The sequence below is a fragment of the Nonomuraea sp. NPDC001636 genome (genome assembly GCF_040298265.1).
In the GTDB taxonomy this organism is placed as follows: Bacteria; Actinomycetota; Actinomycetes; order Streptosporangiales; family Streptosporangiaceae; genus Nonomuraea.
Genome location: NZ_JBEOZT010000052.1, coordinates 1 through 44639, shown reverse-complemented (window position 1 = coordinate 44639; position 44639 = coordinate 1). Strand labels below are relative to the sequence as shown.

Annotated in this window: 41 protein-coding genes and 1 pseudogene; 15 read left to right on the top strand and 27 right to left on the bottom strand. The window is 70.3% G+C overall.

Annotation, left to right across the window (positions count from 1 at the left end):
- Window positions 1-71: 71 nt before the first annotated feature.
- The 4 genes from ABT158_RS49060 to ABT158_RS49045 form a co-directional block, all read right to left on the bottom strand.
- The gene (locus tag ABT158_RS49060) at window positions 72-686 is read right to left on the bottom strand and encodes a MauE/DoxX family redox-associated membrane protein (protein WP_352366029.1); all 615 of its coding nucleotides are present in this window, start codon (window positions 684-686) and stop codon (window positions 72-74) included.
- Between the two features lie 67 nt (window positions 687-753).
- Complete coding sequence (locus ABT158_RS49055) at window positions 754-957, bottom strand: hypothetical protein (RefSeq protein ID WP_352366027.1); 204 nt, start codon at window positions 955-957, stop codon at window positions 754-756.
- A gap of 210 nt (window positions 958-1167) precedes the next feature.
- On the bottom strand, window positions 1168-4227 hold the full coding sequence (locus tag ABT158_RS49050; protein WP_352366025.1) for a BTAD domain-containing putative transcriptional regulator: 3060 nt from the start codon (window positions 4225-4227) through the stop codon (window positions 1168-1170).
- Between the two features lie 584 nt (window positions 4228-4811).
- Window positions 4812-5174: a hypothetical protein gene (locus ABT158_RS49045; protein ID WP_352366023.1), complete on the bottom strand. Its 363-nt coding sequence runs from the start codon at window positions 5172-5174 to the stop codon at window positions 4812-4814.
- A 179-nt stretch (window positions 5175-5353) separates the two neighbouring features.
- Between ABT158_RS49045 and ABT158_RS49040 the strand changes: the two genes are divergently transcribed.
- Together ABT158_RS49040 and ABT158_RS49035 are read left to right on the top strand one after the other, a co-directional pair.
- Window positions 5354-5569: a hypothetical protein gene (locus ABT158_RS49040; protein WP_352366021.1), complete on the top strand. Its 216-nt coding sequence runs from the start codon at window positions 5354-5356 to the stop codon at window positions 5567-5569.
- On the top strand, window positions 5550-6047 hold the full coding sequence (locus ABT158_RS49035) for a hypothetical protein (RefSeq protein WP_352366019.1): 498 nt from the start codon (window positions 5550-5552) through the stop codon (window positions 6045-6047). Before ABT158_RS49040 ends, ABT158_RS49035 begins: the two co-directional genes overlap by 20 nt.
- Window positions 6048-6446: 399 nt before the next feature.
- On the opposite strand, the gene ABT158_RS49030 is transcribed toward ABT158_RS49035, so the two are convergent.
- Both ABT158_RS49030 and ABT158_RS49025 read right to left on the bottom strand, forming a co-directional pair.
- Window positions 6447-11561 carry a fibronectin type III domain-containing protein gene (locus ABT158_RS49030; RefSeq protein ID WP_352366017.1) on the bottom strand — a complete coding sequence of 1705 codons (5115 nt, stop codon included), beginning with the start codon at window positions 11559-11561 and terminating at the stop codon, window positions 6447-6449.
- A gap of 592 nt (window positions 11562-12153) precedes the next feature.
- Window positions 12154-13203: an aldo/keto reductase gene (locus tag ABT158_RS49025; RefSeq protein WP_352366015.1), complete on the bottom strand. Its 1050-nt coding sequence runs from the start codon at window positions 13201-13203 to the stop codon at window positions 12154-12156.
- Window positions 13204-13252: 49 nt separating this feature from the next.
- Here ABT158_RS49025 and ABT158_RS49020 point away from each other — a divergent pair, with 49 nt between their 5' ends.
- The gene (locus ABT158_RS49020) at window positions 13253-13648 is read left to right on the top strand and encodes a MerR family transcriptional regulator (protein WP_352366014.1); all 396 of its coding nucleotides are present in this window, start codon (window positions 13253-13255) and stop codon (window positions 13646-13648) included.
- Between the two features lie 219 nt (window positions 13649-13867).
- Here ABT158_RS49020 and ABT158_RS49015 read toward each other — a convergent pair whose 3' ends face one another.
- Window positions 13868-14857 carry a zinc-binding dehydrogenase gene (locus ABT158_RS49015; RefSeq protein ID WP_352366012.1) on the bottom strand — a complete coding sequence of 330 codons (990 nt, stop codon included), beginning with the start codon at window positions 14855-14857 and terminating at the stop codon, window positions 13868-13870.
- Window positions 14858-14935: 78 nt separating this feature from the next.
- Between ABT158_RS49015 and ABT158_RS49010 the strand changes: the two genes are divergently transcribed.
- Together ABT158_RS49010 and ABT158_RS49005 are read left to right on the top strand one after the other, a co-directional pair.
- Window positions 14936-15580 (top strand): TetR/AcrR family transcriptional regulator, encoded by a 645-nt coding sequence (locus tag ABT158_RS49010; RefSeq protein ID WP_352366010.1) that lies wholly within the window; start codon window positions 14936-14938, stop codon window positions 15578-15580.
- 66 nt (window positions 15581-15646) lie between these two features.
- Complete coding sequence (locus tag ABT158_RS49005) at window positions 15647-15970, top strand: hypothetical protein (RefSeq protein WP_352366008.1); 324 nt, start codon at window positions 15647-15649, stop codon at window positions 15968-15970.
- A gap of 173 nt (window positions 15971-16143) precedes the next feature.
- On the opposite strand, the gene ABT158_RS49000 is transcribed toward ABT158_RS49005, so the two are convergent.
- From ABT158_RS49000 to ABT158_RS48990, 3 genes are all read right to left on the bottom strand, one after another.
- Window positions 16144-17457 (bottom strand): MFS transporter, encoded by a 1314-nt coding sequence (locus ABT158_RS49000; protein ID WP_352366006.1) that lies wholly within the window; start codon window positions 17455-17457, stop codon window positions 16144-16146.
- The gene (blaOXA, locus tag ABT158_RS48995; RefSeq protein ID WP_352366004.1) at window positions 17454-18320 is read right to left on the bottom strand and encodes a class D beta-lactamase; all 867 of its coding nucleotides are present in this window, start codon (window positions 18318-18320) and stop codon (window positions 17454-17456) included. The genes ABT158_RS49000 and blaOXA overlap by 4 nt, the downstream gene beginning before the upstream one ends.
- 142 nt (window positions 18321-18462) lie before the next feature.
- The gene (locus tag ABT158_RS48990; protein WP_352366002.1) at window positions 18463-19104 is read right to left on the bottom strand and encodes a TetR/AcrR family transcriptional regulator; all 642 of its coding nucleotides are present in this window, start codon (window positions 19102-19104) and stop codon (window positions 18463-18465) included.
- Between the two features lie 367 nt (window positions 19105-19471).
- Here ABT158_RS48990 and ABT158_RS48985 point away from each other — a divergent pair, with 367 nt between their 5' ends.
- From ABT158_RS48985 to ABT158_RS48970, 4 genes are read left to right on the top strand one after another with little or no spacing between them, the layout of a single operon-like run.
- On the top strand, window positions 19472-20386 hold the full coding sequence (locus ABT158_RS48985; RefSeq protein ID WP_352366000.1) for an ABC transporter ATP-binding protein: 915 nt from the start codon (window positions 19472-19474) through the stop codon (window positions 20384-20386).
- Window positions 20379-21143 carry an ABC transporter permease gene (locus tag ABT158_RS48980; protein ID WP_352365998.1) on the top strand — a complete coding sequence of 255 codons (765 nt, stop codon included), beginning with the start codon at window positions 20379-20381 and terminating at the stop codon, window positions 21141-21143. The genes ABT158_RS48985 and ABT158_RS48980 overlap by 8 nt, the downstream gene beginning before the upstream one ends.
- Window positions 21140-21937 (top strand): ABC transporter permease, encoded by a 798-nt coding sequence (locus tag ABT158_RS48975; RefSeq protein WP_352365997.1) that lies wholly within the window; start codon window positions 21140-21142, stop codon window positions 21935-21937. The genes ABT158_RS48980 and ABT158_RS48975 overlap by 4 nt, the downstream gene beginning before the upstream one ends.
- 31 nt (window positions 21938-21968) lie before the next feature.
- Window positions 21969-22340 (top strand): DoxX family protein, encoded by a 372-nt coding sequence (locus ABT158_RS48970; protein WP_352365996.1) that lies wholly within the window; start codon window positions 21969-21971, stop codon window positions 22338-22340.
- Window positions 22341-22753: 413 nt separating this feature from the next.
- On the opposite strand, the gene ABT158_RS48965 is transcribed toward ABT158_RS48970, so the two are convergent.
- A complete protein-coding gene (locus ABT158_RS48965; RefSeq protein ID WP_352365994.1) occupies window positions 22754-23227 on the bottom strand; it encodes a CGNR zinc finger domain-containing protein in 474 nt (157 codons plus the stop codon).
- A gap of 158 nt (window positions 23228-23385) precedes the next feature.
- Here ABT158_RS48965 and ABT158_RS48960 point away from each other — a divergent pair, with 158 nt between their 5' ends.
- Entirely contained in the window at window positions 23386-24618 is a 1233-nt protein-coding gene (locus ABT158_RS48960) for an MFS transporter (protein ID WP_352365992.1), read from the top strand.
- 303 nt (window positions 24619-24921) lie between these two features.
- On the opposite strand, the gene ABT158_RS48955 is transcribed toward ABT158_RS48960, so the two are convergent.
- The 4 genes from ABT158_RS48955 to ABT158_RS48940 form a co-directional block, all read right to left on the bottom strand.
- Window positions 24922-25359 (bottom strand): PPOX class F420-dependent oxidoreductase, encoded by a 438-nt coding sequence (locus ABT158_RS48955; protein WP_352365990.1) that lies wholly within the window; start codon window positions 25357-25359, stop codon window positions 24922-24924.
- Window positions 25360-25799: 440 nt separating this feature from the next.
- Window positions 25800-25961: a hypothetical protein gene (locus ABT158_RS48950; RefSeq protein WP_352365988.1), complete on the bottom strand. Its 162-nt coding sequence runs from the start codon at window positions 25959-25961 to the stop codon at window positions 25800-25802.
- Window positions 25962-25968: 7 nt separating this feature from the next.
- The gene (locus ABT158_RS48945) at window positions 25969-27357 is read right to left on the bottom strand and encodes a DJ-1/PfpI family protein (protein WP_352365986.1); all 1389 of its coding nucleotides are present in this window, start codon (window positions 27355-27357) and stop codon (window positions 25969-25971) included.
- A 119-nt stretch (window positions 27358-27476) separates the two neighbouring features.
- The gene (locus tag ABT158_RS48940) at window positions 27477-28457 is read right to left on the bottom strand and encodes a GlxA family transcriptional regulator (protein ID WP_352365984.1); all 981 of its coding nucleotides are present in this window, start codon (window positions 28455-28457) and stop codon (window positions 27477-27479) included.
- A gap of 505 nt (window positions 28458-28962) precedes the next feature.
- Between ABT158_RS48940 and ABT158_RS48935 the strand changes: the two genes are divergently transcribed.
- A complete protein-coding gene (locus tag ABT158_RS48935; protein ID WP_352365982.1) occupies window positions 28963-30087 on the top strand; it encodes an NAD(P)/FAD-dependent oxidoreductase in 1125 nt (374 codons plus the stop codon).
- A 494-nt stretch (window positions 30088-30581) separates the two neighbouring features.
- Here ABT158_RS48935 and ABT158_RS48930 read toward each other — a convergent pair whose 3' ends face one another.
- From ABT158_RS48930 to ABT158_RS48900, 7 genes are all read right to left on the bottom strand, one after another.
- Window positions 30582-31079 carry a hypothetical protein gene (locus tag ABT158_RS48930; protein ID WP_352365980.1) on the bottom strand — a complete coding sequence of 166 codons (498 nt, stop codon included), beginning with the start codon at window positions 31077-31079 and terminating at the stop codon, window positions 30582-30584.
- 336 nt (window positions 31080-31415) lie between these two features.
- Window positions 31416-31916: a hypothetical protein gene (locus tag ABT158_RS48925; RefSeq protein ID WP_352365978.1), complete on the bottom strand. Its 501-nt coding sequence runs from the start codon at window positions 31914-31916 to the stop codon at window positions 31416-31418.
- A 69-nt stretch (window positions 31917-31985) separates the two neighbouring features.
- Window positions 31986-32150, bottom strand: a complete 165-nt coding sequence (locus ABT158_RS48920) for a hypothetical protein (RefSeq protein WP_352365976.1) — start codon at window positions 32148-32150, stop codon at window positions 31986-31988.
- Window positions 32144-32701, bottom strand: a complete 558-nt coding sequence (locus tag ABT158_RS48915; protein WP_352365975.1) for a hypothetical protein — start codon at window positions 32699-32701, stop codon at window positions 32144-32146. The genes ABT158_RS48920 and ABT158_RS48915 overlap by 7 nt, the downstream gene beginning before the upstream one ends.
- Window positions 32691-33191 (bottom strand): hypothetical protein, encoded by a 501-nt coding sequence (locus ABT158_RS48910; RefSeq protein ID WP_352365973.1) that lies wholly within the window; start codon window positions 33189-33191, stop codon window positions 32691-32693. Before ABT158_RS48910 ends, ABT158_RS48915 begins: the two co-directional genes overlap by 11 nt.
- Window positions 33188-33931: a hypothetical protein gene (locus ABT158_RS48905; protein WP_352365971.1), complete on the bottom strand. Its 744-nt coding sequence runs from the start codon at window positions 33929-33931 to the stop codon at window positions 33188-33190. Before ABT158_RS48905 ends, ABT158_RS48910 begins: the two co-directional genes overlap by 4 nt.
- Before the next feature lie 445 nt (window positions 33932-34376).
- Entirely contained in the window at window positions 34377-34805 is a 429-nt protein-coding gene (locus ABT158_RS48900; protein WP_352365969.1) for a hypothetical protein, read from the bottom strand.
- Window positions 34806-35209: 404 nt separating this feature from the next.
- Here ABT158_RS48900 and ABT158_RS48895 point away from each other — a divergent pair, with 404 nt between their 5' ends.
- Window positions 35210-36679: an alpha/beta hydrolase gene (locus ABT158_RS48895; RefSeq protein WP_352365967.1), complete on the top strand. Its 1470-nt coding sequence runs from the start codon at window positions 35210-35212 to the stop codon at window positions 36677-36679.
- A 707-nt stretch (window positions 36680-37386) separates the two neighbouring features.
- Here ABT158_RS48895 and ABT158_RS48890 read toward each other — a convergent pair.
- The 4 genes from ABT158_RS48890 to ABT158_RS48875 form a co-directional block, all read right to left on the bottom strand.
- Entirely contained in the window at window positions 37387-38607 is a 1221-nt protein-coding gene (locus ABT158_RS48890; RefSeq protein ID WP_352365966.1) for an alpha/beta hydrolase family protein, read from the bottom strand.
- A gap of 123 nt (window positions 38608-38730) precedes the next feature.
- On the bottom strand, window positions 38731-39369 hold the full coding sequence (locus ABT158_RS48885; RefSeq protein WP_352365964.1) for a response regulator: 639 nt from the start codon (window positions 39367-39369) through the stop codon (window positions 38731-38733).
- A 43-nt stretch (window positions 39370-39412) separates the two neighbouring features.
- A complete protein-coding gene (locus ABT158_RS48880) occupies window positions 39413-40558 on the bottom strand; it encodes a sensor histidine kinase (protein ID WP_352365962.1) in 1146 nt (381 codons plus the stop codon).
- Between the two features lie 203 nt (window positions 40559-40761).
- On the bottom strand, window positions 40762-40902 hold the full coding sequence (locus ABT158_RS48875; RefSeq protein ID WP_352365960.1) for a hypothetical protein: 141 nt from the start codon (window positions 40900-40902) through the stop codon (window positions 40762-40764).
- A gap of 30 nt (window positions 40903-40932) precedes the next feature.
- On the opposite strand from ABT158_RS48875, the gene ABT158_RS48870 reads away from it, so the two are divergent.
- Genes ABT158_RS48870 through ABT158_RS48860 form a run of 3 tightly spaced genes read left to right on the top strand, consistent with a single transcriptional unit; the run spans window position 40933 to window position 44256 of the window.
- Window positions 40933-42411, top strand: coding sequence for an alpha/beta fold hydrolase (locus tag ABT158_RS48870; protein ID WP_352366031.1), 1479 nt, complete (start codon window positions 40933-40935; stop codon window positions 42409-42411).
- Window positions 42412-42418: 7 nt separating this feature from the next.
- Complete coding sequence (locus ABT158_RS48865; RefSeq protein ID WP_352365958.1) at window positions 42419-43600, top strand: sensor histidine kinase; 1182 nt, start codon at window positions 42419-42421, stop codon at window positions 43598-43600.
- Window positions 43597-44256, top strand: coding sequence for a response regulator (locus ABT158_RS48860; RefSeq protein ID WP_352365956.1), 660 nt, complete (start codon window positions 43597-43599; stop codon window positions 44254-44256). The genes ABT158_RS48865 and ABT158_RS48860 overlap by 4 nt, the downstream gene beginning before the upstream one ends.
- 92 nt (window positions 44257-44348) lie before the next feature.
- Here ABT158_RS48860 and ABT158_RS48855 read toward each other — a convergent pair.
- Window positions 44349-44639, bottom strand: a pseudogene (locus ABT158_RS48855) (hypothetical protein); the annotation flags it as partial.

Sequence of the window (44639 nt, the reverse complement as noted above, 5' to 3'; positions counted from 1 at the left end):
TCAAAACCGGCACCCTCTACGACGAGACGACCGCCTGGTCGCATCACGCAGAATCGGTTGCAGCTTGACATCTAAGCTCCTGGGATGTCTTTCGGCACCGGTCCGGCGTTCGCCGCCGCCGGGGACACGAACAGTTCGACCAGGTCGTCCAGCCGGCTGACGAGCACGGCCAGCACCAGTGCCGCGCCGCCCGCGACCGCCGCGCCGGCCGGCTGCGACCATGCCTGCGACCAGGCCTGTGACCGTGCCTGCGGGAGGGCGGCTCCGCAGGTCAGGGCCACCGCCAGGAGGCCGAGGTTGCGGGCCAGATGGCGTCGTCCCAGAGGGGCCTGCGACGTCCCGAAGCACCGGCAGGACGTGCGCACGCCGCGACGCAGGGCGCGCACGATCGCCACGCTGAACAGGCCGAGCAGGACGGCGGCGGCGGCCGACCCCACGACGGACGCGAGCGGATGAAGGACCTGCGCGGCGATCAGCACCGGGACGGCCGACTCGGCCACGACGACCACGGCCGCCGCCCAGCGGGCGGTCCGCGGGCCCGTGCGGTGTCCCAGCAGGGCGGTGAGCAGGGCTCCGGTCGCCCGTACGAACTCGGCGCGGGCCGTGCGGCCGCGGATCTTGCTCAGTGCCGACATCGCGAAGACGACACCGATCAGACACTGGCCGCCAAAAGCGACAAACTCCACCAGATTTCCTCGATGCGGAGATCAAAGCGCGCTTGCCCGCCCGGCCGGGCGGACAAGCGCTCAACGGCTAGCAGTAGCTGGAGATGACCGTGCACGCGCCGCAGTTCGTGCCGTGGACGAGGTCGTACAGCCTCTTGCCGTAGACGACCTGGCCGCCCATGGTGCAGCACATGTACCGCCACGTGCAGCCGGCCGCGGTCGCCGACGCGTCGGCCTTGGGCGCCACCCGCTCCAGCAGGCGGTCGCTGATTCTCGTGATCGTCGCGATCATGGTTCCGCTCTCCTTCACCAACTGGTCGTCAGCGAGGCCCGGGCGTGCCGTTCCTCGATGGACCACTCCATCCTGAACGGCGGATCTTGCGATTTTGTGGCGATCGCCGGTACGCGGATTCCCGCACTCTGCAGGCGCGGTGGCCTGGGACGACGACGGCCCGGCGGCAGAATGCGGCTCCCGGTACGGGAAGGAGTACGGCCGTCGTGCTCACAGGTTCCTGAGGATGACGTCCGGCGTGCCCGGGTCGTCGCCGGCCTCGATGCGGGACCGTTCGCCGGCGCTGATGAGCCGCAGGTCGTGCAGGATCGTGACGGCGTTGCGCCGGCACTCCCGGGCGCGATCCGCCGCCCCGAGCGCACGATGGACCAGGCCCAGGCCCCACCAGTGGCGCGCCTCCGTGCAACTGCCGAGGTCGTCGGCCGCGCGGTCGGCGTCCAGCGCCATCCGGAAGTAGCGCTCCGACTCCCGGTGGCGGCCCATGCGCCGATGGGCCTCGGCGACGTAGCCGAGCGCGATGGCCGTGCCCACCAGGTCCTCGATCTCCCGGGTGCCGGACAGGGCGTCGCACAAGGCCGTGACGGCCGCCTCCGGGTCGCCGCCGCGCAGGTAGGTGAGCCCGAGGTTGGTGAGCGTGATCGCCTCGCCGTACCGGTTGCCCTGGCCGCTCTCCAGATCGATCGAGAGGCGGAAGTGGCCGACGGCCTCCGCGAACCGGCCCAGCCTGCTGTAGACGACCCCCAGGCGGTCGAGCTGGGCGGCCTCCCCCCGGCGGTTGCCGGTCTGCCGGTGTTGTGCGAGTGACACCTTCAGGTGGACCAGCGCGTCGTCCAGCCGGCCGAGGTCGGCCAGCACGTATCCGAGGTCGCCGTGGGTCACCGCCCGGTGGTGGGGGTCGCCCAGGCGGTCGGCCGCGGCGGCGCCCGTCTCGCTGACCTCCCACAGCTCCCGCCACCGCCCTCGTTCGTACAGCGGGAAGAACAGCGCCGCCGACAGTGCGGTGACCAGGTCGTCGGCGCCCAGCGCCGCCGCGCTGCCCAGCACCGCCGGAAGCTGCGCGGCCTCCGCGTCGACCCACGCGTACACCTCCTGCCGGTCGCGGAAGCCCGGCCCCGCGCCGGGCGTCGCCGGACCCAGCGTCGTCCGCCACACGGCGACGGGGATCACCTGCCTGCTCGCGTCTCTGGCGACGGCCAGCCCGCTGTGCAGCGCGCGCAGGACGGCACGCCGCCGCTCCTCCGGCGGGTCGTGCTCCGCGGCGAGCTCCCGGGCGAAGAGCCGGGCCAGATCGTGCACGCAATAGCGTCCGGGGGCGGCGGTCTGCACCAGATGCGCCTCGGTGAGCTGGTCGAGCAGGTCCTCGGCGGTCGTGGCCGGGAGGCCGGCGAGGGCGGCGGCGGTGTCCACGCCGAGCTCCGTGACGCCGAGCAGGCTCATGCTCCGGAACATGCGGGCCTGCGCCGGGTCGAGATCCCGGTAGCCGACCATGAGACTGGCTCTGACCGCGCGGTCCTCCAGCTCCAGCTCCGTGAGACGCCGCCCCTCCTCGGCCAGCCTGTCCGCCAGCGTCCGCCAGGTCCAGGCGGGCCGCACCGACAGCCGGGCGGCCGCGATCGAGAGCGCCAGCGGAAGGTAGGCGCACTGCCGGGCGACGGCGTTCTGGGCCTCGGTGTCGTCCGGCCCAGTGGCGGGACCGGTGGCGGGATCGGCGGCGTGGCGGGTCAGCAGGGCGCGGCAGTCCTCCTCGGGCAGCACCTCCAGCTCGTACGGGACGCGGCCCTCCAGCGCGGCGAGCGTCCTGCGGCTGGTCACGATGACACCGCAGGTCGGGCTCGCCGGGAGCAGCGCGCGTACCTGCCTGACGTCCAGCACGTTGTCGAACACGAACAGCATGCGGCGTCCGGCGGTGCGGGACCGGAACTGGGCGGCGGCCTCGTCGACGTCCGTGGGGACGGCGGCCCGGTCCACGCCGAGCGACCGCAGCAGGCGACCGAGGGACCGCAGGGGGTCCAGCGGTTCGAGGTCGGGCGTCGAGCCGTGCAGGTTGAGGTAGAACTGCCCGTCGGGAAAATGGTGGGCGGCCTGCCAGGCGGCCTTGACCGCCAGCGCCGATTTGCCGATGCCGCCGCAGCCGGAGATCAGGATCGGCTGCGGACGCCTGCCGACCACGTCGCGCACGAGCGCGTCGATCAGCTCCGTCCGTCCGACGAAACCCGGCACCACGGGCGGCAGCTCACGGGGAGCGGTCGGCGCGCCGGTGCCGGGCCCCGCCTGCGTGCCGGACGTCCGGATCTCCACGGCGCCGTCCACTCCCTGCCGGAGCACGTGGAGCTGCGCGTCCACGAGTTCCGGGCCGGGGGACACCCCCAGGTCGTCGACCAGCCGCCGGCTGATCCCGCCGAACACCTCCAGCGCGGCGGCCTGCTCGCCGCAGCCGGCCAGCGCGATCATCAGCCGCGCGTGCGCCCGTTCGTGCAGCCGTTCCACCTGCGTGATCGCACGCAGCGGCGACAGGACGAGCTCGTGCCGGCCGAGCGACTCGGCCACCTCCGCGAACTCCAGCGCGGCCGTCACCCGCTCCGCGCTCAACGCGGACACCTTCGGATGGTTGTGCAGCGCGGGGACGTCCAGCAGCGGTCTGTCCCGCCACAGGTCCATCGCCTGCCCGAACGACACCGCGGCCGCGTCGAGCTCGGCCCTGTCACGATGTTCGCGCGCCTGGCGAACAAGCCGCCGGAATGCCAGGACGTCCACGTCGCCGTCCGCCACGGACAGCTGATAGCCGTGCTGACGGCAAATGATGAGTTTCTTGTTCCGGGCCCGGTGATGCAATGTGCGGCGAAGCTTGCTGACATGGCCGTGCACCGCTCGCACACAACCGTCGCCGGCCGCGTCACCCCATAACGCGTCGGCGATGGATTCCATCGGCACGACCTGGTTCGCGGACAACGCGAGCAACCCGAGAACGCCTCTTTGCCGTTCACCGCCCAACGCGACGAACGATCCGTGCTCCCGCACTTCGAGCGGGCCCAGTATCCGCAGCCAGACCGCCTTTGACGCCGGACCGCGGAGGGGATCGCCCGATCCGGACATGACCAGCGGGAGGACGTCCGACAGGCGGCGCAGGGTTTCGGCACGTGGGCGGCGCGTGCGGCCCTGCTCGACGTCGCGGATCACGGCGACGCTCACCCCGGACCGGGCGGCGAGTTCCTGCTGGGTCAGGCCGGCCTGTTCGCGTCGCAGCCGCAGTTCGTCACTCAGGTTCTCCATTACTCATCGCCCTCGCTGAAGAATGAGGAGTTCGAGAGCGACCCGCTGGCGGCTCGCCCCGAAGAGCTTCACCCCTCCCGTGACGAGGCGCAAGGATTGTTCCGTCTTCTCGTGTCCGGGCGGGAAACGCTCGCGGGCCGACTTACCGATCGGTCGCGGCTCTGGAACCATTGGCCGTCCCGGCGGCGCCGCCCGCGAAATCGTCAGGGCCGGGCAGCCTCAGATCGCAGCATCGGCCAGAGCCTGCAGGTGGGTGACGGGTGGGCAGCCGCCCGCGTACCCGACCCGAGATCGTCCGCGCCGACAAGGCGTACTCCGCCCGTGCGATCCGGCAGCACCCGCGCGCTCGCAGTTCCGGTGCACCATCCCCGAGCCGGCCGACAGCGGCTTGGCGGCCGCGGTGGCCGCCCGCCGTCCTTCGACGCGGCCGACCACTGCGCCCGCTCAGCCGTCGAGTGCGGCATCAACCGGCTAAACGCCACCGCAGTATCGCCACCCGGTACGACAAACTCGCCGTCCGCTATGAAGCCGCCGTCCATATCGCCGCCATCAACGACGGGCTCACGATCCTTTGGGACACCGGCCTAGCACCACACATTGACCCAGGTGGCCAGAACATAGGGGTCCAGCGGCACCACCGAGTTCGGCGGGACATAGTCCCAGTTGCCGCCGTTGTAGTAGACGGTGAAGCCATTTCCGTGTGACTGGGCCCTTGAGTAATAGTCGCGGATGGGGTGGCCGCCGCAGCCGTCGAAGTTGTAGACGCGTCCCTCGTTGCGGTTCGCAGTCAGCAATATGCAGGCGCGCCCGTAGTTGCAGGAATAATCCCAGAAGTCCCCTTGTAGTTTGGCGGAGGATTCCGCGGAGGCGCTCGCCGGTCCGGCAATGGCAAGCACGCCCATCAGGAAAAGCCCCGCCGTCACCGCATTTCTGATCCGTGACATCATGCCCCTTTCTGCTTGCCGCAAGGCTAACCCGGGCAGTCGCAACAATCAATTACGAATTCAACAGTCGGGCGGGGTCGAATGTCGGCGCCATTTCGGCATTGGGCTGCTTGATCAGCAAACTCATGTGGAGCGCGGGTGTCAAGGAGTCGTGACCCGGAGGTTCCCGGGGCAGCTAGCCGGTGACGTGTTCGCTCCAGGACGTCCTGGCCGACCCCGAATGGGCTCAGTTGCCCAAACCCGCCGACCAGCGCGGGCTGACCCCGCTGTTCTGGCAGCACGTGCAGCCCTACGGCGAGGTCCGCCTGGACGTGGCCGAGCGTCTTTCGCTCGGTGGCGCTGAGCCGACTCCGGAGGCCGGCAGCCCGAACCAGCTTCATGATCGTGACAGGGGCTGACGCGCGCACGCCGGAGTTCAAGGAGTACCTACGCCTCAAGCGCGAGCGCGAAGCCGCCGGCCTGCGCGAGATGATGGCCGCCGCCCACCCTGGCGACATCGCGACGACCGTCCACACCTCCCGCGGCCAGGCGTACGCCGACCTCGGGGACCTGGGCGACGATCCGACGCCGCCCACCGCCGTGCCGTGCGCAGCCATCCCGGCCGGCTGTGGGCTCGTCGGTGCGGCCTTCGGCGGTGCGGACGAGGTGGCGGGACAGGCCGGTGAGCTGGGTGAAGGTGCCGGCGTGGCGCCGGTCGGCGAAGTAGCCGTGGACGGTCTTCCAGGGTGGGGTTCATGCGGCAGGTGGCGCCAGGGGATGCCGGTGCGGCCGACGTGGAGGACGGCGCGCAGGTCGTGTTCGGGCCGACGGCCGATGCGCGGGCCGTTGCGGGCGCGGCTGGCGCCAGGCGGTCAGGGTGGGTTCGATCAACGCTGAGGGTGGCCGACTCTGCCGACCGGGTAACGGTGGGCTCCAGTCTCACCCTGGCCAAGGACCTGGGGCAGTTCTGGCAGGCGGCGGTACCCGGCTGAAAGGTGAGCGCACCCGCGATGTCGGTGTGACCCGCTGCGGCCAGCGCGGTGAAGGCCGCGCAGGTCGCCGCCCGACGACGCGTGGCGGCACCGGTTCCCCTTCCACGCCCGCCGCAGGCTGGGCGGCTCTCACCTGCTCGCCACCGACGTCTCCTGAAGCGTAGGGGCGGGCGCGAGGATCGAGGGGCCGATCTTCGCGCTGCTCCTGCTGCTCGCCGGTCGGTACGCGGCGCTGGACCACCCCGCGGGCCCCGGGCTCGCCCGGCTGCGGCAGGAGGTCTCCGCCTGAGCGCCGCGGACGAGGTCAGTACCGCCAGGCGTACACGCCGTCGAGGTCCGGGGTGTCCAGGGTCCACACCAGCAGGCCGCCGTCGTCGTCGAGCTGCGGCCTGATGCCCACGTACGGCAGCGAACTGATGCTGGGGATCGTCACGGTCGGCCCGCCCGCGCCCAGGTCGTAGATCTTGTACCGGGTGCGGGTGCTGCCGCCCGCGTCGTACAGCTCGCTGTAGACGACGACGCGGCCGTTCCGGTTGATCGCCTCCGGATCGACGTTCGACTTGCTGGAGATCAGGATGTCGCCCGCCACGATGCGGCCGGCGTTGACGGGCTTGATGACCAGTCCCTGGCCGCTGGTGGTCTCGGTGCCCCAGGCGTAGAAGGCGGCGATGGTGCTGCCGTCGCCGGACAGCATCGCCTTCAGGAAGTGGTCGTCCTCGGTGGCGTTGGGGTGCAGGTCCACGGTGGTGCCGCTGTTGGCGTTGTAGACCTGGAGGGTGCCGACGAAGGCGGTCAGGCTCACTCCGTACCAGACCAGGACGCCGTCCCGCGTCAGGCCGAAGTAGTTGTTGGTGTGACAGCCCGGTTTCGCGACGCAGACCGTGTCCACCCTGGTCAGCGGCTGGCCGACGACGCCGCGGTAGATGGTGGCCTCACGCGGCGGCGGGGCGTCGGTGGTGAGGCCGACGCGGACGGCGATGACCGTCCCGTCCTCGCTGAGGCGCAGCGACATCGTGTCGAAGTCCTCGTAGGCCACGCCCGGGTCCTCCACCCAGACCTGCCCGGTCCTGAGGTTCCTGACGATGATCGCCGGAGAGTTGAACGGGGCGTTCCTGTCACCGATGTAGGCGACGATCGAGCCGTCGCGGTTGGTGGCCATGCCCGTGCCCGGCACGGTGATGGGGATGTAGCTGGGGGTACGGCCGTCGCCGCCGCGCGAGACGAGGATGATCTCGCCGGTCTGGAGGTCCTTGCGTACCAGGTAGATGGCGTTGCCGTTGGGCTGGTACACCTCGTTCGGCGCGAGGTTGCTGCCGGAACGCACCGCGAAGAACACGTAGCGGCCGTCGGCCGACAGCTTGGAACCCCAGCTCCCGGCGAAGTTCATGGTGTCGGGATTGCCGTCGGCGTCCACGGCCACGTTGACGGGCGCGCCGAAGCCGATCATCGCGCGGGTGGGCATGACCGCGGTGGGCTGGGAGGCTTCGCCGTATCCGCGGAAGTTGTGGGCGTAGACCCAGATGGTGTACATGACTCCGGGCTTGAGCTGGTTCACCACCACCTGCGTTTCCTTGGTGTAGCGGGTGCCGCTCGGCGGGTCGGTGACGACGGCGTAGCCGTCAACGGGCGGGGAGCCCGGCACGGGCGCGGGGGCCGTCCACGAGACCGTGGCCTGCAGCGGGCCGGGCCGGGCCACCGCGTTCTGCGGCGGTCCCGGCAGGCAGTCGCAGATGGTGATCTCCGCCTCGGCGTACTGGGGCGGGCGGGTGCCGTTGGCGGGACTGTACGCCTGGATCGTGGCATGGCCGTACGAGGGAGAGGTGTACGTGCCGTTCTGGTCGATGGTGCCAGGACCGGTGATGACGCTCCACTGGACGGCGGTGATCTCGGGGATGCCGGTGACCTTGAAATCGAAGTCGTACGCGGTGTTGGGCCCGCCCTCGACGTGCGCGGGGTCGATCTCGATGCCGGTGAACGGGCCCGAGTGCCAGGCCGAGTACCACCAGTTGACCAGGTCGTCCTTCCTGATCGACAGGGCCTTGCCGAACAGGCTCCTGGTCTTCATGAAGCCGCCGAGCGTCAGCCCGACGCGCAGTTCCAGCCACGGGTTCTGGGTGGTGTCGGCGATGACCTGGACGTAGGGGGCGAAGCTGGCGCCGGGACCCGCGGCGCCGTAGATGTACATGACCTCCTCGAACGGGAAGCTGATCTTTGCGCCCGCGTCGCCGTACGCGATCAGCTCGGCGTGGTTCTGCCGCCCCGGAATGTCGATCTTGTCCATGCTGAGATCGCCGCCCTGGAGGGTGACCGTGGCGCCGACCTCCCGGCTGTAGCCGGCCTGGAAGGCGATGCCGAGCGAGCCGTCCACCTCGAACTGCACGTAGACATCGAACTCCGGGCAGATCAGCACCGGCAGCGGGCCGAGCTGGAGGTCGATGCAGGGCGTGCGCATGCGTCCGATCAGCCACTTCCTCTGCCACTCGGCCATCGCGCCGATCTTGCCGACCGAGTTGAGCGCGACGTTGACGCTGGCGCCGAAGTGATCGAGCTCCAGCGTCCCGCCCTTGAGGTGGATCTTGCCGTGGCCGTGCGGGGCCAGCGTCATCCACATCTCCAGCTTCCTGCCGACGTCGTCGTGCCCGGCAGGGCCCGCCTTCGTGGCGACCTCCACCACGAGCGCGCCGTCGCGCAGGCCGATGCTGCCCGGGCCGCCCGCCGCGCTCACCGGCTTGCCGTCCTGGGTGGGCCGCACGGCCCGCACGCCCGGTGCGAGCGGCGTGAACTGCACGCCTGACGCGTCCGTCACCGTGTCGAAGGCCACGTCGCCGTCGCCCACGACGTCGGGGATGGCGGCCTCCTGGGTCATCACGCTGACCAGCGCGCCACGGGTGGTCACGGCGGTGACCTTGCGGAACAGGCCGCGCGGCGTGTTCGCCGAGACCGGGGCGACCACGTACGTGCCTGCGGTCAGGCCGGTCACCTGCGCGGGCGGGGAGTCGAAGTCGAGCGTGCCGTCGGTGCCGACCGCGATCAGGCGGGCCAGCGAGGCGGCCGACAGCACGACCGGGGTGGCCTTCGCGGTCACCTTCGGCAGGACCGACTGGCTGGCCGCGCTCTCGGGGCTCGCGCCGTACTGGTTGGCGGCCCGCACGGTGAAGGTGTACGCCGTCGCCACGTCGAGGCCGGAGACGACCGCGCTGGTCGCCGTGGCCGCTGCCGTCGCCGTCGCGCCGCCGGGGCTCGCCGTCACCGTGTACGAGGTGATGGGCGCGGTCCCCGTGTCCCTGGGCGCGTTCCAGGTGACCTTCACCGAGCCGTCGGCGGTGGTCGAGGCGGTCACGCCGGCGGGAGCGACCGGAGCCCGCTGCGCCGCCGGGGTCGCGGGGCCCGCGGTCTCGGCCTCGCCCGTGCCCGCGGCGTTGCGTGCAGCGACGGTGAACGTGTACGCCGTCCCGTTCGTGAGCCCGGTGAACGTGGCGACCGTGGTCGCGGCGGGTGTGTCCAGCGTGAGCCCGCCCGGCTCGGCCGTGAGGTGGTATCCGCTGATCGCCGCTCCGCCGTCGGGCGGCTCCGCCCACTGGATCTCGACCTTCTGGTCGAGCGCGACCACCGACAGGACGGGCGGCCGCAGCGGTGTCGTGGCGGGCGCGGGGGTGACGGGCTGCGAGGGTGCCGAGGGCGAGCCGCTGCCCGTGCCGTTCACGGCGGTGACCACGAACGTGTAGGCCGTGCCGTTCGTCAGCCCGCCGACGGTCGCCTGGGTCGCGTCGGCGGCGGCCTCCACGGAGACGTTGCCCGGCGAAGCGGTGACCGCGTACTTGACGATGCCCGCCGTGCCGGTGTCCGGCGGGCTCCAGTCCACCTTCACCGCCGCGTCACGCGCGGTCACCGCGGTGATGAGCGGCGTGCCGGGGGTGCGGGGGGCGGCGGGGGTGACCGGCTCGGAGGGGGCGGAGGCGGGCGAGGTGCCTGCCGCGTTCCTGGCCGTCACGGTGAACACGTACGCGCTGCCGTTGGTCAGCCCGCTCACGTGCACGGAGGTGGTGGTGGAGCTGACTCGGGCGCCGCCGGGCGAGACCGTCACCGTGTACGTGGAGATCGACGCGCCGCCGTCGGCCGGAGCCTTCCACGCCACGTCGGCGCCGCCGTCGGTGGGCGAGGCGGTCACCGAGGAGGGAGCGTCCGGCGCGACGGGCGCCTTGAAGTAGGCGTAGGTGTCGACGGACAGGGCGATCGCCGCGGTGGCGGTGTTCCTCACGACGAAGGTGCCGTTCGTGCCGAGCCTGACCGGTACGACGTTGGCCCAGAAGTCGTTCGCCTGGAACGCGATCGAGCCGCCGCCGGGGATGCTCGACTGCCCGGTGGGGAACAGCCGCAGCAGGCCGCCGACCGTGCTCTTGGCCGACACGTCCACGACGACCCCGCTGACCCCGGACGCCGGCACGCCTGCCTTGCCGAGTGGCGCGACGGTGTAGTCGGCGCCTGCCGCCACCGACACGTTGGTCACGATGCGCGCGGGGGCCAGCGGCGTCAGCGCGGAGGTGGCCGCCGCGGCGGCGGGAGCGGCGAAGTAGCCCGCCACGTCCGCGTACACGGTCAGGGCCGCCGCGCCCGCGTTGTTGATGGTGATCTTCCCGTCGGGTCCCGGCGCGACGATCACCAGGTTGGACAGGAAACTGCTCGGCCGGTAGTCGATGTTCGACCCGGCCGGGGCCGCCGAGCCGGACGGATAGGCCGTCACCCGCCCGCTGCCCGTGCTCTTCACGATGAGCGTCAGCGCCACGAAGGCCACGCCACCGGCCGGGATCCCGCCCACGCCGACCGCCGCGTACGAGGCGGTGGAGTTGGCCGGGACGCTCTGGTTGCCGATGATCCGCGAGGTGTTGAGCGGCACGTACGACGCCCCGGCCGAGGCCGCCGCGGCGGAGGTGGTGTAGCCGTGGATGTCCAGGTAGACGTTGACCGCGGCCGTACCGGTGTTCTTGACCTTGACCGAGCCGTCGGTGCCTGTCTTGACCATGAGGAGGTGGTCGTCCCACACGCCCGAGCGGTACCGCGCGCCCGTCACCCCGGGGGCGGCGCTCAGCTCGGACGGGTAGACCACCACGGCGCCGGCCGCGCTGGCGCCTTTGGCCGCGACGTTGACCGCGACACTGGCCACACCGGACGCGGGAACGGTGCCCACGCCGGTCACCTTCACCGTCGATGTGGCGCCCGCGGCGATGGCGATGTTGGAGAGAACCCGTACCCGCGCGCTGAAGTACTGCCCGGGGCCAGGAGCCAGGGCGGCTGCGCTCGCTACCGTGGTGTCGGGCCCTGGAGGCTCGAAGGTGCCCGGGGACGCGGCGGCGGGCCGTGCACCCAGCGCTGGGAGCGCTCCGAGGAGCAGGACCAGGGAGAGCAGCAACCGCTTGATCACTTCAGCCTCCACAAGCGAGAAGTCATCAGGACATTAGGTGCTGCTGTTCATTCGGAATATGGCTAAATAGTGAGCTTTGTGGGGTAAGCGGGACAAATGGGGAAAGATACCCACCGTATGACGTCCCAGCCCGCGGGCCGACCAGCAGCGCCGCAGGCGGAGCCCACCACCACATCGACCGTGGAGGCCGCAGGTCAGGCGAGCGAGAACAGTGGCCGGGGAGAGCGTCGGTTGGGGACGGTGGCGCCGGTGGTAGGCGGCTCACTCCGCACCTGATGGCCCGTCTTGGCGCCAGCTCGGCGAAATGCAAGACGATGGCCTTGACACCTGCTGCGGCTTCGTCGAGTCCGGTCAGAGTGATTGCGAAGGTGCGTACCGACCGCGCTTGTCGGTCAGTTGTGACAGCGATCGGTCTGAGCGGAATCGATGTCGGTGAGAATGAGCAGCACTACATGGAGTACGGCGTGGGCCCCGCACGATCGAGCAGGCTCTGGCCTCGGCCGTGGCCCATCCCGCGTCAGCCGCTGCTGCCTCGCCGGTCCCGGCTGGAACATGTCACGTAAAGTTCCCCGGGACCGGAAGCATTTCTGGGTCAGCTTGCGGCGCGGTCGCCGAGCGGGCGGCGGCGCAATGCGGGGTCGGTCAGGGGAGCGGGGCTCCAGAGACCGACAGGGTGGTAGACATTGGTGCCGGGCGGCACGAGCTCGTCGATCCGGTCGAGCACGGTGTCGTCGAGCACCAGCGAGGCGCCCTTCAGCAAGCCCTCCAGCTGCTCCATCGTGCGCGGGCCGAGGATGACCGAGGTGACCGCCGGGTGTGCGGCGACGAAGGCGACGGCCAGCGCCGGCAGGGTGCAGCCGAGCTCGTCCGCCAGTTTCACCAGCTCCTCGACGATCTCCAACTTGGCTGCGTTGACTGGGATAGACGGGTCGAACCGCTCTGGCGCTCGCGCGGCGCGGCCCTGCGACATGTCGACCTGCTGCCCCTTGCGGTAACGGCCGGTCAGAAACCCCCAGCCCAGCGGACTGTAGGTGAGCACGCCCATGCCGAGCCGCTGCGCCGTGGGAAGGACGTCGCCCTCGATGCCGCGGGCCAGGATGTTGTACGGCGGCTGCTCGGTGCGGAACTGGTACAAGCCGCGCTGCCGGGCCACATGATAGGCCTCAACCGTCTCGTGCGCCGGGAAGGCCGAGCTGCCGAAGGCCCGGATCTTGCCCTGCCGTACCAGATCGGTCAGTGCGGAGAGGGTCTCCTCGATGTCGGTCCGGTGGTCGGGGCGGTGGATCTGATAGAGGTCGATCCAGTCGGTGCGCAGCCGCTTGAGGCTGGCCTCGACCTCGCGCATGATCCAACGCCGCGAGTTGCCGCTTCGGTTGGGCCCCTCCCCCATCTGGAAGTGCACCTTGGTCGACAGCACCACCTCGTCTCGCCGGCCCTGCAGCGCCTTGCCCACGATCTCCTCGGACTCGCCCGCCGAGTACATGTCGGCGGTGTCGACGAAGTTGATCCCGTGGTCGAGAGCGGTGTGGATGATGCGGATGCTGTCATCGTGGTCGGGGTTGCCGGCCGAGCCGAACATCATAGTGCCGAGGCAGTGGGTGCTGACCTCGATGCCAGTGCCGCCGAGGATGCGATATCTCATACTTCAGAACCGTAGAACCTAGAGCCAACTCTAGGTCAAACTGGGCCACATGTCGGGTTTGAGCATCGGCCAGGTCGCCGAACGCACCGGGCTCAGCGTGCACACACTCCGGTTCTACGAGCGGGAGGGGCTGCTGGCCCAGCCGGTACGGCGGGGCACCGCAGGGCACCGGGTCTACAACGAGGGTGACGTCGCCTGGCTGGGCGTGTGCATCCGGCTGCGGGCCTCCGGCATGCCTCTGACCGACATTCGGCGCTATACCGAACTCGTCAGGGCGGGCCAAGGCAACGAGGTGCAACGGCTGGAGGTGTTGCGCGAACATCAGGAACGTGTGCTCGCCCAGATGCATGAACTCGACGAGTGCCTCAAGCTGATCAGCCACAAGGTGGCCATCTACGAAGGCCGTCTGGGTTTGCGGGACAACGTCACAGATTGTGCGCCCTGAGCCCATTGGGGGCAAGAAGACCCGCGTAGGCCCGACGGGGCTGCTACGTCTCATCGACGAAATCAGGTCAGGTGGACGACGCCTTTTCCGGCGATGGCTTCGACCAGGCAGTGGGATGCGCCGTTGGTCTCGACCATGCGCGCGTGGTGCATGTGCGATCGCACGGGCCATCTTGGCGTGGATCCGCGGAACTGGAGCGCAGGTCCGTGGTGGTGGGCATCAGATCGGCTTGCACGTGGGTGTCAGGACGACGCGGCCGAAGACCTCGCCGGCATCCATCCGCCGGTGGGCGTCTGCTGCCGCTTCGAGCGGGAGCACGGCGTGGACGACGGCACTGAGGTCGCCCCGCGCCGCGGCTTCGAACTGGTCGGCGCGTACCCGGGCCAGGTCGGCTCGCGGCACCGTGTCCAGACTGAAGGTCGCGACCGACACCGACTGCCGGAACCGGCTCAGCAACGCCGATCCGAAGTCCGCCGGGGGAGGCCCGGCGACGAGGCCGACCAGCACCAGTCGACCATGGGGTGCGAGCCGCGCGAGGAACGAGGGCAGCGCCGGCCCGGCGACGATGTCGACGATCACATCGAAATCGGCCGGCTCGAGGCCGCGCGTGCTGTTCCCCTCACGGTCGAGCACGTGTGTCGCGCCGTGCTCCATCAGCCGCTCGCCCCGCCCGGCTGACGACGTGGTCACCGCGACCGCCCGTGCGCCGGCTCGGGCCGCGATCTCGACGGCTGCGATGCCGATGCTGCCGCCCGCGCCGCGTACCAGCACGGTGTCGTCCTTGGCGAAGTGCGCCTGCCGCAGGGCGAAGTGCGCCACCGGGGCCGCGCTGCCGAGCGTCACCGCGTCCACGGGCGTCAGGCCGGGAGGAAGGGGCGTGACGTGCTCGATCCGGGCGACCGCGTGCTCGGCGTAGCCGCCGGAAAGGCCGGTGAACGCCCAGACACGTCGGTTGAGCCACGACGCCTCGACACCTGCTCCCACGGCCGTGATCGTCCCAGCCACCTCGCTTCCCGGCACCAGACCGTCGCCAGGCATGGCCGGGCCGAGCGCGCCCAGCGTGCCGCGCCGGATCACCGCGTCGACCCCGCCGACCCCGATCGCCGCGGTCTGGATGACGACCTCGCCTGCGCTTGGGCTGGGGACCGGGACATCGACGACCTCCATGCCGTCCGGGCTGCCGAAGGTACGGATCGAGACTGCTCGCATGCATCGCTCCCTGGCTGGTTCGAGCCGATTGGCTCCCGTACGATCGAACGTAACGGACGCATGCGTCCACTTGCCGTTGTGAGAGAGATTGCCGGAAAGATGACTCACCTGCTGCGTGTCGACGCGAGGGAAAATCGCGACCGTGTCCTCGCCGCGGCCCGGGAGCTGTTCGCGGAGTCCGGGCTGGAGGTGACGATGCGACAGATCGCCCGGCGTGCGGACGTCGGGCCCGCGACCCTGTACCGCCGGTTCCCGACGAAGCAGGACCTGGTGCTCGAGGCGTTCGAGGACGAGCTCGCCGAGTGCGGCTCGATCGTCCACGACGGTGCCGCCGACCCGGATCCGTGGCGCGGCTTCTGCGACGTCGTCGAGCGCATCCTGCTCCTCAACGCGCGCAACCAGGGCTTCACGGACGCGTTCATGTCGGCGCACCCCGACGTCGTCGACTTCGCGGCACACCGCGAGGAACTGGGCCGTGTCGTCTGGACCATCATCCGCCGCGCGCAGGCTGCGGGTCGGCTACGTCCGGACTTCGTGTTCGATGACTTCGCCGTCATCCTCCTCGCCGGCCGCGGACTCACCGCCGCACCCGCCTCTACGCGCGACGCAGCAGTACGCCGTTTCGCGGCTTTCGTCATCGACGGCCTCCGCGTCGCCGGCACCCAGGCCAGGAGCGCCGCGGGAGAAGGAAGCTCCAGACCACGACCACACCCTCGATCGTGAAGAGCTGCTTCACGCCGTAGCCGGCGAAAGTCGCGATTCGGGGGCACCGGGGGTGGGCCCTGAAGCATGGCGAAGGTGCCGGACGGCGGCGAACATATCGGTGTGAGCCGGAGTCCGGCCGCTGTTCTGGCCACCGTCGCACTGATGGCGACGGTGGCTCTGGTCCGGCGGGCCCTGAATCCAGCCGACCAGGTCAACCTGGCCGATCTGGCTGCGGTCGCGATCGCCCCAGCCCTGGCCGCGGCCACCGTGGTGACGTGGGCCAAGCGCCGCAACAGCGCTGATGGCCGCTCGGCGGCGAAACGTTCGCAATGCCAGCGAGGTGGGAGAGCTCATGGGACGCATGCTCGTCATCAACAGCCTCAGAGTGCGACCGATCGATCACCGTGACGGCCGTCGTTCGTTCACCGTCGTATGGCCGGACGGCGCTGTTCATGATCCCGCGGACCGGTTCCTGCACTGGGCCGGCGGCGAGCCAGACAGCTGACCGGTCGATCATGAGAGGTCTGCCAGTCAGAGGTTCGCCGACCGGGCCATGGGCGCGACGGCGACGGTCCCGCCGGTCATGACCTCGTCGCGTCGCGGGCACCGTCCCTGAGCTCTTCGGCGCGGCCGGGGACATCGTCGGGCCTGGCATCGCCGGAGTTCGGCCGCCGTCCGGCGCTCCACGGGGATGAGCCGGCATCGGGCGTGACCGGCAGCATCGCGTCTCGGGCGTCGATCGCCTGCTCAGGCAGAGGACGGACGCAGGCCGCAGCGGCGCAGGCGGTCAACGTCAGGATGACCAGTGCCGCCGTCGCGCCGCCTGGTCCCCGGTCGAACAACCCGCCCACCGCGATGCCGCCGGCGAACGCGACCAGGCCCGACAGGAACGTCTGCACGCCCAGGTAGGCCCCGAAACGCGTCGGCGGGGCGAGCCGGGCGATCGTCTGGAAGACCGCCGGCTGCAACAGTCCGTCGGCGAGCCCGTGCAGCACTGCCACCAGCACCAGGCCCGTCAACCCGGCGCCCGCGCCGGCCGCCAGCAGCAGATGGCCGCCAGCGGCGAGCAGCAGTCCCGCGCGCAGCACGTGCGGGCGGTCGGCGCGGCCGGGTACCGCGCACCACGGCTGGACCGCGGCCGACACCATGGCGAGCACGCAGGAGAACACGGTGACCGCTGTCGCGTCCGCGCCACCGAGCGGTACGACCACCGACGACTGGTCGGTCAGCAGCATGGCGGGCGCCGACACGGCCGCGAACCCGATGAAGACCCGGTCCCGCAGTACCGTTCGCACCCCGGAGACGACCCCGTGCGGCACCCGTACGCGCGGGACGTGCCGCAGGAGTGAGAACAGGTACGCCGCCACGCCCCACAGCGCCGCCGCCGTCAGCGCCACCAGCCAGTAGCCGACGTTCAGCAGCGCCAGCCCGAGCACCGGGCCGGCCACCGCCGCGACCTGCAACGTCATCGCGTACGCCGCGTATCCGCGCGCCCTTCGCCGTTCGGCGAGCCCGGCCAGCAGCGACTGCGCCGCCGGGTGGAACAGCGCCCCGCCCGTGCCCAGCAGGACCACGGCGACGATCAGCCAGGGCAGGCTGGACACAGTGCCCAGCAGGGCGAACCCGGCCGCGCGCAGCAGGCACGCCAAGATCCCCATCCGCACCGGGCCGAGTACGTCCACCAGCGCGCCGACCGGCAGGGAGAGCGTGTGCTGCACGAGATTGCGCAGCGCCAGCACCAGGCCGATCCCTCCGGCGGCCAGTCCGAGGTCGGCTCGCAGGTGCAGGACGACGTGCGCCATGGCCGCGAAGTAGCCCAGCGAGATGGCCGCCTGAACGGTGACGACCACGGTGACCGTGCGACGGTCACCGTGGTCTGCGGGGGAGACGGTCACGCCGCGGGCAGGACGTTCAGCCGGTACAGCAGTTGACGGGCGAGCGTGGCGCGCTTGGCGGCGTCGGCCTCCTTGGCGATGTCCATGTTCAGCGCGAAGGTGTACAGGCGTCCGCCGCGCTCGACCCAGCCCGTCCACCAGCCGGTGCCGGGGTTGGGGGCGTTCTGCCAGCCTGACTTGGCGTACAGGGTGTACCCGTTCTTCTTCTCCATCAGGATCAGGTCCTGGACGGTACGCTGGTTCGCGCGGGAGGCGGGCAGGCGCAGGGCGGCCAGCCGTTCCATGAACCGGGTCTGCTCCACCGCCGAGATCTTCAGCGGGCCGTCCAGCCAGAACCGGTCGACCACGGTCCCGGTCTGCTGGTTGCCGTAGCCAAGCCGGTGCAGCCACTGACGTTCGCGCGTGAGGCCGATGCGGCGGGCGATCACCTGGAACGCCGCCGCGTTGGAGATGCGTACGGCCTCCCGCATGGTCATGTCCTTCTCCCACTCGGGAAACGGCTGCGGCGTGCCGTCCCAGGGGATCACCTCGTCGGGGCTCTTGACCACGCCCGTCTCCAACGCGACGAGCGCGTGCGGGACCTTGAAACTGGACGCGGGCACCATCGGCGTCTCCGCGCGCCGCCGGTCCACCATGGTCGTCGTCTTGGACGACACGTCCAGCAGCGCGAACGTGCCCCGCACCCCGGCCGTGTCGAACACCGTACGCAGGTCGTCACGCACGGTCGTTCTCGGGCGTACCTCGGTGGCCGTGGCGGTGGGTGAGGCGGTGGCCGCGTACGAGGGAGCGCCGAGGAGGGTGAGTGAGGTGAAAACGATGACGCCCAGCCCGGAACGGAGGGCCTGGGGGATTGCCTTCTTCATGCGCAGAGGAGATCACGGGACATCTGAACTGTCCAATATCGATATCAATGGACGACCGATATTCGAATCCGTATACCCGCTGGCAGAGAAGCCGCCGACGGTCCGGTCGATGGTGTCCATGGCTTTCGGGTCGCGTCGAAGGTCAGCGGTCCTGATCCGAGCAGAGCTGAGCGTGCAGGGTATGCAGGGCCCATCGTTCCCAGCGGTCGCGCGGCCAGCCGCGCTCATGGACGAACAGCAGGTACAGCTCGGGGCTGAGCAGGCCGAAGAGCAGGTCGGCAGCCTCCTCCGCCGGCACCTCCGCCCGGGCGCCGGGCTTGCCGACCAGCGCCTCGGCCGCCCTCTGCTGGACGACGTACCGCGGGTTGACGTCGTGGGGCCACAGCGCGGCGACCTCGGGGTCGCTCGCGGACGCCCCGTCCAGCATCTTGCCGATGGGCGCGACCCGCTCCAGAACCGAGGTCGTGCCCGTGACGTAGGCGCGCAGCATGTCGGGGGCGGTGCCGGCGGCCAGCGCGTCGACGTACCAGGGCCGATCCATGGTGGCCACCGGCTCGTCGTCGCCCGCGATCGTCACGTCGACCAATTCCTTCAGCAGGGCGCGCTTGTTGCCGAAGACGAAGTAGATCGTCTGCACCGCGACCCCGGCTTTCGTGGCGACGTCCTGCAGGTTCGTCGCGCCGTAGCCGGCCTGCACGAACAGCTCCAGTGCCGCCTGGAGGATGCGCCCGCGGGTCTCCTGCGCCTTCTGCGCCCGTTTGCTGGTCGGCTTGACATGGCTCATGGCTAAAGTCTATCTCTAGATTCAGTCACTAGAAGTCAACTCTAGAGAGCAGGTCTAGCGATGTCGGCCATCACTATCACCCGTTTCCAAGCCGACCCCGCCGACGCACCAGAGCGGCCTTCCCCGGGCTCACCGGGGCGCGCCTGGGCCGGATCGACGGCTCCACCTGGGGCGGCATCCGGCGCTGGGAGTCCGCCGACAGCCTGCGGGCGGCCCGCCAGGCCGTACCGGGCAATGCCGAGGCCGCCGCGGCCTTCGCGCTGACCCGCGAGAGCACCGTCGAGGACATCGACGTCCTGGACGAGCACTGATGACCTTCCCGGCCCCCGCCCGGGGGCCGGGACCACACCCCTGATCGAGGAAAGACATGATCGAGATTGACGCGCTGACCAAGGTGTACGGCGCCGCCCAGACCCGGGCGGTCGACGAGGTGTCCCTGCACATCCCCGCCGGATCGGTCTTCGGATTCCTGGGCCCCAACGGCGCCGGCAAGACCACGACCATCAAGATGCTGGCCGGACTGCTGACCCCCACCTCAGGCCGGGCCCGGCTGGGCGGCTTCGACGTCGCCCGGCAGCGTTCCTCCGCGATGGCGCAGTTCGGCGCCGTGCTGGAGGGCTCCCGCAACGTGTACTGGAGCCTGTCGGCCTGGCAGAACCTGATGTACTTCGGCCGGCTCAAGGGGCTGCGCAAGGCCAGGGTCGCCGAACGCGCCAAGGACCTGCTGACCGATCTCGGCCTGTGGGAACGGCGCAACGACAAGGTCGGCGGCTTCTCCCGCGGCATGCAGCAGAAGGTCGCCATCGCCGCCGCCCTGATCGCCGACCCGCCGATCGTGCTGCTGGACGAGCCCACCCTCGGCCTGGACGTCGAGGCCACCCGTACCGTCAAGACCTGGATCGCCGAGCAGGCCCGCGAACTCGGCACCACCATCCTGCTCACCACTCACCAGCTGGACGTGGCCGAGGAGCTGTGCGACCGGATAGCCGTCATGCGCCAGGGAAAGCTGGTGGCCGACCTGCCCACCCGCGAACTGCTGGCCCGCTTCCGCGAACGCGACCGGTACGAGATCCGCGTCGAGGGCGCGCCGCCGCCCGGCTTCGACGCCATCACCGACGAGGGGGGCACCACGATCAGCGTGCGGGTGAGCGATCCGAGCGAGGTGTACGAGGTGGTCGAGCGGCTGCGCGCGCAGGGAGCCGTCCTGGAGTCGCTCACCCAGGTCCAGCCCGATCTGGAGGACGTGTTCCTCGCTCTGGTGAACGAGCCGTCCCATGCCTGAGGTCCTGCGCGCCGAGATCGGCAAGGGCCTGCGCGTCCAGCTCGCCCACCCGGTCGGACATGTGATCACGCTGCTGATCAGCACCATGATGTACCTCGGGCTGCAGTTCGTCCTGGGCCAGGGCGAACTGCGCCAGGACCTGCTACCGCGAACGCTGGTCGCGATCGGCGGCTACTGGTTCCTGCAGTACGCCGGCCTGGTGATGGTGGCCGACCTCATCGAGGAGAAACGGACGGGGACCTACGCCCAGTCCCAGATGAGCACGGCGCCGCCGTGGCTGCCGATGCTCGGACGGCTGATCACCGCCTCGATGTTCGGCCTGGCCGTGGCCGCCGTCGCCGCCCTCGTCCCGGTGCTGGCGGCCGGGATCGTCATCCCCCTCCGCTGGGCGGCGCTCCTGCCCGCCGCGCTCCTGGGCATCAACGCGCTGGCCTTCACCTTCCTGCTGGCCGCCCTCGCCCTGGTCTCCCCGATGATCGGCGCCCTGCAATCGCTGTTCACCTCGCTCGTGCTGCTGCTCAACGGCTCGTTCCTGCCGCTGGCCCTGTATCCGGACTGGCTGGCCGCGGCAGCCAGGGTCCTGCCCACCACGCTGGGCATCGAGGCGCTCGCCGACACGCTGTTCGAGGGCCGGACGCTGACCCAGCTCTGGACCGGCGGCACCCTGCCGTGGTTGCTCGCCCACACCCTCGCCCTCACCGCCGTCGCCGGTCTGCTCTTCGCCCGCAACCACCGCCGAGCCCTGGAGTCGTCATGACCTTCGTCCTCGGATTCGCCGCCGAAGTCCGCAAGGGACTGCTCAACCTGCTCGCCGGATGGCGCGAAGCCCTGCTGGAGATGATCACATTCCCGCTGTTCTACCTGCTCATCGTGCTGTTCATGGGACGCGGACAGCTGCGCCAGGACCTGCTGCTGCCGGTGCTCCTCGGCATGGTGGCGCTGACCTTCATCCACGAGCAGGTCAACCGGGTGTTCTGGAGCTACCTGGGTGACATCCAGTCCGGCGTGCTGGAACAGACCTACCTGACCCCGCTGCCCTCGGCCGCGAGCATCCTCGGCCGCCAGGTCGCCGCCGTGGTCTCCGCCGTGCCCACCGCGCTGGCCGTCCTGGCCACCGGCGCCGTCGCCATCACCGTCCAGGGCGGGCGCCTGCCCTTCGACGCGCAGGTGATCGTACCGTTGGCCGCCATCGTGCTGGGCACCTGCGGACTCGCGCTCATCCTGTGCGGGCTGACCCTGGTGTTCAAACGCATCGAGATCATCACCCAGCTGTCCGTGGCCCTCTACGCCATCGCCGGCGGCACCCTGGTCCCCCTGGCCGCCCTGCCCGACCCGATCGCCTTCCTCAGCCGGCTCCTGGTCCCCATCGCGCCCGGCATCGAGGCGATGCGCGACATCCTGCTCGGCGGACACTCTCTGGCGGCTCTCCCCACGGGCTGGGGGCTCGGCTGGCTGCTGGCCCAGCCGCTGCTCATCACGGCCGCCGGGGTCATCCTGTTCAACCGGCTGGAAAACCTCGCCCGGCACCGGGGCACCCTCGGCCGGTACTAGGCCAAGAACCCGAAGGAAGAGAGCAATCGACGTGAACGTGTTCCTGTGGGTGGTCCAGGCCGTCCTGGCCGCCGTATTCCTCCTGGCCGGGGCCATGCACGCCACTCAGCCCAAGGAGAAACTGCGTCCCATGGCGCCCTGGGTGGAGGACTTCACCCTCACCCGGATCCGGCTGATCGGTGGGGTCGAACTGCTCGGCGCCGTCGGCCTGATCCTGCCCGCCGTCACCGGCATCGCCTCGATCCTCACCCCGCTCGCCGCCACCGGCCTGGCCGTCACCATGCTCGGCGCCGTCGCCACCCACGCCCGCCGCAAGGAGCCGGCGGCCATCGTCGTGAACGTGGTGCTGCTGGCGCCGGCCGCGGTCATCGCCTGGGCCCGCTTCGGCCCCTACGCCTTCTGACCTGACCACTTCGACGGCCGCCGCCGCGGCCGGAACCCTGGGAACCCCGAAACGCCCTGAGGACGAAGACGGTCGTGACAACACGGGCCACGGGCCCGTACGGGCGGGGATCCCGTGGTCGCGGCGCGCGACGGACAGCGGTGGAGCAGAGAGGGGGCGGACAACGGGTCCGGCGTGGTGCGGGAGACCTCGGGCACGTTCTGTATCGACCCCGCTGACAGCGGCACCGAGGTCTCCATGGAGGACCCGGAGGCGTTGTCGGGAACGAGCTGCCCATGATGCCTTGCGCGTCGGCGCGCTGCTCGTTGATGTGGACCGTGCGGCAACTGGTGGCCGAGAGCTGGAGCATCATCGGCGACCGGCTCGGCCGGATCGCCCAGTATCTGCGGGCTCTGACGTCGAAGGGCGACTCTTCAGGGTTGGCGGCGGCTGCGGTAGGCGGCGGTCTTGGCGCGAGCCGTACATGCCGCGCTGCAGTAGCGACGCGAGGCGTTGCGGGTCAGGTCGATGTAGACCGCCTCGCACTGGTGCGCCGCGCACGGTCCGAAACGATCGGGGCCGTAGCCGTCCACGATGAGGGCGAGCGCCGTGGCGAACTCGCCGCCCATGGCCTCCACCGGGGTGCCACCCGAACCGTGGAAGTGCAGGTGGAACGGCTGACCGACGTCCTCGGCCAGGTACGGTTGCGCGCCGTATTTGCGGATCATGGCGTTGATGCGGGCGGCCTGGTCCGCCGGATGCTCGGCCAGCAGCGCCTGCCGCAGTTCGGCGCCCAGCTCGGCCAGGCGCCGCCCCGCGTCCGGGACCGCGCGCAGGGCCGCACCCGCGTGATCACTGAGCTGGGCGGCGAACGTCAGGGCCAGGTCCTCGCCTGCCGGTGGCTGCACCGAAGCGCCACCCCGCCAGCGCGCCGTGGCCAGGTTGACCAGCTCGGCGATCAGCGGAGCCTGCCGGGTTACGTTACAGGCTATTTGCACTTGACTAGTAACACCCCTTCTGTGTGTCATAGGCAAAATCCAGTTAGATAGTAACGGAGCCATCGGCCTTGCTCACGCCCTATCGACGCCTGCTCGCCCAGCCTGGCGTCCCACACCTGCTCGTCACCGGGTTCATCGTCAAGCTGGGCACGCCCGTGCTCAGCCTCGCGCTGCTGCTGGCCGCCGTCGACCGGCTCGGCTCGTACGCCGCCGCCGGCCTCGTCCTCACCGGACACGCGCTGGCCCTGGCCCTGTGTGCGCCACTCGGCGGACGCATCGCCGACCGGTACGGCCCCCGCCCGGCCCTGACCGGCTACCTGACCGCCCACGCCGTCGCCTACGGACTCCTACTTCTGGCCCCGCCCGCACTGATGATCGGCGCCGCGGTCCTGCTCGGCGCCACCACCCCGCCCGCCGGATCGGTCGTCAGAGGCGCGTGGCCACGCCTCGTCCCCGCCGCCTCCCTGCCCGCCGCCTACGCGGTGGACAATGCCGTCAACGAGCTGACGTTCATCGCCGGACCCCTGCTCGTGCCGGTCCTGACCCTGGCCGTTCCGGCTCGCGGCGTGGTGGCCGCCGCCGGCGCCGCCGTCCTGCTCGGCACCGCGCTGCTCCTGGTCTCCTCCGCGGTACGGCGAGCAGCGCCCAGCCCACCGAGCAGGTTCCGCCTGGCCGGGCCGCTCACCCACCGGCCTACGGTCCTGCTGCTGGCCATCGCCGCCTTCGGCACCTTCACCTTCGGCTGCCTGCGCATCGCCACGGTCGCCTCGGCCACCACCTTCGGCTCGGCGGCCGCCGCCGGTGTGCTGATGGGCCTGCTGTCGGCCGGCGCCCTCCTCGGCACCCTCGGGTACGGCGCGCGCAGCCGGCCCGTCACCGGCCGGCGCGTGCTCGTCCTGCTCTCGCTCGCCGAGGCGGCCGTCCTGCTCGGGGGAGGATGGGCGTCCGGCTTCGTGACGCTCGCCGTACTGGTCACCTTGATCGGGTTGGTGACGGGGCCGCGCGACGCGGTCGTGCCGGCCCTGCTCGCCGACCACGCCCCCGCCGAGTACCGCACCGAGGTCTTCGCCTGGCTCAACACGTTCATGTGGGCCGGCTACGGTCTGGGCACCGCCGTAGCGGGCCAGCTCACCGGTCCCCATGACACCGGCGCCCTCGCCTTCATCGCCGCCGCGGCCGCAGCCGTGGCCGGCGCGATCCTGGCAGCCGTCGCCACCCGGACCGCCTCGCCCCTGCCGACACCCACCGCGGTGCCGGCCGAAGAGCTTTCCCGTGAATCCGATCACGTAGCTGACAACTGAGACCCGGACAGGGGGCGGTGGCCGGAGCCAGGAAGCGCAGTCCGTCGGTCTGAAGCTGGGGCAGGCGGGCGCGCCGATCGTGGCGCGCTGGATTCAGCACGGTGGCCAGCCGGTCGAAGGCCCGGTAGCAGCGGCGGGAAGAGGCGGGCATCTGGTGAACATCTTCGGCCTTGATGTCGGGCAGGCCGAGCCGGTGGCGTGCGGCGGCGGCGCAGGTTCTGCTCGGCGCCCACGACCGTAGTCTCACCACCCAGACCAACCAAGCGCAGATCGCCGCGCTGGCCGTCGTCTTGTCGATCGTGGTCAGACGTCGCGGGAGTTGTAGCCCTGGAGGTGGGAGCCGCTCCCGAAGGACGGATTGGTGATCGGCTCGAGATTCCAGGCGACGATGCGGTGCGGTCGGATGCGCAGGGCCTCGTGGTCGAAGGCCGGGTGGAGCGGTGGGTCCAGGAAGACGATCTCGGCGTGACCACGCAGTTCGATGCCTCGGCCAGTCTGGCCGAGGGCGTTGGGCGTCGGTGACTGGTCGTCAATGACGAGGGAGACCCGGGGGTCGGCTAGGACGTTCTTGTACTTGCGGCTCTTGCTCAGCTCCGGGCCGCCGATCTGGACGGTCTCGGTTGCGGGGTCGAACCAGATCGCGACCGGCTGAGAGTGGGGAGACCCGTCGGGGCCGAGGGTGGCCAGGCGGCCGAGCTCCTGCTCCGACAGGTATGCGAGCTCCGAGTCAGTGAAAATCATGGCAGCAGTCTGCGACCTCAACCGTGCTTCAGGTCAAGCGATCCGACCAAGCACACCGCGGGTTCGACCGCATTGCGGAACTCAGGGTTCAGCTTGCCTTCCAGACCCGCGGGGCAAAGAGCCCGCGAGCCGGCGGAGCGGTTCGGACAGGTGCTGGGCCAACCACAGGGAGCGGTCATCGATGACGGATTCAGACCGGCGCCGGGCCCGGGGTTGACGCGCTTCTCGACCAGGCCGACGCCGCACGTCAAGCGGTCAGGTGCGCACTGCCTGGCGGGCTGAGGACGCCGCGCGCGCGAGCATCCGTGCAGGAGCTCGCCCGGTACTCCGACGACCTGCGCAAGGCCGGGTACCGCGTCGAGCCTGACGCTGACGATGATCAGGTGCTGCTGGCGCGGGAGTCCTCCTGATGGCGTCCTCGCCAGCGCGTGGGGTGGAGGTCAGCGGGGACGGCGGCGCTGGACGGGGTCGGCTTCGGCGGTGATGCGCGCGGAGGTCTCCTCGCCCAGGCGCACGTAGCGGCCGAGGCTGGCCAGGTGCTGGTTGCGGCTCTTGGCCTGCGACTCCGGCGCGGTCCGTCCGGCCTGCGCGAGATGCCGCAACGCGCTGTCATGCCGCCCACAGGCGCCGCACAGCCCGCCGGATCGCCGTCGGAAGGAACCCCGCACCGACGCTGACCGCGGCCGCCGCGACGGCCAGCAGGGTCGACCGCCAGGGCCAGGCCGCCCCGGTGAGCGTCAGGTGGGCGGAGGGGTACTCCGAGAACTTGGCCGTGACCTGGGCGGTGGAGCGGTCGCTGTGGCGGGCGAGGTCACGCAGGACCGGATCAAAGCCGAACTCACCGGCATGCCGTCCCCCGCCGGGCAGTTCGACGGCCAGCTTGTTGCGGTGCGCCCACGTGCGCAGCGACGTGTCGACGGCCGACACATCCGCGACGCCCGGCACCACGAAGCGGTCCACTCCGTGGGAGCTGGAACCCGTCGGCTGGACGATCAGGACGAGGCCGTGACGAGTGGTGACTGTGCCACGGCTGCCGAGGACCACCGTACGTGCGCTGAAGGACACCCCGCCGTACGCCTCGAAGGCGGCTGCGGCGTCGATCTCATCGACGCCGTCGGCCAGGCCGATCCCCACCGTGGAGCGCCGCCAGGGGAACGCGGCGTTCAGCGCGTACGGCAGGTCGCCGAGTGTGAGGTGGTTGGCCGGGATCGTGGTCGGCCCGTCCAGAGTCCAGCCCGGATACGACAGGCCCTTCCCGATTCGGGCGGCTTCGACGTTGCCTGCCAGTTCCTCCACGACCCGTAGGGCTCCGACCGTACCGGAGGTGACGCCGGCGGTGGTGGTGACCCGGCCGTCCGCCACATACCGCTGGCCGCGCTTCCAGTGCACCCGGGGGTAATCGCGCTGCAAGGAGTCGATGTTGGACCAGAAGGAGGTCGCGTCCCGGCCGTCCAGCAGGCCGGAGGCCGCCAGCAGCTCCGAGCCCGCGCATACTCCCAGAACACGCGCGCCCTTGCGGTGCCGCTCCACGATCCACTCCCGCAGCCGCGCCTCCTTGGCGCCGGCCGGTTCGGTCACCGCGGGCACGACCACCACATCGGGCTCAGGGATCATCCCCCTGCCCACCTCGGCCAACGTGTGGTCGGGCAGGAGATGGGCGCCGCCGGACAGCGGGGAGACGCGGCGCTCGGCTGCCACGGTGTAGACGAAGAACTTCTCCGACTCGGCGAACACCCGGTACGGCGCCATCACGTCGGTGGCCACAGACCCTTCGTTGCTGACCACCACGGCCACCGTGATCCGGCCGGTCGGCACGGCCGGCGCGGTCGGCCACGCACGCGCGTCCGATGCGGTCGGTGCGGGGGCGAAACTGTCCGCCATCGACATGCTCACCCCCGCGAAGGCGATCCCGGCGAACGACGCCACCGACAACGCCGTGCCCATGAGCACCCAGCCCGCACGGCGGACCACCCAGCGCCCCCTCTTCAATCTTGACACGACATACCTCCATAAAGCGGTCGATCGATGGCGGTGCGGCACACGCAACCGCCCCCATGGGGAGAACAAGAAAGGAAGTGGCCGAGGGAAGGCGTCAGGAGCCGTTCCCAGCGGGCGTTTCAGCCGGCGGGGCGCAACTGCGCGCGGAGTCGGGACGGCGAAATGCCGAAGCTCGCGGTGACCAGGCGGCGCAACTGCCGTGCGTCACGGAAGCCGCAACGGGCAGCGACCGTCTCCACCGTCAGGTCGGTGTCCGTCAGCAGGGCACGGGCCCGTTCCAGGCGCAGCCGGCGCTGGTAGGCCAGCGGAGTGATCCCGGTGGCCATGGTGAAGGCCCGCGTCAGACCACGCGGCGACAGATGGGCAACGGCGGCGAGCTCGTCGAGGGAGTGCGGGGCATCCAGGTGCTGAGCCAGGTGGTCCTGCACCCGGTGCACGGCGGGCTGCACATGGTCGCGGTAGCGCAGGAACGGGCTGATCTGGGCAGCATCGCCGTCCCGCCGTAGATAGAGCACCAGCTCACGGGCGACGGCGGCGGCCAGTTCCGGGCCGTGGTCGCGTTCGACGAGGGACAGTGCAAGGTCGATCCCGGAGGAGATGCCCGCGCTGGTACTGATGCGCCCGTCGTGGACGTACAGGGCCGCCTCGCGGACCCGGGCTGCCGGATACCGCTCGCGCATCGCTCCGGTCAGCGACCAGTGCGTCGTGCACGCCCGGCCATCCAGCAGCCCCGCCTCTCCCAGGGCCGCGGCGCCGCTGCACACCGATGCCACCCGGGCCCCCGCGTCATAAGCCTCCCGCAGCCACCGCACTGCGGCGCTCGACACCAGTCGGTCGGATCCGGTCAGTCGTGGCCCCGGTACCAGCACCAGATCACCTGGTTCCGCCTGCGTCGCCGCGAGCGCCTGGAGCCCAGCGAGCTCCAGCCCCTGCGCCGAGCGCACCCCACCGGTCTCGGCGACGTACTCCAGCCGGTAGCAGCCGCCCAAGTGGGCTGCCGCAGAGAAGACCTGGACCGGGCCGCCGAGATCCAGCAGGTTCACCTCGGGCAGCACCAGCACGACCACCCGTCCCGTACGCCCGCTCGTCACGTCACTCACACGGACACAGTAGGCAAGCTCCACCGATGCCCACGAGGGCAACCAGCGCCGGAGACCGGACGGATCAGGCACTGCGAGGTCCCGAGCCGGACGGGACTGGTGGTGGAGTACTACGCCACGAGGGCCCGCACGATCCTCGGTCTCCTGATCGAACTGGGCATCCCAGACCCACTAAGTGATCAACTTCTTAGTGACGCGAAGACGGGCCGCACCGTGGAGCAAGGTGGACTTGGCCCGGATCGCGCTCGCAGGACCGGCGTGACGAGCAGTGCATGCGGGCGGTGTTCCACATTGCCCGCTTGTACCTCTGCTGTCGGCGTCGAGTTAATGGCCACGGCGAAGATCGTTTCCGAATGAGCGGTGAATCATTGTCGCAGCCGCCGGAATTCAGGGAATCGCCGATCTGAGTGCCCAAGGAGAAGGGCCGGCCAAACGTACCGTCTACCAAGCGGACAACCTCGATGTCGCGCTTCACTGGTCATCACATCTGCGCGAGAATCGGACCGTGGAGCGGCCTGGATGTGTTGCTGTCATCGGGGTGGGCGTTCTCGGAGCCTGTGTGGGCTGGAGTTTGGCCCGGCACGGCGTCAAGGTGGTCTTCCTCGACGCGGGCCGGCCGGGTGAAGGGGTCACCGACTGGTCGTTCTCGTGGGTCAACGCCAGCGCCAAGACCGCGAGCAGGTCCTACTTCGACCTGAACGTCGCGAGCATGGCGGCGTACCGCGAGCTTGCCGGGATCATCGGCCCGGCCCCATGGTGGCACCCCGATGGTCACCTGCGCTGGGCGGACGACCCCGCGGCGGAGGCGAGCCTCCTGGAAACGGCCGGGCTGCTGGCCGGCTGGGGCTACCGGGCCGAGGTACGCACGGGAGCCGAGGTACGCCGCCACCTCGAACCCGCGCTCACGGTGTCCGACGAGGTTCCGGTCGTGTTCTTTCCCGACGAAGCCTGGGTGCACGGACGCCATCTCGTCGGCCGCCTGGTCGACCAGGCCGTCGCGTCCGGCGCCGAGCACCGGTTCGGCACCACGGTCCATGACGTTGGCACAGCCGCCGACGGGAGCGTGCGGACCGTCGTCCTGTCCGACGGCAGCCGCCTGGACGTCGACGTCGTCGTGAACGCCGCGGGACCTGGCGCCGCTCGCGTCGCCGGGCTCGTCGCGCGGCACTTGCCGATGCGTCGGGAGCCCGGTCTCGTCACCCGGATCGAGTGTGCTCAGGTGCCGATCCGCCGGACCATGCACGCGCCCCGCGTCGCGATCCGTCCTGACGGAGGCGCTTCGGTGGTCCTCCACAGCCGCGACGTCGACGCGCTCATCGACACCGGCGAAGATCCGGCGGCGCTCCAACGGCTGCTCCACGAGTCGGCGCGGCACGTCGTTCCCGGGTTCGCGAACTCCCGCATCGTCGGCACGCGGGTGGTCGACCGGCCCATCCCGGGCGACGGATACCCCTCGGTGGGAGCGGTGCCGTCCGTGCCGGGCTACTACGAGGCCGTCTCCCACAGCGGCATCACGCTCGGGCCGGTGATCGGCCGGCTGCTCGCGTCGGAGATCGTCAGCGGAAGGAGGGACGAGAGGCTCGCCGACTTCCGCCCGGAACGGTTCTCCCCGGACACCCGGGCAAGTTGACGGTACGACCTCCTCGAGTCGAGCGTTGGCCGTGTCCAGAGGGTAGATCGCTGCTGGCGCCATCCGCGGAGAGCACATTGCCGGCCTCTTCGGCGGCGGCCTGCACAGCATCTTCTCGCCGGTGACAGCGTCGAAGAGCCCGTGGCCGTCACTGGAGACGACCATGACCAGATCTCGGTTGCTCTCTGGATGGACGGCTTAGCCGATGCCCAACAGGCCGCCGATGGGGGTCCTGTTGTCCGACACTGGCCGCCAGGGGGCCGGCGCCTGAACGACAGGAGCAGCCAGAAAGTGGTCGCGCAGCCGTTGCTGACACTCCGAGATCAACGCATCTCCCCTTGTGGCTGATCTCCATGATCACATACGAATTCGCCAAGTAGACCTGAATTTCCGCCACCTTCCGCATCCTCGCCCAGCTCGACCTGCCGCTGCACGGGTTCGGCATCAAGCTCGCAGTCCAGCGCCGGTACAGCCGAGGACACCGAGCAGGGCGGTTACCGCACTGGCGGCCGCGCATGCGACCTACAGGTGACATCTGGCGGTTGCGGCGGCTTCTTCGGCAGGCCGAGGGTGTGGAGGATGCTCCTCACGTACGACGGTGCGCGGAGCCATCCGTGCTGGACCGCACCGCTCTGACGGGGCGTCCGGACCACCGGGCCACGCTTGGCGTAAGGGTAGATGTACTGGGTCAGCGTCAGGGTGTCGCCGGGCGGGCCGTACCACTCCAGGCGGTAGCAGGGACCGAGCCTGCCCTTCGGGCGCGCGCCGAACGCTTGGGGCAGGCCCCGGTAGAGAGCCGCGTGCGCGGCGGTGCCGGTGCGCAGGCTGTTGAGACGGTTGTCTCCGGCCTGGCTGCCGGGCTTGACCACGATCGGCGCGGACAGGCCGGGGCCGGTGAGCTCACCGTGGGAGATGGCCTTGGCCTGGGCGGGCGCGGCCGTCAGGACGGTCAGCAGGATCACCGGTACGGTGAGGGTGAGAAGTCTTCTCATGACCGCTCTGCCTTCTGTGGAGACGAGAGGTTCCGAGCAGGTGCGCCGCTCGCAGCCGTACTACGCGCAACGCCAGCCGCAGCGCGGCCGCGCGCCTGCCGGGTGCCACCAGCCTGCCCGCTCGCCAGAGCAAGCGGAAGCCCGTCAGCGCCCGGCCTTGATAGAGCGCCAGCGGGCGGGCGCACGGACGGCGACCCGCCAGCACGGGGAACTCCTCGGCCAGGTGCGGGTCGCGGCACGAACGCACCACGACCGTCACGGTCAGCACGCCGCCGAGCGCGGCCGCGATCGCCGAGCAGCCCCCGCAGGCACTGTCGGCGACCACGACCAGCCGCTCTACCAAGGCCACAGTCCCCACGCGAGCGCGGCGACCGTGGCGACCCCCGTGACCGAGGCCAGCAGGCGGGCGTTCATCGACCAGACATCGCTCCAGCCACCATCCTCGCTGTGGCCGATGCTGGCCGCCGCCATGATCCAGCGAGCGACCGCGAAGCCCGCCCCGGCCGCCAGCGCGCCGTTCCATGGCAGTGCGAGCAGCACTGCGGCCAGCACGAGGTGGGGGAGGGAGGAGGGCGAGTACGTCCGCATCCCGGTGCCCATCTCGAAGCCGAACTGGATGCCTCCCAGCACCCGCCCGCGATGCAGTACGTGCTCGGGCACGAGCCTGGCGTTCTCCGGCACCGGCAGCTTGATCAGGCCGACTTCACGCAGAAGTACGGCGGCCGCCAGCACGGCGAGCGCCGCCAGCCGTACCGGCAAAGGCAGAAGGCCCTGCACGATACCGCCCAGAATCACCCCGACGGCGGCCACCGTCAGCGCGCCCAGCAACAATCCCACGCCGAAGTAGGCGAGGGCACCACGACCGCGCCAGACCGACGCGCTCAGCAGGAATGCCGAGTTGTGACTTCAAGTGCTGCCGGAGTTCGCGTATCCGGCATTGAGCCCCGCGAAGAAGAAGACGAGCGCCAGCGGCCCCCCGGCTGTGATCGGCAGGACCGGCCCCAGAGTGATGGGGACGGCCAGCGTCAGCGGATTGAGGGCCAGCCGGCGAAGGGCAGGTGGCATCAGCACATCGCGATCGTGAGGTCTGTGTGGTGTGTGCCGTCACGCCAGGTGACGGTGGTGAAGGCGTCGGAGCAGATGTACTGATTGCCGCCGGACTTCCAACGCCAGGCATTCTTGGTCGAGGTGCTGCCGCAGCTTTCGTCGATGCGCGCCGCGTTGGTGTACGTCTCCTGGTCGGAGGCGCCGGGCTTGTGCGTGCGACTGCCCTCGAAGTGGCGGCGCGTGCTGTTGCACGGGTAGGCGCCCATGCGCCAGCCGCCGAAGCAGACGGCCTTGCCATCGCCCCACCAGTTGTTGCGTCCCTCGTCGTAACCGCCGTCGGGGTAGGACTTCTCGCAGCTGTTCTCGTCCCAGACCGAGGTCGGACCGGCCGCCTTGGCCTGCCGCTTGTTCAGCGCCCAGTCCAAGGGGACGAGCGCGGCGGCCATCACCGAGACGGCCATGCCCTTCACCAGGGTGCGGCGGCTGGACGGCAACGCGCCGATCAGGTTCTTGACCCGGCTGGGCCGGGCGCCCTCCGGCATGGCGTCGATCGCCGGGATCTCGTCAAAGCGCATGGCTGCTCCTCGCAGCTAGAAGTGAGTTCATCAGCTCGGGCAGGTCCGTGTCGCCGTAGACGAACCGGCGTGCGATGACCGCCCCCGAAGGATCGATCGCGAACAGGCAGGGCGCGTACCCCTCATACAAGTCGCGCCACTGGTCGGCGTCGGCGAGCACCTGGCCGGTGGTGAACGCCTCGGCCATCTCCTTCTCGACGACCAGCCCGAGGACGCGGACGCCGGGCCAGGAGGACTCGTGCAGCGTCGACCACGCCTGATGGCAGACCGCGCAGGTGCTGTCCATGAGGAGGACGACCGACGCCACCTCGCTGTCCTGCGGCCGGAGCGCGGGAACGACCGTCGTGCTCTCGTTGTCCAGCCGTGCCGTGTTCGGGTTCAGCACGTTCTGCTCCAGCGCGCGCAGTCTGGAGTAGACCGCCCCGACGGCGATCAGCGTGAACAGGGAGACGAGGAGGGCGAGCAGCGAGACGGCCAGCGGCAGGCTCACGCCGCCCACGCGACCTTGAACCCGGCCAGGACGTCCTCGACGAAGCCATCGTCGGCCGCGCGGAAGGAACTCGCCTCCGGGTCGAAGGTGAACTGCACAGTGAAGACCGCGGTGCTGTTGGCGTAGATGTACTTGTGCTCGTACGGCGTGCCGCCGACCCTGGCCTTCTGCTCCGGATCGAGGTCGAGCGGGATCTTCCACACCTCCGCGTCACCACGCCGGGCGCCCTGGAAGTCGGGCAGCGTCTCGCGGGCGGCACGGGCGTCGCCGGCCATCACGATGAGCCGGTCGTTGCGTCCGATGACCTTGGTCGCGAACTGCTGGGTCGCCGCACGCAGGCGCGGCCTGAGCGTGGCGCCCTCAGGGCTGTCGGTGAACTCGACCGCCGCGACGAGCGCGTTGAGGACCGATCGGCGTGGCGCCGGACCGGCGAACCACGTCTTGGCCTCGTTGAACGGGCCGACCCAGACCAGGCAGCTGTTCGTACGGTCGATGCTCTCGTAGAGGGTGAGGTCGTAGCCGTGGCGGCGGAAGGTCTCGACCCGACCACCCGGGAAGATGTGCGTCGGCAGGGCGCTGTTGCCGCCCTTCTGAACCAGCGTGAAGGCGTGGGCGAAACCCGGCCCTGCCATCTTGGTGAGTCCGTGCCATTCGAGCGCGCCCACCGAGTCCGGCAGCTCGATCGTCAGCCGGGCGGCATCAGCCGCGGCGCGCGTGTACCGGGAAAGCATGATCGTCATAAATGTGCCCCCAGAAGAAGCGGTCAGCCCCAGACCGCATGATCACTGCTGGCTTAGACAGTATGAGGACGCCACCCGAAACAGCAATGGATAAGGCGATAACAGGACTTTCCTGATGTGACTAGATCGGCGACACCATCGCGCAAAAGTAGAGCGGCCACCGGCTTGGCCAACATCGGCTCGATCGGGCTGCTAAGCCGCGTTCGGCCGTGCTTGTGCTGGTCGGGACGGGCGGCCACGTCCGGCTTTCATCGACCCCCGGACCAGATGAAACCCTTGAAAGCTACAGGAGAGGTCAAAAGCTCACCGAGAGGTGGCGCTTGCAGGTTGAAGCCAAGACCACAGGCCGGGCCCAACGCCGAACAATGGCTACGCCACTGGACCGCCGACCTCAACCGGGTCTGCGGTCTGCTCAGGGCGGTGGCCGGGATGCTCGTGTGTGAGTTCAGGAGACGAGCAGGTCGAGGTTGAACCCGACGGCGATGAGGAAGAAGGCGAACAGCCGAATCCAGTTGAGAGAGCGTCCGCTGCGTTCCAGGAAATCGGCGACTTTGCCGGATACGTGTGAGCGTGAGACGAGTAGCAAGGGGAGGACCGCCCACAGGAGAATCATGAACGCGACGGCGCCCCAGGCTGAGGGGTTGTCGCGGTGGGTGATGGCGTTGTTCGGCAGCATGATGGCGCCGCGGGTGGTGGTCCAGGTGTCACGGGCGGGGTCGTCAGCGGGCGTCAGGCGGCCGTCGCGGTTGCTGTCGGCACGCAGCAGAACCTTCGCCGGGGTGGCGGCCATGGCGGGAACAGCGGGCCCGGCGATGGCCGCCAGCACGGTGAACGCCGCCAATCCTCCGCCAAGACGTTGCAAATGATCAAACATGGGGACAGCCTCCCGGCATGTGACCTGCCGGGAGATCGGCCACACGGCCGATCTCCCGGCGGAGGCCTCGTCCGTATGGACGGCCCAGTCGCGGGACCCGCCGCGCGCAGCGGGGCGTGCTGGGGGCAGCCGTCCGGAGCCCCCCGGCGGCCTGTGCACCTCCGGCCGGCGGCGAAGCGGCCCTGGGGTGTCCCGCAGACAGTCGAGGGCTGATCAGTGGGGTGCCGTCCGCGGTTGTGAGGGTTTTGTGGACGACGCCGATCGAGGCCTTCACGCCGGCGGCGGGCGAGGATGGCGGCGCGTTGCCTCCTCGATGATCGCCTCCATCGACAAGCAACCGAAGTTGACTATCAGGGATTTAGTCAACTACGGTTGCTTGCATTCCTCGATGAAGGACGTCCTCCATGAATCTCCCCCATGCCCTGCTCGGCGTGTTGCTGACCGGAGCCACGCTCCTGCCAGGCCCCACGACCACTGCTCTGACCCGTTTCTATGACCAGCCCGTCGAATGGGCGACCTGCGGCGACCCCCTCCTGGACCACGTGGGCGCCCGATGCGCCGAGATCACGGTCCCGCTGGACTACTCCCAGCCGCGGGGCAGGACGATCAAGATCGCGATCTCTCGCATCAAGGCCACCGACCCGGGGAAGCGACGCGGCGTCATGCTGTCCAACCCCGGTGGTCCCGGCGGTGCGGGGCTGAACTTCATGGGCTACATCAGCCAGCGGATGACCCCCGAGGTCACCTCCCGCTACGACCTGATCGGCATGGATCCACGCGGCGTCGGCAGGAGCGCGCCGATCGACTGCGGCTGGCCGATCGGGCACATGCTCTGGTCAGCAGGGCCGACCAGGGCGAGCTTCCACCGGGCCGTACAGACGCAGGCCGATCTCGCGCAGCGGTGCGCGCAGCGGGAGGGCGACCGGATCGCCCACATCACCACCCGGAACACCGCGCGGGACATGGACGTCATCCGCGCCGCCCTCGGTGAGGAGAAGATCTCCTACTTCGGCATGTCCTACGGCACTTACCTCGGCGCGGTCTTCACCCAGATGTTCCCGCAGCGCAGCGACCGCTTCGTGCTGGACAGCGCGATCGATCCGGCCCAGTACATGGCCGGGTCGATCAGGAACAGCGGACCGGCCAACGAGGCCGCGCTCGACGACTGGGCCGCCTGGACCGCGAAGCGCGACCCCGAATACCACCTCGGCGCGACGGCACGCCAGGTGCGGGCCCGCGTCGAGAGCTTGGTCAAGGCCCCGATCCGCATCGGAGAACATCTCGTCGACGAACGCTTCCTGCCCATGGTCATCTTCACCCTGCTGCCCGACGCCAGAGAGAACGCCCGTCTGGCCGCCCGGGTGCGGCTGCTCACCGAAGCCGCCGAGGGTAAGTCGGTCCCCCCGACCGACGACCTCGAGCAGGAACTACAGTTCATGTTGTACGGCAAGCCGCAGGGCTACTCGAGCCAAGCCGCCGTCATCTGCGGCGATGTCGCAGTGCCACGCGACCCCGAGCGGTACTGGCGCGACATCCAGCGCAGCCGGGCCACCCAGCCGGTGTTCGGGCCGTATGCGAACAACATCACCGCCTGCGCCTTCTGGCCCACCCCCCGCGAGCCCGCGACCAAGGTCGGCAACAATGTCCCCGCACTGATCGTCCAGGCCACCGGCGACACCCGCACGGTCTACCAGGAAGGAGTGAACCTGCGCCGGGCGATGCCCGCCGCACGCCTGGTCACCGTACGGGACGTACGCATGCACGGCGTCTTCGGCCGCCTGCCCGACACCTGCGTGGAGACGGCAGTGAACACCTACTTCGCCAACGGCACCCTGCCCGCTGACGATCTCACCTGCCGCGCCGATCCGTCCTGACCGAGCTGGCCACAACCAGCCGACTCTGGCGTCGGTCAGCGGTTCGCCGACGCACATCCTTCCTCCCGTCGTCGGTGACACCACGCGTCACCGATGGCGCCGGACGGAGAACAGCCTCATGCCACCGTCATGAGCTGGACAACGGTGATCATGACTGGCGTGAGACTGGCGCAATTCACCATGTCGATCTACCTGGAAGCAGGGGTCGGAACGTCGTTGCGGCTGCCCGTCCGGGGGATGGGCTCGGTCGTGAAGCGCCGAGCCTGTGCCTCCAGTCGTGCGGCCTCAAGCAGTACGCGGCTCGGCGGCCTTGCTAGTCGTCACGCTCTCGGCCTTGTACCAGCCAAACCAGGCGGGGCCGTCTCCGCGAATCACAGTCCAGGTGCCACGGATGCATCACAGCCGATCAGCGTGGCAGGCCCGAGCATGTTCGGCACCGTCGTCTCACAACTCATCACCTAATACGTCCCTGCGGACGCCGACGAACCTGCCTGACCCAACGGCACAATAACCCTGGCCGCCCTGAACACCGGGCGGCCGGGTTGGCGCCGGACAGCGCGGAGACCGAGATTGCGGCACCCGAGAGTAGCGCTGGGATGCGGACGAAACCGCATGGGCAACATCTTCTACGCGCTGACCTGCGGCCGAGTCATTCCAGGAACCGGACAGAAATCAAGGATTTCTGAGTGGCCGGGACTACCTGGCGGTTAGGGAACGAAGGTGACCTCGGGGAATCTCGGCGATGGGCCGTCCAGCAGGTGGCCCCTGCCGCGCAGGTGCCGCTCGAAGAAGGCCAGCGGGTAGGCCCGCTGGACGGCCTCGCCGCGCTCGGGGGCGAGCGTGCCGATCTGCTCGACGAGCTGGGCGGGCGTCCACTTCAGCAGTGACGCCACCTGCGGGGCGATCATCTCCAGATCGCCGTAGGAGACGTGCTCGACCCCTTCAGTCCTGATGTTGAGCTTCCAGCCCCTCAGATTCGACCAGAACGTGGCCAGGTCGGGGATCCGGTCGCGGACGGCCTTGGTGGCGGTCATCAGCATGTACGGCCGGTCCAGCCCTGCGGTGACGACCGGGCCCGCCACCGGGCCGTCCAAGGCGAGCCCAGCCTTGATCCGCCTGTCCTCGACCATGGCGGACGCGACCGTCGGCCCGCCGGCCGAGTAGCCGAACATGCCGACCCGGTCCAGGTCGAGCAGCCCGCGCAGTCCCTTGGGGAGCTTGCGGTGCTCGGCGTCGGGGTTGCCGCCGCGGTTCACCACCGCGAGTTGGTCCAGGACGAAGCGGGTGTCGGCGATGCGCTGCTCGTAGATCACCGAGCCGGTCTTTCCCCCATCGGGCGCGGGGGGCACCACTCGGCCGTCGGGGAACTCCACCAGGCCGTCATAGGTGTGGTCGATGGTGGCCACCACGTATCCCCGGCTGGCCAGTTCCTCGACCACCACGGTGTTGGCCGACCGGAAGGAGTCGTTGCCCGGGGAGTACAGCACGACGGGCAACCGGCCCCCGCGCCGGTCGGCGGGGGCGCCCTCGTGCCCGTGGGTCTGCGGCAGCAGGACGGCTCCCGGAGGCAGGCCCTCCTGGCGCAGGTACTGGGCCGCTGCCTTGGGCGGCAGCCAGGGTGCGACCGCGTACGCGGCGACCTTCCTGGCCGGATAGGTCAGGCTGATCATCAGCTCGCGGTCGTGGCCGGCGCCCGCGAACGGGTCCTTCCTTGACCGGTCGACCAGATGCAGGGACACCGTGCCGAGCGGGGAGGGGCCCGTCGGCGCCGGAAGGGTCAGCTGGGGCGGGGCGGCTGCCTGGAGCCGGGCCTGGGCCTGTGTCTTGAGGTGTGTCTTGAGCTGTGTCTTGGCCTGGGCGGCGGTCGGTACGGCCAGCGACGCGACGGCCAGCAGGGCGGCAGCGCACACCACTCGCGGGGAGATCACACGCACTCCTTCAGATCATGGGAAGCGGGAGTGGTCCGAAGCTAGTGACCCGCCCCGGCCGGAGTCGTCTACCCCAGGGCTCATTTCGCGCCGGCGGGCTACGCCTTTAGGTCGACGCCGGGTTCAGTGGACGGAGACCAGCCCGCTGCGGTAGGCGATGATCACCAGGTGCACGCGGTCGCGGGCGTCCAACTTGGCCAGCAGGTGCCTGACGTGGGTCTTGGCCGTACCCGGCCCGATGTGCAGCCGCTCGGCGATCTCACTGTTGGACAGGCCCTCGGCGACCAGCGCGAGCACCTCTCGCTCGCGCGTGGTGGTGCCCTCCAGCGGCTCAGGGTGAGCGCGACCCGCGAACTCCTTGATCAGCCGCCGTGTGATGCCTGGAGAGAGCAGCGCGTCGCCCGCCGAGACGACCCGGATCGCCGTCAGCAGGTCCCTGGCGGGAGTGTCCTTGAGCAGGAACCCGCTGGCCCCGCCACGCAGCGCCGCATACACGTAGTCATCCAGGTCGAAGGTGGTGAGGATGACCACCTTCGTGTCGCCGGACGAGGTGATCAGGCGGGTGGCCTCCAGACCGTCCATGCCGGGCATCCGGATGTCCATGAGCACCACGTCCGGCGCCTGTGCGCGGACCACCTTGACGGCCTCCAGCCCGGTGCCGGCCTCGCCGACGACGGTCAGGTCTGGGGCGGTGTTCACGATGCCGCACAATCCCGCGCGTACGAGGGTCTGGTCGTCGGCGACCACCACACGGACGGTCATGCCGCGCGCCCGGCTACGGCGAGCGCGGAGGTCAGGGCGTGGTTCATGCAGGGTGCTCCGTGGAGGGGATGGGGAGGGTGGCGGTGACGCGGAAACCGCCTTCGGGCAGGCCCGCCGCGTGGAACGCGCCGCCGTACAGGTGCGCGCGCTCACGCATGCCGACCAGGCCGTGCCCGGGGGACGGCCCGTCGGCCCGCTGGCAGCCGAGGCCGTCGTCGGCGACCTCGATGGACAGCTCGTCCGGGCCGTAGCGCAGGGTCACCCTGGCGGAGCCGGTGGCGGCGTGCTTCACCACGTTGGTCAGCGCCTCCTGCACGATCCGGTACGCCGAAAGGTCGATCCCGGGAAGCAGTGCGCGAGGCGGCCCGGTGGTGGTGAGCTCCACCCGCACCCCCGCCCCGGCGATCTGCTCCAGGAGCCGGTCGAGGTCGGCCAGCCCGGGCACGGGCGCGAGATCGGGCCCTTCGCTCCGGTCCTCCTCGCGGAGCACGCCAAGCAGCCGCCGCATCTCGGCCAGGCTCTGGCGTCCCGTGGTCTCGATGGCCGTGAGCGCGGCCCGCGCTTCCTGCGGCCTGTCGTCGATCACCAGGGCGCCGAATCCCGCTTGTACGGTGACCACGCTCATGCCGTGCGCGATGACGTCGTGCAGCTCGCGGGCGATGCGCATCCGCTCGTCGGTCACACTTTGCTTGGCCAGCCTGGCCTGGTTGCGCAGCAACTCGCCGAGGTGGCGGCGATGCATGCCCACGGCGTAGCCGACGGTCCAGACCGTGGTGAAGAGCAGCACGGAGATCACCGGGGCCCCGCCGATGCGGGGGAAACCGGGAATTCCGGTCGCCACGGCGGCGGCCAGCGCCATCCCGAGCGTGAGGAAGGCGGTGGGCGGGCGACAGAGGACCGCCACCGCATACAGGACGTAGGCCACGGACAGCATCCCCAAGATGATCGTCCTGCGCTCGACCAGCTCCGCCGCGACCAGCCCGGCCAGGGCGATCCCGAACGCGACGACCGGCCGCTGACGGCGCAGCGCGATCGGCAGCGCCGACGCGATCACCCCCAGGGGAACGACCGCGAACCTCTCGGGTCCACCGACCTCGTCGGCCAGCAGCAGGAAGGCGACGAACGCGTAGCCGATCGCGGCGAGTCGATCCAGCGCCAGCCAGTGCCCTGGGCGGATCCGCCTGATCATCGGCGGATGGGGTTCGACATGCGGCGTGACGGGCACGCCCCCAGGGTCGCATGCTCAACTCCGGCCGTCATATCCGTCGTCTGGCCGCGCGCATGTGGAGTGCTCTGGGGCGCCGGGGCTGGACCACCCGCTACATGCGTGAGGGGCACTCAGCCTCCTCGAAGGCCCCCTGGTGTCCGGTTTCAGTGAACGTTGAGCGAGTGTCATTGAATGATCGCTGTCACCACAGGTCGCAGACCGGTCGGCGAACGACGAAATCCCGCCCGATCACCAAGATCAGGTGGGATTTCGTCACCTTCAGTTTTGTCGCCGGAGAATATGCCGGACGGCAGATGCTCCGGCATGCCGGTCAGGGCAATGCTCGACCCGTGAAGATGTTGAGCAGAGCGCTGGCCGCTCTTGTCCTCGGCGCGACCATGGCCGCCACGCCGCAAGCTCCGGCCCAGGCCCTGAGGGCTGAGCCCCCGGTTCCGGTCCAGGTCCTGAGATGGGCTGAGTGCGGGGACGGCATCGAATGCGCCAAGCTGGGCGTACCGATCGACTGGAAGCGACCCGGCGGCCCGAAGACCCAGGTGGACCTCGCGCGGATGCCCGCGCGTGACCCCTCGCGAAGCCTCGGCTCGCTGGTGGTCAACACCGGCGGCGGCGGGGCGACCATTCAGGACGTGCGGTCCATGCCCGCAGTGGTGTCGGAGCTCACCACCTGGTTCGATGTGGTCCTGATCAACGCGAGGAGCGCGGTCAGCCGAGGCAGCACCTCGATCGTGGAGTGCGCCACGCCGCCCCCCGGCCTCACTGGGCTGATCCTGCGGCCCGGCGAGGAGAGCTGGCGCGCGCACGCCCAGGCGAACGCCGCATACGACGCCTCTTGCCGCACAGCCATGGGCACCGCCTACGCGGGACTGACCTCCTGGCAGGCGGCCCATGATCTGGAGGCGCTGCGTGCCGCGCTCGGCGAACCGAAACTACGGTATCTCGGCAACTCCTACGGCACCGTGTTCGGGCAGGCCTACCTGGAGTTGTTCCCCGAGAAGGTCGCCCGGATGGTGCTGGACGGCGTCGCCGACCACACCCGGACATCACTGAAGAGATGGCTGTTGGACAACGCGCTCACCGAGGAGCGACAGCTCAGCCGCTTCCGCGACTGGTGCAGGGCCGGGTGCGCGCTGGACGACGACGACGCGATCGAGGTGTTCGACGACCTGCTCGCCCGCGTCCGCCGTACCCCTCTACCGGCGGGAGGACGGACGTTGAACGAGCGTGAGTTCCTCGTCGCGGTGCGGGAGGGACTCACCCCGCCCGCCTGGCCAAGGCTGGCCGCAGCACTGCGCAAGGCTTCTGACGGCGACGCCACAGCCCTGGCGAACCTGCTGCCCCCTGCCGCCGACGGCCCCGGATACCCCCACAGAGCGCTGATGTGCCACGACTTCATGCCTCAGGTGCCCGGATACCGCAGCTTCCTGGTCATGGAGTCGCGCCTGCGCGCGGCCGCGCCGCGGATCGGCTGGATCCAGGGCCGCTACCAGCTCGCCCGCTGCCTCGGCATGGGGAAGGCTCCCTCCTACCCGCCGCACCCGCTGCGGGCGCAAGGTGTGCCGCCGGTGCTGATCTCCATCGGCGACACCGACGACAACACTCCGAACCTCGCCGCCGAGCACATGGCCGCGCAACTCCCCGGAGCACGCGTGATCAGGCACGGTGACGGGCACGCCGCCTACCTCATGCAGAGCGCTTCCGGGCTGGGCGCCACCTGCCTGCGCCTGTACGTCCACGACTACCTGACCGCTGGGACCCTGCCCCCGCCCGGGGCGCGCTGCCCCGGTGACCTGGTGGCCAAGATCCCCCGGAGGTGAGCTGACCGTGATCGGAGCCTGGCGGGCGCTGCCCATACTCGCCCAGGACGCCGTGCTGGCGGCGGCGACCGCGCTGCTGACATTGGCGGTGCCGCTGCTGACCGCCGCCATGGCCGACCAGGACGGTTTCACCCCCCTGTGGGGGGTGCTGGTCTGCGCGGTGTGTGCGCCGCTGACCGTGCGTCGCCGTCTTCCGCTGACCGCGGCCCTGGCCTCGGGTGCGCCCGTCCTGCTCGCGATCATTCTGAGCCAGCCGCAGGTCGGCGCCTGGGTGACGGTCGCGGCGTTCAGCTCGGCCGCCTACCACCGTGACCGAGGACGGCTGCTGCCCGCGATCGCTGCGACCTGGTGGCTCGTCCTGCTCGACCTCATGCTGGTCGGGACGCCGACACACCCCTCGCAGCTGATCATGGCGGTGGCCGCAGGGCTCGCCCCGGTCGCGCTCGGCCACGCCCTGCGCCTGCAGCACGACCGGGCCCGGCAACTCGCCCTGGTCGAGCGGGCCCAGGAGCGCGCCCGGATCGCCCGAGAGGTGCACGACGTGGTGGGCCACCATCTCAGCGCGATCAGGCTCCAGGCCGTGGGAGCACGGCGGGGCACCCCGGCGGACGCCGAGCCGGCCCTGGAGACGATCGCTGAGATCTCCGGCACCGCGCTCGCGGAAACCCGGCGGCTGCTCGGCTTGCTCCGCGACGAAGACGCCGGCACCGATCTCGGGTCGCTGGCCGTCCGCCTGTCGCGGCAGGGACTGCGGGTGCGTCTGGAGGGCGACTCCCTGCGCGAGGGGGTGCCCTTGCGGGTACGGCACGCGGCCTACCGGATCGTGCAGGAGTCACTGACCAACGTGATGCGGCACGCCGGGGTCTCGCAGGCCGCCGTACGGGTCGACAGGGACAGCCAGGTTGTGGCTATCGTCGTAGAGGACGATGGGCAGGCGGTGCCCGGTCAGTCGGCCGTACCGGCGGGGAGCGGGGTGCGCGGCATGCGAGAGCGGGCGGCGATGCTCGGCGGCACGCTCACCGTGGGGCCACGCGCTCCGCGCGGCTGGCGAGTCACCGCTCGTCTGCCCCTGGACGGCACTCGCGACACGGGAAACCACCCGGACACCATCGACGACACCCGCATGGTCGCGGGCCACCTCGACCCGGAGACCGCAGACCACCACGGCACGCCAGGGGGCCGCCGGTGAGCGTACGCGTGATCGTCGCCGACGACCAGGCGCCGACCCGGGAGGGCCTGCGCCTGCTCCTGTCCTCCGAACCGGATCTGGAGGTCGTGGCGATGGCGGCGGACGGGCTCCAGGTCGTCGAGATGGCTCGGCGGCACCGGCCCGACGTGGTGCTCACCGACATCCGCATGCCGCGCATGGACGGGCTGACCGCGATCCGTGACCTGCTGGCCCTCGCCCCCGCACCGGCCGTGGTCGCGCTGACCACGTTCGACCTGGACGAATACCTGTTCGGCGCGCTGCAGGCGGGCGCGGTCGGGTTCTTGCTGAAGGAGAGCGACCCTGGCCTGATCCTCGATGCGGTACGGGTCGCCCACGAGGGTCAGGGGCTGGTGGACCCGCAGGTGACTCCCCGCCTGCTGCACCGCTTCGCGGCAACCTCCCCGCGCCCGGCCACCGACGACATGAGCACGCTGACGCCACGCGAGACCGACGTACTGCGCCACCTGGCCGCCGGAAACAGCAACGCCGAGATCGCCCAGGCCCTGGTCATCTCGCCCGGCACGGTCAAGGTCCACATCGAGCGGATCCTCGCCAAGCTCGGACTACGGACCCGCGTGCAGGCAGCCGTCTACGCCCACCGGCATGGACTCATCACCTGGGCAGACCTACCGTGACCGGAGCGCTGCCATCCGCTCGATCAACGCAAGCCGGATCGATCCCAACAGGACAGCCACACCCTCGATCAGGCGGCACAGACCTCGATCAGTCAGCCGCCACGGCGGTCGTCGACGGTCATGACCAGGCCAGGCCATCCATTCGCGAAGCGGCCCAGGTCGTCGGCAAGTGGGAGCAGGTGCACGCCGGGCAGAAAGTGCACAGTTGTCCCTGTGGCACCGTCGCCGGCGATGGGCTCCAGGCCGGTGACGGGCACGCCGTGCTCGTACCGCTGGGTCCAGGACCCGTTCAGGCGGCGGTTGGTGTGGACGAGCCACTCGCTGAGCGCGGTGACGACGGACATGCCGCGGCGCGGATGCCCGTCGGGAAGAGTCTCCGCACC

What these genes read in the sequence shown, in the direction of transcription:
- ABT158_RS49055 (WP_352366027.1), bottom strand. Translation starts at nt 957, where the DNA reads ATGATCGCGACGATCACGAGAATCAGCGACCGCCTGCTGGAGCGGGTG.
- ABT158_RS49050 (WP_352366025.1), bottom strand. Translation starts at nt 4,227, where the DNA reads ATGGAGAACCTGAGTGACGAACTGCGGCTGCGACGCGAACAGGCCGGC.
- ABT158_RS49045 (WP_352366023.1), bottom strand. Translation starts at nt 5,174, where the DNA reads ATGATGTCACGGATCAGAAATGCGGTGACGGCGGGGCTTTTCCTGATG.
- ABT158_RS49035 (WP_352366019.1), top strand. Translation starts at nt 5,550, where the DNA reads ATGATCGTGACAGGGGCTGACGCGCGCACGCCGGAGTTCAAGGAGTAC.
- ABT158_RS49025 (WP_352366015.1), bottom strand. Translation starts at nt 13,203, where the DNA reads ATGAGATATCGCATCCTCGGCGGCACTGGCATCGAGGTCAGCACCCAC.
- ABT158_RS49020 (WP_352366014.1), top strand. Translation starts at nt 13,253, where the DNA reads ATGTCGGGTTTGAGCATCGGCCAGGTCGCCGAACGCACCGGGCTCAGC.
- ABT158_RS49015 (WP_352366012.1), bottom strand. Translation starts at nt 14,857, where the DNA reads ATGCGAGCAGTCTCGATCCGTACCTTCGGCAGCCCGGACGGCATGGAG.
- ABT158_RS49005 (WP_352366008.1), top strand. Translation starts at nt 15,647, where the DNA reads ATGGCGAAGGTGCCGGACGGCGGCGAACATATCGGTGTGAGCCGGAGT.
- blaOXA (WP_352366004.1), bottom strand. Translation starts at nt 18,320, where the DNA reads ATGAAGAAGGCAATCCCCCAGGCCCTCCGTTCCGGGCTGGGCGTCATC.
- ABT158_RS48990 (WP_352366002.1), bottom strand. Translation starts at nt 19,104, where the DNA reads ATGAGCCATGTCAAGCCGACCAGCAAACGGGCGCAGAAGGCGCAGGAG.
- ABT158_RS48985 (WP_352366000.1), top strand. Translation starts at nt 19,472, where the DNA reads ATGATCGAGATTGACGCGCTGACCAAGGTGTACGGCGCCGCCCAGACC.
- ABT158_RS48980 (WP_352365998.1), top strand. Translation starts at nt 20,379, where the DNA reads ATGCCTGAGGTCCTGCGCGCCGAGATCGGCAAGGGCCTGCGCGTCCAG.
- ABT158_RS48975 (WP_352365997.1), top strand. Translation starts at nt 21,140, where the DNA reads ATGACCTTCGTCCTCGGATTCGCCGCCGAAGTCCGCAAGGGACTGCTC.
- ABT158_RS48955 (WP_352365990.1), bottom strand. Translation starts at nt 25,359, where the DNA reads ATGATTTTCACTGACTCGGAGCTCGCATACCTGTCGGAGCAGGAGCTC.
- ABT158_RS48930 (WP_352365980.1), bottom strand. Translation starts at nt 31,079, where the DNA reads ATGAGAAGACTTCTCACCCTCACCGTACCGGTGATCCTGCTGACCGTC.
- ABT158_RS48915 (WP_352365975.1), bottom strand. Translation starts at nt 32,701, where the DNA reads ATGCGCTTTGACGAGATCCCGGCGATCGACGCCATGCCGGAGGGCGCC.
- ABT158_RS48905 (WP_352365971.1), bottom strand. Translation starts at nt 33,931, where the DNA reads ATGACGATCATGCTTTCCCGGTACACGCGCGCCGCGGCTGATGCCGCC.
- ABT158_RS48900 (WP_352365969.1), bottom strand. Translation starts at nt 34,805, where the DNA reads ATGTTTGATCATTTGCAACGTCTTGGCGGAGGATTGGCGGCGTTCACC.
- ABT158_RS48895 (WP_352365967.1), top strand. Translation starts at nt 35,210, where the DNA reads ATGAATCTCCCCCATGCCCTGCTCGGCGTGTTGCTGACCGGAGCCACG.
- ABT158_RS48885 (WP_352365964.1), bottom strand. Translation starts at nt 39,369, where the DNA reads ATGACCGTCCGTGTGGTGGTCGCCGACGACCAGACCCTCGTACGCGCG.
- ABT158_RS48880 (WP_352365962.1), bottom strand. Translation starts at nt 40,558, where the DNA reads ATGATCAGGCGGATCCGCCCAGGGCACTGGCTGGCGCTGGATCGACTC.
- ABT158_RS48875 (WP_352365960.1), bottom strand. Translation starts at nt 40,902, where the DNA reads ATGCCGGAGCATCTGCCGTCCGGCATATTCTCCGGCGACAAAACTGAA.
- ABT158_RS48870 (WP_352366031.1), top strand. Translation starts at nt 40,933, where the DNA reads ATGTTGAGCAGAGCGCTGGCCGCTCTTGTCCTCGGCGCGACCATGGCC.